This is a genomic window from Streptococcus sp. 544 (genome assembly GCF_013277385.1).
Taxonomy (GTDB): Bacteria; Bacillota; Bacilli; order Lactobacillales; family Streptococcaceae; genus Streptococcus; species Streptococcus mitis_BA.
Window position 1 is genome coordinate 114,195 of sequence record NZ_VMMU01000001.1, and the last position, 57,671, is coordinate 171,865.

Genomic DNA, 57,671 nt, shown 5'->3' on the forward strand with positions numbered 1-57,671 from the left:
TGTATGTCTCACTCCTCTAATTGCCTTGCTCAATGCATAAATATTCTCGACTGTTGCCAGTCCCCCATATCCTGCGTCACCTATATGTTGAATATCAACTCCACAAATTTTATTTCTCAGCGCTATTTCCCTAATTGTCTCCGTATCAGATGTTTCTTGGCTAGTCCCAATAGCACTCAGTACTAGCCCACCTTTACTGTGAACTAAATCTACCACTGCGCGTAATTCTTCATCGTTAAAAGAAGGAACTGTCCCAACAGCTGGAACCAAAATCACATCTGCACCTGCTTCAAGCAACTGCTCCGCAACGGAAATATCCGCGACAGGTTCCTTTACACCAGCGCCGTGCATTTTACCAGCTATAATCAAACCTGAGAAATTCTCTTTAGCAGATTGAACTGCTTTGATAATCTCTTGATTGCTAACTCCTGTACCTGGATTTCCAGTCAGACAAACAAAATCAAACCCAAGTTCTTCAATCCTCTTAAAGGTATCTCTGTTTGCAACACGACCTGCAACAATTTCCTGTGTTTCCTCTAGCATCTTTGCAGATGGGTCAATCGGTTCCAAATTTACACCAATTGGGCAAGCAACGAGCTGGTGTAAGCGATGAATAACATCATCACCTGAACTATCCAAAGCATAAATTTTAGGCTCAAAAACATCAACACAATTCAATAAAATCATGTCAGCTCCAAAAGCTCTAGCAATTTCAGAATTAGTGATATCTCCAACAAATGTCTCACGAGTGGCTACATTTTCAGATAGAACAACTCTACCTTCACTTGCTAAAATACTTTGTTTTAATTCTTCAGCATTCATCTCTAATATCTCAGATGGATTTGCACTAATTAAACGTTTCATTCTCAATCCTCCAACTGATTGAAATATTTTCGTAACAACTAGGCTCTATATCATTGTTAGCAAGAACCCCTATCATCACATACTACTCTATTTTCTATCTTGTGAATTACTTTCCATTATTTTCCGTTGCACTTCCTCTTAAATATATTTTATTATCAAAAGTTATCAATTAGCTTTATTTTTTGACGTCAAGTTGTTATTTGATTATCTTTTGTTATTTATATTTTACAACTATAAGAAAGCCTTGTCAAGGATTTGTGTAAACATTTGATTATTTTTTATTATCAATATATAATAAAAAGAGACTTGTAGGTAATGAAAAGCTTAAAAAGCTTAAAAAGATTAACATCTACATTTTTCCATAACAAAAAATCATAAGATTTTAAAAATCTGACAACTAGAAAGACAACTAATATGACCTTATCTAAGAAACAATTACAACTAAGAGCTAAAATACTGGAGACAATTTATACATTAGGCCCCATTTCACGAATTGAAATTGCTACAAAAACAGGAATAACACCTGCAACAACCAGCAGTATCACAAATGAGTTGATTAAAGAAAACATTCTCTTAGAACTTGGTGAAGACGAACACGATACAAGTGTAGGAAGAAAAAAAATCCTGCTAGATATTCAAGCTAAACGATTTTACTACATTGGTTGTGAACTATCTGAAAAACACTTTACTTTTTCTTTAGGAGATAATCTAGGAAACATCTTAAAAGAAGAGAAAGAAATTGTTACTAAACAGTTAATCCAAGAAAAGGGGAATCAACTCATTAGCCAGACACTAAAGCAATTCTTAAATAACTGCTCTGATTATGCAATAGAAGCAATTGGAATTGCGCTACCTGGTCGCTATTTAGATGATTATAAAATAACAACAAACAATCCTTTATGGCAACATATCGACTTAGAAATGATTCAATCTCACTTTGATAAGCCTTTGTTTTTCTCTAACAATGTTAACTGTATGGCTATAGGTAAACGCCTATTTAGCCGCCAACAGAATGACCCTAATTTTGCTTATTTTCATTTTGCTAGAGGTATGCACTGTTCTTATATCTACGACGGGAACATTTATGGGAAAGGAAATCTAATGATTGGAGAAATAGGGCATACAGTTGTTTCATCTGAGGGAGAAGAATGTAGTTGCGGGCGCAAGGGATGCTTACAAACTTTTGCTGGAGAATCTTGGTTAATCAAAAAATCAAAAATTCTATATCATCAATCTACCTATTCTTTACTTCCTAGCTTAGTCAAAAATGCCGATGATATTGATATCCAAGTTATTTTAACCGCTTATCAATTAGGTGACACTGGAATAATCACACTTATCCATCAAGCCTTACTCTATCTTAGTCAAACCATTTTAAATATCAGTATGATGATTGACTCTCAAAAAATCTACCTACATAGTCCTTTACTAACAAATCAGCACATCATCCAAAAACTATATAGTGAAATGAACTACAAACCCAAATTGCTCTATAATCGCCTACCTGAAGTTATTATTGAACCTTATAATGATTTTACAGCTGCACACTCAGCTATTGCACTTTGTTTGTATCATACAATTCTACATTCCTAATTTTCTATTACATTTAATAAATAGGCTAAAAAGAGGGAGTATATCATAAAAAGCGAACAAACCTGTTTTCTGAAAATCAGAATTCTGTTTTGTTCGCTTTCTTTATATTTGTAATTAAACTCCTATCTCCCCTTTTTCATGATGTATTTTCGTACAGGTGTTTCAACCATTTGAACGATTTCAAATCCTTCTTTTTGATAAAGGTGCTGGGCTGCTTGATTTGCTTCGAAGACATTTAGAGAAATACTGTCTATGTCTCCATTTTCAAAGGCCAAACTAACAAATTTCCTGAAAACCTGGCTACCTAAGCCCTGCCCCTGTTTCTCGGGATTGATAAAAAATCTTCCAATATGAAGATTCCTGCCTTCTAGCCTGATTTTCTGGATAAGTCCCACAAACTCTTGTCCATCAAAGATTGAAAAGATTCCTTCCAACTCTTGCAAAACTTGAATTGTCAAGGGAAAAGGAATCATTGTTCCCATCCATTGTTCTTGAAAGGATTTGCCAAGAGAGTTGGACCATTTGCATACGAGCTGAGCGTTTTCTGTACTCACCTTTTCTTCAAAACGAATTATCATCTTTGCCTCACCATCTTATCTATGTTTCTCCATTATACTACTTCTCCCATTTTTTACGAATAGATAAGTATGATTGATTTTTATTTTTTTCTTGTTGGGAGCATTCTCGCTTCCTTTCTTGGTTTGGTCATTGACCGCTTTCCAGAGCAATCTATTATCTTTCCAGCTAGTCATTGTGATTCCTGTCAGACTCGCTTGCGGCCCTTAGATTTGATTCCGATTCTCTCGCAGGTTTTTAATCGCTTTCGCTGTCGCTACTGCAAGGCTACTTATCCTGTCTGGTATGCCCTTTTTGAACTAGGCTTAGGGCTCCTATTTCTGTCCTGGTCTTGGAGCTTTCTTTCCTTGGGTCAAGTCATCCTAATCACTGCTGGTTTGACCTTGGGCATCTACGACTTTCGCCATCAGGAATATCCCTTACTGGTCTGGATGACTTTTCATATAATCCTAATGGCCTGCTCTGGCTGGAATCTAGTCATGGTCTTCTTCCTTGTACTTGGAATTGTGGCTCATTTTATCGATATCCGCATGGGCGCAGGGGATTTTCTCTTTTTAGCTTCTTGTGCTATCGTCTTTAGCGCAACAGAATTACTGATCTTGATTCAGTTTGCTTCGGCGACGGGCATCCTAGCCTTTCTCCTGCAAAAGAAAAAGGAAAGACTTCCTTTTGTGCCTTTCCTCTTACTCGCTACTTGTGTGATTATTTTTGGTAAGCTACTGCTTGTTTGATAAAGTCCAATTTCTGCCATATGTCCTTCATGAAATTATTTCACAGTTAAATTATAAATTATTTCTTTTATACAAAGGAATGATGTTATCAAATCGATCCGTTCTTTTATCTTCTTGATACTGATCAAAAAATTTCATTTCGACTGAAAATATTTCGCTTATAAACTGTAAACGAATACTTTGTTTAGACATTATAGTCGCTAGACTGACTAGATGATTACTCAAAACGACGTCCAGAATACTCTTTACTTTGCTTGGTTTTTTAACAAAAATTTGATCATCCAGAGGTTCTATCATTTTGTAACCTTTTTGCGCAATTTGACGATAAAAGTAAGAATGTTGCTTTGGAGTCAATAATCCTAACTTAAAAGCTCGATACTCTAAAGCCTGTATCGAAACATTCAAATCCGACTTCAATAAAATATAACTATCAGGATTGCTGACACGCTTGCCAACCCTCTCTTCAAATTTGACTAAAAACTCTTCTTTTGGCAATAAAAAACATGATGCAAAATAATTTGCTTCTTGCTCCAAACGATCGCCATCTTCATTCATATCTTTATATTTGTGTAAAAGAATATGTCCTAGCTCATGAGCTAAGTCAAAATTTCGACGTACAGATGATTTATTCGTTCCCAACACAATATAAGGTCTTCCCAATTTTGACCATGCGCTATAAGCATCAGCTTGGCCATTAATTAATCGTTCCACGATATAGATGCCTGAACGTTCTAATTTATAAAGCAAATCATGATTATCTTTTGAAATACCTAATTTTTCCCTGGCATAAAGAGCCAATTCCTCAATGGATTCTCCCTTATGATAAGATTCACTCACTACATTACTTAGGTCATGAATTGTAATATTAGGTATAATTACAAAACTTTCAAAATAATCAATCAAACTATCTACCTTATGTAAATACATAGTTTGAATATCTATTGTTTTCCGTGTTGCTAGGTCTGCATTTCTAAAGGCAATTACAGAAGAATCAAATCGAATACTTTCTTCTTCTTGTTCAAAATAAGTTAAATCAACATGAAATTGGTTGGCCAAATGCATTTTGGTTGATAATTTAGGTTTCGTTTCGTTGGACTCAAACTGCCAAATGGCTTGTTCCGTTAAATCAATTCTCTGAGCTAATTCTGCTCTACTTAAACCATTTAACAGCCGTAATTCTTTCAATACCCGACCATTAAACATTTACATACTCCTTACTACTTTTGACCTTCTTGTTTTTCTATTCTTGGAATAATTTCAAAATCTTCTGTTTCCGATAATTCTGAAAAATTAGGAATATTTTGATATTTAGCTTCTTCGAAATGGTACGAACTTGATTGAATATACTCAGACAAATCTTGAATCAAGTGTAACTGACCAGTTCGTGCATCAGGCATAACAACATCTACAGATATAATATTGTTTTCTAAGTCCGCCTCATAAGTTAAAATCATAAATTTTTCGATATTCGAATTTTTAGTAGCTTGTTCAATTTCTTGAATCATTTCATCAGAAACTAACTCCATCTGAATTGGAAAAGAATGACTATCTTCATCATTTTTATAGGAAGAATGTTGATTAAGATAAAGTGTATTCATCTGAGCATATTCAAATAAGTAGCCACTCTTATTTTTTTGTACCAAAGGAAATTGGTTCGTAAGTCGCTTCTTACCCTTTATAATTAACAATACTTTCCCATATTTTTCTGTATTTGTTTCAAATTCTAAATATCCCCAAGTCTGTCCTGCTAATTTTAATTTATACTCAAACAAATCTGCTGATGCAAATGCAGTATCAATATGATTAGGTCGCGTCCATGCATAACCATTCGACACTATCATGGTCTCTCTTTTTTCTATACGTTCATCTACATAATCTTTTTGCCCTTTCATCAAAGTATCTACAATTTTTTGTGCCTCAAGCGAATCAAAGAGATCCTGATTCAACATAATTCTTCCTCCTTCAAATTCTTTTTAATGAATTATATCATTTTCTTAAAGAAATTACTACAATAATTAGCTTTTTCTTAAAGTTGCATATCAGAGTAATTTAGAAAATTATATCTTCTATAGTAAAATCAATTAAAAACTGAACAAATTTATTGGGAAATTCAAATCACTTTCTTAAAATATTTTAGGAATCATAATGTACTATTCCAGATTCAATTCATTATAAAACTAGCCTTTCTCCTACAAAAGAAAAAGGAAAGACTTCCTTTCGTGCCTTTCCTCTTGTTCGCTGCTTGTGTAATTATTTTTGGTAAGCTACTGCTTGTTTGATAAAGTCCTCAATTGGCTCTCCTTCATGGAGAGCTTTTACGATTTTTGAACCGACGATAACGCCATCTGACACCGCATTGAAGCGTTCTACATCGGCTTGACTAGATACGCCAAAACCTGTCAATACTGGGATATCAGCTACTTGATGCAGTTGAGTCAAGTGCTTGTCCAAGTCTGCACGGTAATTGCCAGATTTCCCTGTCACCCCATTGATGGCAACGGCATAGACAAATCCTTCTGCCCCTTCAATCAACTCTTTCTGGCGCTCAATTCCTGTCGTCAAACTAACTAGGGGAATCAAGGCCATGTCTGTATCTGCCAAAAATGGTTCTACAAAGTTGGCATGCTCATGAGGCAGGTCTGGAATAATCAAGCCCTTAACCGCTGTATCTTCCAAATCTTTGACAAAGTTCTCCACACCGTACTGAAAGAGGGGGTTGAAGTAGGTCATGATGACAAGTGGCACCTCTGTTTGAATGGTTTTCAAGGTTTCAACCAAAGCCTGGGTAGAGGTCCCGTGGGCTAAACTGCGCAAGCCAGCTTCTTCGATAACAGGTCCATCTGCAACAGGGTCTGAAAAGGGAATACCCACTTCAATAGCCGAAACACCCAAATCTTCTAAAAAGTGTATTGTTTCTCCTAGTCCATCCAAACCTTTTTCGTGGTCCCCAGCCATGATATAAGGAACGAAAATTCCTTTTCCAGTTGCTTTTATAGCGTTTAATTTTTCTGTTAGTGTCTTAGGCATGAGCTTCTCCCTTCTTTGCTGCATCTGCTTCCAAGCGGTCTTTGACTTGAACCACATCCTTATCCCCACGACCTGATAGACAGACAATCATAGACTTATCCGGTCCAAGTTCTTTGGCCAACTTCACCGCAAAAGCGATCGCATGGCTTGATTCCAAGGCTGGGATAATCCCTTCCACACGAGACAAGAGTTGGAATCCTTCCAAGGCTTCTTCGTCTGTCACAGGGACATAGCTGGCACGTTTAATATCGTGGTAGTGAGAATGTTCTGGACCGATACCAGGATAGTCCAAACCTGCTGAGATAGAGAAGGCTTCAAGAATTTGACCATGGGCATCTTGGAGCACATCCATGAGAGAACCGTGAAGGACACCCGGACGACCCTTGGTCAAGGTAGCTGCGTGGTGCTCTGTATCCACACCAAGTCCTGCTGCTTCAGCCCCATACATAGCTACAGACTCATCTTCTACAAAGGGATGGAAGAGCCCGATAGCATTAGAACCACCACCAACACAGGCTACTAGGGCATCTGGCAGATCTTGACCTGTCATATCGCGATACTGTTGTTTAGCTTCTCGACCAATGACACTTTGGAAGTCACGAACGATTTCTGGGAATGGATGAGGTCCCAAGGCAGAACCAAGGATATAGTGGGTATCATCGATATTAGCCACCCATGAACGAAGGGCTGCATTGACCGCATCCTTGAGCACGCGCGAACCATCTGTCACTGCCTCAACCTTGGCTCCCAAAAGCTCCATACGGAAGACATTGAGGGCTTGGCGTTTGACATCTTCCTCACCCATGTAGATAGTACATTCCATGTTAAAGAGGGCTGCAGCAGTTGCAGTTGCCACACCGTGCTGACCAGCACCTGTTTCAGCGATAATTTTCTTTTTGCCCATGCGTTTAGCCAGAAGAACTTGTCCCAAGGCATTGTTAATCTTGTGGGCCCCTGTATGGTTAAGGTCTTCACGTTTAAGATAAATCTTGGCTCCGCCGATATGCTGGGTCAAGTTTTTTGCGTAGTAAAGGGGAGTTTCACGTCCCACATACTGACGCAAAAGTTGGTTTAATTCCTCTTGGAAACTTGGGTCTGCCTGACTTTCACGGTAGGCCTTCTCCAATTCCAAAACTGCTGTCATCAATGTTTCTGGGACAAAACGTCCGCCGAATTTTCCGTAAAATCCATCTTTATTTGGTTCTTGATATGCCATTCTTTACCCTCTCTATAAATCTTCTAATCTTTTCATAATCTTTTTGTCCATCTGTCTCCACTCCGCTTGATACATCTACTGCATAGGGAGTAAAGTGTTGAATTGCTTTTACTACATTGCCTTCATTAAGCCCACCTGCGATAAAGAAAGGCTGAGTTAGTCCAATCGTATCCAGTTGAGCCCAGTCAAAGGTCTGGCCACTCCCAGCCACAGGGGCATCAAAGAGTAGATAGTCTGCCTGAGAATTGGGTACATGCCCCTCTCCATCCACCTGCACAGCCTGAATACTGGCACAAGGCAAATTCTCAAACAAATCATCTGCCACCTGACCGTGAACTTGAACCAAGTCCAAGCCAACTTTGTCAATGACTTCTAGCAGTTGAGCCCGACTTGGTAAAACAAATACACCAACCTTTTTGACATCCGCAGGAATATGCTTTGCCAGCTCAGCAGCCTGATCCAAGGTCACCTGTCTTTTACTAGGTGCGAAGACAAAACCGATATAGTCGGCTCCTGCTGACACGGCTGTCTCCACCGCTTCTTTGGTCGATAGTCCGCAAATTTTAACCTTTGTCAATCTGCAACTCCTTGATTCTCTGGGCCACATCTTCCGCCTGCATGAGAGCTGTCCCTACCAAAATTCCGTTAAAGTATGGCGCTACTCGTTCCGCATCCTGCCCTGTAAAAATAGCAGATTCAGAAATGTACAAGCAATCATCTTTGAAATGTTTAGCCAAGTCCACACTGGTCTGCAAGTCAACTTCAAAGGTGATCAAGTTGCGGTTATTGACCCCGATAATCTGGGCACCAAGTCTGTGAGCCACTTCTAGTTCAGCTAGATTATGAGTCTCCACTAAAACTTCCAGACCAAGCTCTGTCGCGTAGTCATACAGTTCCTTGAGGCGTTCTTCTGACAAGGCAGCCACAATGAGCAGGATGACTGTCGCACCTGCATTGCGAGCTCGAATGATTTGCTTTTCATCGATGATAAAGTCCTTGTTAAGCGTCGGAATGTTTACCTGACTGGAAATCTCCCGTAGATAATCCAAATGTCCTTTAAAGAAAACTTCATCTGTCAAAACAGAAATCATCACTGCTCCGTTTTCTTCATAAGTCTGGGCCTGTTGCACAATATCCACATCGAGATTGATATCTCCCAAACTAGGGCTAGCCTTCTTGACCTCAGCGATTACCTGCAAGCGGTCCTGATGATTCTTCAAAAATTCTGCCAAGCGATAGGTCTGGCGCAGGGGCTGGATTTCCTCCAGCTTCATTTGCTCGACTTCATGCGCCTTCTGCTCCAAAATTCGTGCTAAAAATTCCTGACTCATTTTTGGTACTCCTGTAACAGTCTAAGTTTTTCAAGGGCCTTGCCACTAGCAATGACTTGGCGGGCCAAGGCAACTCCATCCTTGATATTATCTACCTTACCATTAGCATAGAAACCAAGACCAGCATTTAAAACTGTCGTTTCCAAGAATGGACTTGGTACATTTTTAAGAACGCTGAGCAAAATTTCTGCATTTTCCTGAGCATTGCCTCCACGAATATCTTCGATAGCGTAGCCTTCCATCCCCAGATCTTCTGGAGTAAAGCTTGACAAGGTGATTTCGCCATTTTCAAGAAGAGCAATCTTGGTTGTTCCGTTCAAGCCAGCTTCATCCAGTCCTTCTGGTCCAGCGACCACGATAGCACGTTTGCGACCCATATTTTTCAAAACCTGAGCTGTACTTTCTAGCAGTTCTGGACGACTAATACCAAGAAGCTGTGTTTCCAAGGCCATTGGGTGAATCAGTGGACCAGTCAAGTTCATGATCGTTGGAATTCCCAATTCCAAACGAGCTGGCATGATGTATTTCATCGCTGGATGCATATTTTTAGCGAAGAGAAAGACGATTCCAGTTTTATCAAAGACCTTACCTAGTTCAGCTGGTTTGAGGTCAAGATTGATGCCCAAGGCTTCGAGGACATCTGCAGAACCAGATTTAGAAGAAATCGAGCGATTACCATGTTTTGCCATATGAACACCGCCACCAGCCAAGACAAAGGCTGCAGTTGTGGAAATGTTAAAGCTGAAAGACTTGTCCCCACCTGTACCACAGTTGTCCATGGCATCATGGATTTCAGTTGGGATATGTTGGGCATGTCCTCTCATGACTTGGGCAATGGCTGTGCGTTCTTCAGGTGTTTCCCCCTTCATCTTAAGAGCTAAGAGGAGAGAAGCAATCTGCGCCTCCGTTACACGGCCAGTTACGATACGCTCGATGACATCCGTCATTTCCACACCTGATAAATTTTCAAATTTTGCTAGTTTTTCAATAATCTCTTTCATCCTAGTTTCCTCACTTTACAACCTTCTCGATAAAATTCCGAATAGAAGACAAGCCATCTGGCGTTCCGATACTCTCTGGATGGTACTGGAAGCCATAAATCGGTAGGTTTTTATGTTGAATTCCCATGATGGCTTGGTCGTCAGTCGAACGAGCTGTCACTTCAAAGTCTTCTGGCATTTCTTCAATTAAAATACTGTGATAACGCATGACCGCACGGCCATTCTCGATACCTTGATACAAAACAGATGGCGCTTCAAAGCTGATATTGCTCTGTTTCCCATGCATGACTTTTGGAGCCAAGCCTAACTTACCACCAAAGACTTCTGCAATGGCTTGGTGGCCCAAACAAATCCCAAGAATCGGCTTCTTGCCAGCAAAATCACGAATCATGTCTTCCATCTTTCCAGCATCAACTGGCCAACCAGGTCCAGGAGAAAAGACCAGACCATCTGCTTTTTCAGCTTCTTCATACAGCTTGGGATCATCATTTCTCAAGACCTGAACTTCTGCAAAATTCCCAATGTATTGGGCCAAGTTATAAGTAAAAGAATCATAGTTGTCAATCAATAAAATCATGGTCTTAGTTCTCCAATTCTAGTCATAGATTTTGCTTTGTTAATGGTTTCTTGGTATTCGTTTTGGGCGATGGAGTCGTAGACAATCCCTGCCCCAGCCTGCACATAAGCTGTTTGATTTTTTAGAATCATGGTTCGGATGGCAATGGCCAAATCCATATCACCCGTCGCAGATAGGTAGCCGATTGCTCCTGCGTATACGCCACGTTTTTCTGTTTCCAGTTCATAGATGCGTCTCATGGCCCGAATCTTAGGTGCTCCTGACACTGTTCCAGCAGGAAGTGTTGCTTTCAAGGCATCCATGGCAGTGAGTTCTGGAAGCAAACGCCCCTTGATCACACTGGTCAAATGCATGACATAACGGAAGAGCTCCACTTCCATATACTTAGTGACTTGGACACTGGCCGTTTCAGAGATGCGACCAATATCATTACGACCCAAGTCTACTAACATTCGATGCTCTGCTGTTTCCTTCTCATCCGAAAGCAGGTCTGTCGCCAAATCCTTGTTTTCTTCATCCGTAGCTCCTCTTGGTCGTGTCCCTGCAATCGGATTGGTTGTCACGATGCCATTTTTAACTGAAACTAAACTTTCTGGACTGGCACCGATGATTTGATAATCCCCAAAATCATAGAAATAAAGGTAATTAGAAGGATTAGTCACGCGGAGATTTCTGTAGAAGTCAAATGGATTTCCAGTCACTTCTGCTGAGAAGCGTTGACTAAGTACACATTGGAACATATCGCCATTACGAATCAAGTCACGAGCCGTTTCCACCATTTCCTCAAACTTCTGAGGAGCGATATGCGGTTTGAAGTCAAGTGGTGATAAATCCAAGTCTTCAAATTCATTTGGAGCAGGAATGCGTAATTCCTTAATCACTTGGTTCAAGGCTTCTTCCAAGGCCTCTTGACTACGCTCACTATAGAGAGCATCCTCGATGACATGGATTTTTTCCTTCTTGTGGTCAAAGACCATGTAGCTCTCATAGACAAAGAAATGCATGTCTGGCGTTCCAATTGTATCTTGAGGGATTTGACCAATTTCTTCATAAAGCGAAATCATATCGTAACCAACAAAACCAATTGCCCCACCACCAAAAGGTAGATCTGAATGGTGCTGGCTCTTATGAGTCACTTCATAAAGGAAATCCAAGGGATCCCGATCAATCACTTGACCATTTTGATAGAGAACTCCATTTTCAAACTTAATCTCAAAAACTGGATTATAGGCTAAGATAGAAAAACGAGCGGTTTCCTTGTCTCTCGGAATACTCTCTAAGATAACCTTGTGTTGCCCCTTTAGGCGCATATAAGCCAAGATTGGTGATACGACATCTCCATGAATGATTCGTTCCATTGTAATTTCCCTTTCAGTTCTACTTCTAGTCCGTGGCGACTGTATGAAAAATCCCCACGCAAAATAACTTGCGTGAGGACGAAATTCGCGGTGCCACCTCAATTATAGGATTTCTCCTATCTCTCATTCCTGTCTTAGAAACCTCCTGTAACAGGCTGTGCGATAAAGGGCACTCCCTTGAGAATTATGTTTTCTTCTCTTGTTTCAGATGGACCCAACCTTACAACTTTCTCTGCTTGTTTCCAGCAACCACAAGCTCTCTGTGAGAGAAAAGACTGTAATTTTTCCATCTTTTATTTTTTAGCTTCTAGGTAGTCTGCAATCGCAGCTACGTCCTTGTCTCCACGACCAGAGACATTGATGATGAGATTTTCATTTCGGTATACCTTCATACTCTTCGAAAATCTCTTCAAACTGCGTCAACGTCGCCTTGCCGTACTCAAGTATAGCCTGCGGCTAGTTTCCTAGTTTGCTCTTTGATTTTCATTGAGTATTACTAGCTTTTTTCATATTAGTCCGGCCTTTTTGTTTGCTTTTAGTAGTAGGCAAGGAGCTGCAGATAGAACTTAAGTTCATCAAAGCGACTTAAGGCCCTAATAAAAGAAAAACAAAATGACCGAAAGAAAAAAGCCCACACACAGAATCTACTTCCATGTGAGGGCGTTGGTAACGCGGTGCCACCTCAATTATAAAGGGATTATCCCCCTTTACATCTCTGCCTTGTCTAACAACAAGTTGCACTGTAAGGTGTGCGCACCGAATTTTCATTGTTTCAAATTCATTTTTAAAATCAGCCCACTTTCACTATTTCCAACCACCTGTTCACAATCACCACAGGCTCCCTGAAGATCAAAAATAGTTACTTTTCTGATTTGTTGAACTTATTTTAATACTTTGTTTTTTCTTTGTCAAGACTTTTTTACAATTTTTTTGAAAGATGTGTGATTCGAATGTGATAATGTCTTTAGTAAATCGAACGTGAAAATGTCCCACTTGTTAGAAATTGGATCCAACTCAATAGAAACTGAATGGAGGCTAAACAGAACTTACTTTAGAACACTCCATCTTTTCCATTAGGATTTTCAAGAATTAAACAATACTAGAAACTCTGTCTCCTAACAAGTTTAGTAGAAACTTCAACAGATGTGACACTTTCCCCCTTTATAATTGCTAATACCCCTTCAATCATTTCTTGAGCTAATTTAACATAATTAGGAGAAATTGTAGATAAAGCAGGAGTGTAATACTGTGAAATTGGAATATTATCAAATCCAACAACGGATATATTATCCGGAATCGCTATTCCTTTTTCGTAACACGCACGAATTAGTCCCTGAACTTTTTCATCGCCTGAAACAAATATAATATCTGGATAATTTCCAAAAGACAATTCATTCACAGCAAAGGAATAAACTGACTCTATTGTAGTTAAACCATAAACTACCTTCAAATCCATAGAATAATTATTATCCTTTAAAAAAGTTCTCACTCCTCTCTCTCGATCCTTATTTACATAAGACTCACCTCCCATAAGTAACCACATATCTTTAAAATTCTTTTCCAAAACTACTTTCATCATATCATAAGTAGCTTGAAAGTTATTGTTAGATACGTAAACTACTCCAGGTGTTTGAGACTCTCCAAAGACAATGAAAGGCATATTATTTTTCTTTAAATATTGGATTCGAATATCATTCTCCCCCTCATAAAAGACAATCACTCCATCTACAAGGCTACCAATACTTGAAATAATTGAATTACTAATCGAATCTTCCTCTCCAAAATATTCAACAATAGCATTTACTCCAAATTGTCTACAAGTTTGTAAAACTTTATCTAAAAGTGTTTGAAACCAGATTAAAGGAAAAGAATCAATCTTCTTCACAGATATTAAAATATTCGTGGTTTCTTTCTTCGTTAAATTCTGAGCATAGGCATTTGGAATATAGGATAACTCATCGATGACTTTTTTTATGGCATTATAAGTCTCAGGTTTTACTCTATTCCCTCCATTTATTACACGTGAAACTGTCTTTGGAGAAAAACCAGACAAACGTGCAATATCATATATCGTTACCTTTTTCCCTTTTTCCATTAAAATACTCCTGTCATAAACCTTCACTATAACTATACAATATTTAAATTATTTTAACAAGAAAATTACATTCTAATCTTTTAATCTAGTTTACATCTGGAGGAAATACTTCACTAAATCTACATTAACTTTCAGTACTAGTAACATAAATTTTACAATTCAATTCACTGTTTTGTACTATTTTGTAAACTGCATTACAAATCACCGGATAAGAAAATACACTACCTGAAAATTCCAAGGAATCATTTTCAGTAAATCCTTCTGTATTTAGAAATGTATTCATTATCTGTTCAATATAACACTCTAATATGGGAACAGCTTTCTCCTTAACAATAACATTTCTAAGCATTTCTTCAAATGGTAAATGACAAGCGAACACCATCTCACAAACATCATAAAATGAATGGAAGTGGTATACCTGTATGAGATTATAGTCATCAAAATAAGTTATTTTTCCTGCATCAAAATCCACTTTATATACTCTCAAATTAGTTAGATCCTTTTCTTCAAAAATTATTATGGACACCTCTAAAAACTACCGATTTTCTATTTTTATTGCTCAGAAAACGTTGATACATCAATGTTTAAAAGTATTGAAATTGAGTTTTTAGATGTGCCCTTATATTTCTTATTATTTAAAGAAAACAAAAGGACTAGAATAATCCGTCCCTTTGTTTATCCCTAGATTAGCTGATTTCCTCAACATAAATCACACCAACAATATTAGCAATTTCTTCCATTAGTTTAAGGTGCTCAAATCTACCTGATAATTCCAGAGTAATAAATGACGCGATTTTTTTGTCTGGAACATCAAAATATTCAATTCTTTCTGAATTAACATCTCCAAATGCAGTTCTAGAATCAGTCATTCTAATGCCATTCTCAGCACAGTATACTAGTACCCGATTATATGCCTCTGTAGATCTAACAACGATATACAATTCGATTATCTTTGAACGACTTTGAAGATATTTTTTTAAAGGTTGGAACATAGTTATAATACTCCAAACAGACATTGCTCCTAGTATGGCTCCTTCATAAAAACCAACACCAATAGCTAGACCGATTCCAGCTGAAGCCCATATTCCGGCTGCAGTTGTTAAACCAGTTATTTTCTTTTTATCTGTAATAAGTATTGTTCCAGCCCCAAGAAAACCAACACCTGATATAACCTGCGCACCTAAGCGTGTAGGATCTCCTGTACCAAATTTATAAGATACATACTCATTAGTCATCATAATTAAACATGCAGCCAGACAAACAATACTATGTGTACGAATACCTGCTGGTTGAGATTTACTTCCTCTCTCTAAACCAATTACACCACCAATAACTAATGAAAGTACAATTCTTAATACAATTTCGATATATGATAGTCCTAAGCTTGTTGCTTGCATTATTATTTCCTTTTTCTACTAACTGGTCTCTGAGTAAAGTATAAAACAGAACCAGAAATTATCATTAATACAATAGTATAAACGAATACAAGTGCTTGAGCATTTGAAGTTGCTGTTTCATCACCTGCTGAACGAATAGTTATACCCAGTGGTTGAGCTAATGGATGGTAAAGAAATACAGATAAGTCGAAGTCAGTTAATAAAGAGTTAAAGTTTAAAGCAATAACAGAGAGAACAACCGGTAAAATAAATGGAATGATAACCTTCATCATAGTATAAAAAGGTGAAGCACCCATACTTCTTGCTGCATCTTCCATCTCATCATCAACACTAAATAAAATAGCACGTACCATTCTATAAGAAAATGGGATTTTTACAACTATATATGCAATAAGTAGAATTACCAAACTACCTACCAAAATCTGATTCAAGACAAGAAATTGTGGCTGATTAAAAGTAAATAATAAACTTACTGCTAAAAGTGTACTTGGTAGTAACCAAGGAAGTAGAGCACCATATTCAAATAAGAAATCAAAACGAGATTTATGTTTTCTGACAACACGAGCAAATACAACTGCGAGAATTGTTGCTGTTGTCGCAGCAATAATAGAATAAATAAAGCTGACCAAGAATGGAGAGAATGCCGCACTATTACTAAAGAATAAGCGATAATTTTCTAAAGTAAAGTTTGATAATGTTAAGTTACCTGTTTGAATTGCAACTGGATCTGTAAATGAGTATAATACTATAAAAATTAGTGGAAGCATGAAAACTGTGAACAATCCATATGCTACAATGTGAGCAATGATATTCCAAGGCTTAGACGCAATTTTTTGTTTTTTAAGAGGCGCTTTAGTCTTAGAGATAGAAATATAATTTCCACCTTTTTCTATCTTGTTCATGATAGTAAGCAAAATTGTAGTTGCAATACCTAAAATAATTGCAAGTAGAGCAGCTAAATCACGAGAATTCCCCATCCCTGCAAATGTAATAATCATTGGATTTATAGTTTGAAATTCTTTACCACCAACAATCATGGGTGCTGCTACTGCAGATAAACCACTAAGAAAAACCATGATAGTAAGTGCAAATAGAGTTGGAATTAAGGTTGGTAACACTACTTTTCGGAAAACAGTAAATGGTTTTGCTCCCATATTTCGAGCAGCCTCAATAGTGTGATAGTCAACGCTTCGAATTGTATTTGTTAAAAACAATGTATGATTAGCAGTTCCTGAAAATGTCATAATGAATAAGACTGCACCATACCCAATAAACCAGTTAGGGTCTAAAGAAGGCATAATATTTTGTAAAAATTTTGTAATCAATCCATAAGGACCATAGACAAATTTATATCCAGTCGCTAAAACCACTCCTCCATAAATTAAAGAGGTCATATAACCTAATTTTAAAATTTTAGCACCTTTAATATCAAAGTATTCTGTAAATAGAACACAAAGAATACCTACGATATTAACTGTAATAATGAGTGAAAATGCCAACTTAAAACTGTTCATAATACTCTGAAGTGCCCTTTGAGATTTTAGAACACGATGTACAGCATCAAGGGAAAATTCTCCTCCTTTTACAAATACATTCACTACTAGATCAAAGTTTGGATAAATAATAAATGTTACTAAGAACCAGATTAACCCTAAACGAATAAGCCAATCTTTTAAATTTAATTTATGACGCATACTGCACCTCCTTAAAATTGCAGAACGTCTGATGGTGTGATAAATAATTCCACACTTTCTCCGACAGATCTAATAGCAGCCTGACTATCAATACTTGTTACATTAAGAATCTGACTTTCAGAAACTTTTATTGTATAGTGAATTGTAACTCCAGAAAACTCAACATCAATAATTGTCCCTTTTAGAATGAAATCTTGTTCAGTTTCACGATTGAATCGAACTTTCTCTAATCGAATGTATCCTTTTTTATCTTCTAAGAAAACGCTTGCATTTTTCAGTAATACTTCGTGGACTGTTTCATCGGTCAAAACATTAATATCTCCAATAAAATCACATACAAATTCAGTTTGAGAATTATGATAAATTTCTACTGGTGTACCGACCTGTTCGATGTATCCATTGTTAAAGACTGCAATTCTATCAGATAAAGTCAAGGCTTCCTCTTGATCATGAGTAACATATAAAGTAGTAATACCTAACTCTTTTTGAAGTCTTTTCAACTCTTTTCTCAAATCTACACGTAATTTTGCGTCAAGGTTTGACAATGGTTCATCTAGACAAAGAATTTTAGGTTCAAGAACCAGAGCACGAGCCAATGCTACCCTTTGTTGTTGACCCCCAGATAATTCTGATACATTACGCTGTAACTGTTGATCAGAGATCTTAATTTTTGCTGCTACTGCTGATACTTTTGCTTTAATAACATCTGGAGCTACCTTCTTAACTTTTAAACCAAATGCAATATTATCAAAAACAGTCATAGTTGGAAATAGCGCATAAGATTGAAATACAATACCAATTCCACGCTTTTCAGGTTCCAAATGAGTGACATCTGTTCCATTAACTTCAATACTTCCTGATGATGGATCTAGAAAACCTACCAATGCTCTCAAAGTAGTTGATTTACCACATCCTGAAGGTCCAAGAAATGTAAAAAATTCCCCTTCATGTATATCTAAATTTAGATTATCAATTGCAACAAAATCACCATATTTAATTTGAATATTATCAAATTTAATCATCTCACTAACTCCCTCTATTACTAAACCAAAAGCCTCTCTTTATTTCTTCCTTAAATTTAGAAATAATAGAGAGACTTGGACATAAAAATTAACTCTTATTTCTTATTGTACGTATTCTAATTCAGCTTTTTCTACCCATTCATCCAAATGCTTTCCAACAGCTTCCCAGTCAATATTTTGTGGTTTCACTTGATCAACAAATTTTTTCGTATCTTCAGGTAACTCTGTTAGGGCATCTTTATTTGCAGGAATAGATCCAAAGTTCTTACTATATTCTACTTGAATTTCTGATTGACCAAACCAATCAATAAATTCTTTAGCTAACGCTTGTTTTTTACTAGTGCTTAAAACCATAGTTTGTTCAGTTACAAATGGTACACCAATCTCAGGAGTCATAACTTTGAAAACAACATTTTGTTCTTTTTGTCCAACTAATGCACCAGAACCCCACATCATTCCATATTGTATTGGATCTTCTTTGTCTAACATCTTAACAATTGAACTTTCTCCCTTTTGAAGAGTGTATGCATTTTTCAAATATTCTTTTGCTGCTTCCCAACCTTTTTCGGAAACACCTAATTCACCTTTATCATCAAGGTATCGAACTAAGATACTTGCTAGAATTGCCCGTCCTGTACCACCTTGAAGACCAGAAATTGAATATTTACCTTTATACTTACTACCTAATTCAGTCCAATCTTTAGGCATTTCTTTTACATCAGGCGCCCCAATTAAAACTAATGGTTGAACAATCACAGGATTATAATAATTATCTTTATCTGATAAAGATTGATCAATTTTATCTAACCATTTAGGCTTGTACTGGACTAGTAATTTTTGATCTCTAATTTTATTTGAATCAACAGCACCAATTCCAAATACCATATCTGCAACTGCATTATTCTTCTCGGCAATAACACGGTCTGCTAATTGAGCGCCAGGAATATCAACCATTTTTATATTAAAACCAGCTTCTTTTGCTTTAGCAGTTAACCAATCACCACGACCATTTGAAACTGAGTTCGAATAGATTACTAATTCTTGACTTTTATCAGCTTTTTCTTCAGATGAAGAAGCAGTCGTAGAGTTTGAACCTCCAGAGCAAGCAGCAAGTGTAGTAAGAGCAACTCCCGTTGCAAGTACAGTAGACCAAACTTTCATTTTTTTCATGATAAGTTCTCCTTTTTTATTATTTTATTTAAATTTTTCGTGATATGGAACAAATTGTCTCATATCTTCAAATACAGTATAGTCAATACGGTTTACAGTAATAGTTGGAATCTTCTCTAATAAGATTTCAGTTAATTCTGCTCTGACTTTAGTAAACTCTTCTTCCTCCTCTTCGGTTAGAGGAATCCGAAGATATCCAATTGAAATATGGAATTGATATCTATCATGATTAGGGAAACGAACACCTGCTTTTTCTGAAACATAAGTACGAATTTCTTCTAATCTCTTTGCAGAAGCTTCATCTGCAGGTTCAACTAGTATGTTTTGTTTTCCCATTTCAGTCACACGCATATGAATTTCTTCATCCAACAATGGAAAAATTTCAAGTTGTTTAGCAAAGTAATCATGTATTTCCTGTAAAGGTGTATCAAGAGGAAGATTACTGCTCCAAAACTCCGTTTCACGATTTTCATGGCACAACAATTCAATTACAGTCATGTGAATAGAATTCCTTGGAGTTAAAGTAAACTTATCGATAAATGGTAATTCTCTATAACGTGATTGAATAATATCAACAACTTCCATCAAATCTTGTTTAGTATAAAGATTTGCTACAACAGTATTTCCTGGAAAATGATTAAATTCTCCATTTTCTTTGAACTTAATTTTTGTTAGGTTTTTCATATAAAGACCCTCTTTTTTATATTTGACACCGGTGTCATCCATGCTTATATTATATAACGAAACCGTTTACTTTGTCAAGCGCTTTCAAACATTTTTTAAAAAAATTTATCTTTCATTAAATATGCATTTCATTAAAAGTTTAAGTAATTTTTCCAAAATACAGCACTCATATAGACAGTATCATCAATTATAGCCATTGGGATTTTTTGATTGCCAATTCCATGTATCTCTACACATGTCTTCAATCGATTTTGTTGTCCTCCAATTTAATTCCTTATATGCTTTGTCTGCATTTGCATAACAAGTTGCAACGTCTCCTGAACGTCTTGGAACTATTTTATAAGGAATAGGGATCTTATTAACACTTTCAAATGTATTTACAAGTTGTAATACACTAGTGCCTTCTCCCGAGCCTAGGTTATAGATATAAACATCTGTTTTTTCAGATACTTTTTCTAAAGCTTTTATATGTCCTATTGCTAAATCTACTACATGGATATAATCACGCACACCAGTACCATCAAGCGTATCATAATCATTTCCGAACACACTTAGCTCTGACAGCTTACCTACCGCTACTTGTGCAATATAAGGCATCAAGTTGTTAGGAATTCCTGAGGGATCTTCCCCAATCAAACCAGACTCATGAGCACCAATTGGATTGAAATAACGAAGCAACGCAATACTCCATTCTGAGTCTGCCACATGAACATCTTTTAAAATTTGCTCAAGCATCACTTTCGTATACCCATAAGGATTTGTAGCACTTGTTTGCATCGTCTCAATTAGAGGTGACTGATTGTTAATTCCATATACAGTCGCACTTGAAGAAAAGACAATCTTTTTAACATTAAATTCTGACATCACTTCAACAAGTGCCAATGTACTCATAATATTATTTTTGTAGTACATCACAGGCTTTTGCACGGATTCTCCGACAGCTTTATAACCTGCAAAATGAATTGCAGCATCAATCGATTCTTGTTCAAATACCTTTCTCAATGCTTGTTTATCACAAACATCTAATTCGTAAAACACGGGACGTATTCCTGTAATTGCTTCAATACGGTCTAGCACCAAGATGCTAGAGTTCGAAAGGTTGTCGACAATGATAACTTCCTTTCCTAAATTTAGTAATTCTACTACGGTATGGCTACCAATATAACCAGCTCCGCCTGTTACCAATATTGCCATTTGGGTTTCCTCCTAATTAATTCCAACCGACTTAACAAATCTCATAAACGCTTCATGCCCAGACGGTGTATTCTTATAAACTCCTGCATCTTCCAGAACTCTCGCAAACACTTGTCCTACTTCGTGTTGAACTACGCTATTAACCTCTTCTTTATTAATGCGAGGATATTTTTCTTTCAATTGGTCGGCCCATTCTAAATGATAATCCGCAATTGCGTTATCTTTTCCTAAAAGATATTTCTCAACTTCTTCTAACTCTGGTTTCAAACGAGGTGGTAATATCGCAAGTCCCATCACTTCGATTAACCCGATATTTTCCTTTTTAATATGTTGTACATCTTGATGAGGATGGAAAACACCATCTGGGTATTGTTCAGTAGTATGATTATCTCTTAGAACAATATCTAATTCATATCTCCCGTCCACTTTACGAGCAATAGGAGTCACCGTATGGTGTGGGACATCTTCAGTCATAGCAATGATGTCTACTTCTAAATCTGAATATTCTCTCCACTTATTTAGAATTTTAGTAGCTAAATCTAACAAGCGATTTTTATTTTCACTTTGTAACCTAATTACTGACATTGGCCATTTTACAATACCAGCATTAACATCCTCAAAGTCTTTAAAACGAAATTCACTCTCAAATTTTGCTTTTTCCATTGGGAAAATATGTTTCCCTCCCTGGTAGTGGTTATGACTAAGAATGGAGCCTCCTGAGATAGGAAGATCAGAATTTGAACCAGCAAAATATCCTGGCAAAATATCAACAATCTCCAATAATTGTTCAAATGTTTTAGAGGTAATAGCCATTGGTACATGTTGACTATTTAAAAATATCGCATGCTCATTAAAGTATGAGTAGGGAGAATACTGGAATCCCCATACTTCGTCACCAAGTTTCAACCGAATAATTCTATGATTCGAACGTGCTGGATAATTTATTCGCCCCTGATATCCTTCATTTTCCATACATAGTAAACATTTGGGATAATTAGTTGCTTTTACTAATTTTTCAGCAGCAATTGTTTTTGGATCTTTTTCGGGTTTTGACAAATTTATCGTAATCTCTAGCTCTCCGTATTTAGTTGATGCTCTAAATTCAATATTCTTAGCAATAGCAGAAGTTTTAATATAATCACTATCTTTACTTAACTTATAAAACTCTTCAACTGCTTCTTGAGGTGATATATCATATGAACTCCAAAAAATATCATTTAATCGACTAGGTAAAGGAACTATGAAATTCATTAACTCTGCTCCTAAACATTCCTTTTCCTCGATTAAATCTTTAATTTTACCGTTTTTTAAGGCGATTTCCACTAAGTAATCTTTTATTTGTTTCAGGTCATTTTCATCGGAAATGCGATCAGTTCCCTCCTCACCTATTAACGCTAGTACTCTATTTTTCACATATATTTTGTCAATTTCATTATACATTCCGTATTCAATTACTCTATCAACAAAATTATCAATAATTGTTTTCATATATTTTTCTTTCTAATTTATGTTCCCATATTTTCTATACATTATCCATTTATAAATTGCTTGCGTAGTATGAGCAATTTTATCAAGGTGATGAATAATATCCAAAGCACCAATTACTTCAGAAACGTTCCCATCATCTTCAAATATGTAATTCATGATTTTCTTTTCAATATTTATACTAAGCTCTTCTATCTCATTCTGTTTTTGTATAACAACCATATCTAAACATCCAGATTGTTCCTCTCTATAACAAGATATAGCCCTATTCATATGCAGTCCGATAACTTCATGAAGTATTTTTATTTCTGAAATAATTTTCTTCAAAATTTCATTGTTTTGAATAATCTGTAGATTTTTTAAAATTTCAACAATTCTATCCCCAATACGTTCAATGTCAGTTGATATTTTTATTACACTAATAATTCTTCTTAAGTCATATGAAACGGGATGTTGTAAACAAATTAACTCATATCCTTTTTTATCAACATTTAGAACTGACTCATTTATGATTAAATCTTCTTTAATCAATTCTATTCGTTCTTCATTTGATAAATATTCAAATAACTTCTCATATTTATCAAGCACAGATACCCAAATGGTCTCTAAATTATTTGATAATTCTATAATTTCATTTTCTAAATATAACCTTAACATTTAGGTACCTCTTCTTAACAAAGTTCAATAGTAACAATTAATATTTTAAACAATATATCAAACATCAATAACTAGAATACTTGCATCATCTTTCTTTCCATAGATTGGATCAATAGCAGAAGAATTAAATCTCATCTTAATTAACTCTTCAAAAGTTTTATTTTGATTATTTTGATAGAATTCATAAAAGCCATCGCTCATTAAAACAATTTGTTCACTAGTAACATCTATTTGATTAATAATAGCATGGTCTAAAAATCTCTCATCCAACGAACCTATCCAGTACCCACTCGGTTGATTAGATAATTTTCTGATTTTTTGTAAAATAATTTTTTTATTTAAAACACTATTTGTACCAATTGAGTCTTTTATCTCATTTTTCCCTTTTTCAAATAAGTTATCTACTCTATGATCAGTTATTTCCATTTCGTTTACTAACATGACGCAGTCACCTAGCATCATATACTCCAACTTTTTTTCTGAAAGTTTAGCAAATATAAAAGCAAATGTTGGTAAGCGATAATACTCTGTTAATTCATATGAGTTTAAACCGATTTCATCTTTAACCTCGAGTAAAGCAGTTTCAAATATTTGTTTAAGAGTTTTTGATTCTTTACAATTAACCGACAAACTTTCTGATAAAATATGTACAACTTCTGAGACTGAATAACCTATCTCCTCTTTAGAATTATATAAATCTGTAGCTCCATCGATAATCCAAAAATACTGATTTTGTGAACCTACAGTATCCTCATTTTCTACAGAACTTCCTTGTATCGAACAAATTTTATTTATCTTTACCATAATACTTCAACCCTTTTAGTGTCAAAAGTAAACCAATTCCTGTCACTGTTAAGAATAGTTCCATAATCTTGTTCGAACCAGTCTTTGGTAATTTTTGTTTTACCTCTACTATTTCTTTAGATTTATTAATATGATTTTCAGTTTCTCTGCCATCTCCAACTATTTTATGGTTCACTTCTTCTATCTTATTATCTTGTTTATTGTCGATCTTGTCATTAATTTGTCTATTATCTTTACTTGAGTTAAACTCTCCTTTCTTCTGGTTACTATCAATTACATTATTTGAATTAGATTGTTTTTCCTCTTTGTTTTTTTCTTTTTCGTTTTTATCACTTAAATTATTTGTTACAATTTTGTAAAGCCCATTCTCCGTTACAATATTGAAATTACCATCGCTATCACGTATAACAGCTTCTTTCTCATTTGCATTAGATTTGATGAATGATATATACTTACCGGATAAATTATAAAATTGGTTATTTAAAACGGTTATTTTACCCTTTGAATCCTCAATAACAATTCCTTCTTTACCACCGAATATACTATTCTCTGAGACTACTAAATTATCACTAACTCGTAATAATTCAATATTTGGTTGTTCTGTTTCCTTAGAATTATTATTAATTACATTTTTTGTTACAGTAATATCTGATACTTTTCCTAAATATTCTGCACTATCTTTTGCAACTCGTATCGCTTTTGTTTTAGGATCGGCAATATTAAATATATTTTCGGCGATAACCACCTGTTTATTTAAATCTAATAGGTCTTTAGTGTTTTTATAGCTATAAGCATTTACTAAAGCTGCTCCGCTTTCTCGATAATGTACACTCTCTCCTTTAACTTTCTTATCAAAGCGATTTCCTTTGATTAATACATCAGTGAATCCTGTAAAACGTACACCTGCATACATCATGTTATCAAAATGATTATTTAAAATTTTAATATTAGAGGGGTTCTGTGTCGACAATGTTTGATAGTGTGTGCCAATTGCTGTTACTAATTCCCCAGATTTATCACTTTTGCCAAAATAGGAATTTTGAATAGTCACATTTTCAGATTTTTTCCCATCATCATTCAAGGCATAAGGAAAACCTTTTCTAGTTAATGGTTCAATCTGAATGCTCTCCTTACTTATGATTTGCCCATCCTTCATCGTTTTGGGTAAGGCTTGCCCAAGAAAACGAGAATTATCAACTAATACATTTTTCGAACCTGCAATTTGAATAGCATGCCCTTGATAACTATCCTTGAATGTTACATTTTTTATAGTTACGTTATTTGAATTCCCAATAGCAAATGCACCTGAAGAATTTATAAGTGGTAGATTTTTTGCTTTAGTTCCTTCTTCATTCAAAGCACCGTTCATATCAATAGTACCACCAGAATAACTAATATCTTCTGTTGGGCCCCATTCTACTTGCGCACCATCATCCGTAAATAAACCTGTCATAAAAACAATAGAAGGGTGATTCTTAATATTTATACCATTTAGAATGGTAGCTTTCTCATTCAATTCTAAGTGTGTATGACTTTTTAAAAAAACAATTTCTTTTACTAAATAAGTTCCTTCCGGAAAATATACATTTCCTCCACCTAGCCCTTGAGCTGCAGCATCTATTGCATCTTGAATTGCTTGTCGATCATCATTAACTCCGTCACCTATTGCTCCATAATCTTTAACATTCAAAGCTACGTCTTCGTTCAGATTAGTACTTAAAATAGTATTCACTTCCATCCCAGAGATGTTACCCATCATAGTATCATTTGTTATATCAGGTTTATTTTGATTAATACTCACTCCTCCATTATTATCAGTACTTAAACTTGAATTGTTATCAAGACTGAGAGTATCAGAATGGGGTTCCGCAGATAATGATGTAGATGTGCTACTCAACAAAGAGTTCATTTGCATATTATCTTTAGACGAAGAAGTTTCACCAACTACTTCATTAGCTAAAACACTTTGTGTTCCAATAAATAAAACCGCTAAGAGAACTGAGCAAACTCCCACCTTAGACTTACGAATAGAGAAAACCTCATTTTGTTGAAAAGATTTCATATTAGCCTCCAATTAAAAACATTATGTCCTAATTTAATATTCATATAAATTCCATGCCAGAAAATGACACCGCTGTCATTTTCTTTATAATATATTTTTAAATCAAAATTGTCAAGGAATAACACAATAAAATATCAAAATTGTGAAAGCGTGACCATTTATATATCTAACCATACTTCTAATAATTCTTTAACCTTCCATTCAAAAGTGATTACTATCTTTCTTAGCTTGAACATAAAAATATCCTATTCACTGTATTTAAAGCATGTTGACATCTCGTAAAATACTAATTTATAAATACAAGAACAAATATCTTGTCATGCAAGCATTCGCCAGGTATATTTACATGAATATCGTTCATATAGCGGATTGAAATCAAAACAATACAATATATTTCTTAAATAGATTTTCTATAAAAGCTAGATTCAAGCTCTATAAAAATAAACGCAGTTCTTCTAAAATACTGGAATAGGACATATAAATCATTGCAGACACGTGTTTTATAGATTATTTCAAAAGAATGACTAGAACATGAAAAATAGTCTCAAAACTTTGAACAATATTCTGAAAACAAAAAAGAAAGACGCGAGTTTCCACAACCTCATTCGTGGAAACTCGCGTCTTTCAAAAAATAGGGTGAATTGAAAACTAGAACAAGACACTACATTTTCTAAATGATGCCTAATAAAAATTCTAAATGCTACACCAAATTGCTCACATCTCATTTCAAACCATACAGTATATTGAAACTATAAGAGTACACCTTTGCTTCTAAAATATTGCTAGAAATTAATTTGACTATCCTGATTGATTTGTCCTGTTTTTATTTCATTTTACTATAGGACTTTCAATTGAAAACAACAGTTTTACACTCAATTAGACTTTTTAGAAACAGAATCACTATTACTTGACTGTAGTTTGTCATTTTTTTGATGAAGCTAGTACTTTTTCAGAAACTGTTTTGAAAGTCTCAATGATATAGTCCACTTCTTCATCGCTTAATTTAGTGTGAAGCGGAAGCGTAATTTCATTTTCAAAGAAAGCATAAGCCTTAGGATAGTTGGCCATATCAAAGCCAAGATTCTTATAGGCTGTCAAGAGCGGAAGCGGTTTGTAGTGGACATTACTTGCAATTCCTGCTTTGGCTAATTCTTGGATGATAAGATTGCGTTCTTCTAAGCTCGCTCCTTCTACATGGGTGATGTAGAGGTGGCGTGAAGATTCGACAGTATCAGTCTTATGTGCCAATGGATGGATACGAGAACCTGAAAAACCACGATCATAGCGGTCCACTATCTCCTTACGACGTTCTAGTAAACCAGGGTAACGGTCCAATTGTACCAAACCAAGTGACGCCATGATATCGGTCATATTGCACTTGTAGGCTGGTGTGACGATATCATATTCCCATGAGCCCAGTTGCATCTTGGCAAGAGCATCCTTAGTTTGCCCATGAAGGGAAAGAATTTGGAATTCCTTGTACATCTCTTCGTCGTCAATCGCTGGATTGGCCTTCCAAGTCGCACTTCCTCCCTCAGCAGTTGTAAAATTCTTAACGGCATGGAATGAGAAGGATGTAAAGTCAGCGATAGAACCAGCTGGTTGTCCTTTATAAGTTGATCCCAAAGCATGGGCACTATCAGAAACAATGACAATACGGTTAAAGGCTTTTTGCCACTTGCTTGAAGCAGTAAAGAGGTCACGTTTTTTCTCCACGACTTGGAACAAACGGTCATAATCGCAAACAATCCCTGCAAGCTCTACTGGGATAATCACCTTGGTTTTTTCAGTGATAGCTTGCTCAAGCAGGTCATAGTCCATCTCAAAAGTATCTGCTTGGATATCCACCATGACAGGGGTTGCTCCCACGTGCGTGATGACACTACATGAAGCTGTGTAAGTCATAGCTGGAACGATGACTTCATCACCAGGCCCCACTTCCAAAACACGCAAAATCAACTCAAGAGCGGCAGTCGCAGAGTTGAGGCAGACAGTCTTAGGCGTCTGTGTATATTGAGACAAGCGACGCTCCAGTTCTTTTGTCTTAGGACCTGTTGTAATCCAACCAGAACGCAGGGTATCCGCTACTTCAGCAATTTCAGCTTCCGTAATATCGGGTGGTGAAAATGGAATATTGTAATTTGGCATTGATTTGCTCCTTTTATCTGTACTCATTTTCTCATGACTACTTTATTTTAGCACTTCAAACACGGTTTGAAACATGATTTTGATGTCTCCAAGGAAACTAAACTCTCGGAGATAGGCGAGGTTATAGCGCATCTTTTCAGGAAGGACGTGTTCGACATAGGCTTGGTCAACTGATAGGCCTTTTTCGGTCATTTGACTGATGATAGTGTCCTCATCCTTGTAGTTGATGCTGGCTGGAGAGGTAATTCCTGCTGGTAAGAGCAAGGTCGCCATCATTTCAGGGCTATACTGCTCTGTGTAGCGCGGAACTTCAGGTCGTGTACCGACAAAGGACATCTCACCTTTAAGGACATTGACCAACTGAGGTAGTTCGTCCAAACGGACACGGCGGATGAAATTTCCCACTTTGGTAATGCGGCTATCGTTAGCAGAAGTCACCAGACTTCCTTTTTTGTCTGCATCCGTTACCATGGTACGGAACTTCCAAATCTTGAACCGACGGTTATACTGGGTCACGCGCTCTTGCTTGTAAATCACTGGCCCCTTGCTATCCAATTTGATCCAAATGCTCAAGATGAGAAAGATGGGAGAGGTCAGAACCAGCAAGACCAAGGCCAAAACCCAGTCCAAACAACGCTTGAAAATCAGCGAACCCTTCCTTTTAGAGACAAGCTGGTAGTAAGACTCAACCTCGCTTGATTTCATTTCCACGGGCAAGTCTTCCCATTTCAGCATGCTGTTTCTCCTTTGTTTTTATTATACTATTTGTCAACATTTTTCATTATACCACAAAATGGAAAAGGCGGTGAAAGAAATCTGTAATTTGAAGAATTTCCTTCTTATATTCAATGAAAATCAAAGATTATTAGGACATGGCTCCCGCTTGCAAACTATACATCTTGTGATAGGTTCCTCCCAGAGCCAAGAGTTCCTCATGAGTGCCACTCTCGATAATGCGCCCCTTGTCCAATACGTAGATACAGTTGGCGTCTTGGATGGTCGAAAGACGGTGGGCGATGGCAATGGTTGTTCGTCCCTGTCTCATCTTAGCCAGAGAAGCTTGAACCAGACTTTCTGTTTCAGAGTCAATATTGGCTGTCGCTTCATCCAAAATCAGAATTTTAGGCTGACTGGCTACTGTTCTAGCAAAGGCCAGAAGCTGACGCTGACCAGTAGAGAAGCTCGACCCACGCTCGGAAACAGGGGCGTCATATCCCTGAGGAAGTTCTTGAATAAAGGAATCTGCATCCACGAAGGCTGCAGCAGCCTGGACCTGCTCATCACTAATGTCTTGGTACATGGCGATATTGGACTTAATGGTCCCATGATAGAGGAAGGGTTCCTGCAAGACCAGCCCGATATTTTTTCTCAGTTCTTCTTGACTGTAGTCCCTAATATCCACATCATCCAAGAGAACTCGCCCTGACTGAAATTCATAAAAGCGCATGAGGATATTGATGATAGAAGATTTCCCTGAACCTGTATGCCCCACAAAAGCAATGGTCTCACCCTTATTAACGGAGAAGGAAATATCATCCAGAATCGGATGTTTCCCATCATAAGAAAAACACACATGTTCAAAACGGATATTGCCTTCTTTGACTTTAGCCTGCCCATTTTCTTGGAGAGGTTCATAGGTACTCTCGTCTATCAGGGCAAAGACACGGCCTGCAGACACCATAGACGTTTGCAGGGTTGAAAAGTTTTGCGTTACTTCAATCAAGGGGTCAAAGAGACGATTGATATACTGGATAAAGGCATACATGGTTCCTGCTGTTATTCCCAAATAAAGTCCACGATAGCCAAAATAGGCCATTAAAACTGCATATCCTAGGAGTTTCAGTAAACTCATGGCAGGGCGCAAAAAGAGGGCATCCAAGGCTACAGAACGGTAGGCATAGACCAAGTGTTCTTGGTTGATCTCATCAAATTCTGCCTGCAGGCGCTTCTCTTGATTAAAGGCCTGGATTATTCTGATTCCCTCGATGTTTTCAGCCAGCTTGCTGTTGATATCTGACAAGAGACTTCTGGTTTTCTCAATGATTTTCACTGATTTTTTCCGATAGAGATTGACCAAAAGGAAAATCAAGGGGAGAAAGAGCAAGACTAATGCTGTCAAACGAAAATCCAACACCAACATGGTATAAAGAGTTGTCAGAAAGATGAAAACTGCTGAGATAAAGCTAGATAAAATCCCCGAAAACATATCACTGATGGTCTCGGTGTCATTTGTCAAACGAGAGACAATGGAGCCTGCTGGCGTCTTGTCAAAATAAGACATGCCCAGCTTCTCCATATTGGCAAAGGCATCGCTACGAATATCCCTAACAATACTGTAAGACACGCGCGCAAAGAGAAGATTGCCGACATACTGGACCAGAGTTTGTAGGATATAAAGGCCATAGTAGGCCAGCAAAACGGTCACGGCGAGGTGGTTGAGATTGCTGAGATACTGGTCGATAAAGTGGGAAGCCACAAGGGGAATGACACTTTTGATGACCGTAGTCGCTAGGAGAAAACTGAGTGCCAAAAAGGTAAGGAGTCCATAAGGCTTGAGATAGGACATCAAGCGCTTCAATACAGCCCATTGTTCTTGTTTATTCTGCATCTTCTTCTCCTTTCATTTCCAACTGCTGAGACTGGTAGGTTTGGGCATACCAGCCATCTAGGGCTAGCAAGTCTTTGTGCGTACCACGTTCGATAATTTGACCATTTTGCAGAACCAATATCAGATCTGCATGAACAACTGCACTGAGGCGATGGGCAGTGATAATGGTTGTTTTGTCCTTTCGCGTCTCCTTGAGGTTGTCGATGATGGCATACTCTGTCTTGGCATCCACGGCGGACAAAGAATCATCCAAAATCAAAATGTCAGGGTCTAAAATCATAGCTCGACTCATGGCCAGACGCTGCTTTTGACCTCCAGAAAGACTGACTCCTTTTTCACCAATCAACGTATCAAATCCCTGAGGCATGGCTACAATGTCTTGGTAAACTTGGGCTAGCTTCGTCGCCTCCTCGACTGCTGAAAGGGACAAGTTAGGATTGCCAAAGCGGATATTGTCTAAGATAGAAGTCGCAAAGAGAAACTGATCCTGAGGAACATAGCCCATGAGACTACGAAGAACTGTCAGACGATAGTCACGAATATCGTGGCCATTTAGATAAATGGCTCCCTTGTCCACATCATATTCACGCAAGAGAAGTTTGATCAAGGACGTTTTTCCAGAGCCTGTCTGACCAACCAAGCCCAGAGTTTGCCCTTTTTCCAAACTAAAGTGAATATCCGTCAGTGTTTCCTCATTTTCAAAGGCAAAGCTGTCAATAGCGTACTCCAAACGCCCATTTTCGATACCATCTAAAGGTAACTCAGGGTCTTGTACAGGTGATTCCTGATACAAAAGTTCCTCAATCCGCTGATAAGAAACCTTCCCTCGCTGAGTGATATTAAAGAGGAAACCAATAGCCATAAGAGGCCAGACCAACATATCCAAATAACTGATAAAGGTAACTAAATTCCCAACTGTAATCTGCCCTTCCTGAACCATCAAGGAGCCGACCAAGAGCGTTAACACATAGGAGGAACCAACAAACAAGAGAACCATGGGGTCAAAGAGACTATCGTATTTCATGGTTTGGAGGTTCTTTTGGAAGGTCAATTCATTGACTGCCTGAAAGGATTTCAACTCGTCCACCTGATAACCGAAGGACTTGGTCACTTTGATACCTGATACGGACTCCTGTACCTTGTTATTAAGTTCGGAAAAGGCAGCTTGGGATTCGCCAAAGGCCTTGTGGGTCTTTCTCCCTAGACGACTGGTCGCATAAGCCATGAAAGGCAGGGGAAGAATGGCAACCAAGGTCATCTGCCATGAAATGCTAAAGAGCATGGTCAGCAAAGTCACCAGCGCCGTGATAGAGGCATCCACCGCTGACATAACACCACCCCCTGCCAGACGCGTTAGGGCATTGATATCATTGGTTGCGTGTGCCATCAAGTCCCCTGTCCGATAGGTCTGATAAAAGGCTGGAGACATCTTAGTGAAATGCTCAAACAAGCGAGACCGCATAATCTGTCCCAAACGGTAGGAAGTCCCGAGGATATACATACGCCAAACATAGCGCAGATAGTACATCCCAAAGGCCGCAAGTAGCAAATAAAATAGGTCAAGAAGGAGGTCCTGCTGAGTTAATTGCTCCGAAGTAATGGCATCAATAACCCGCCCCATAACCATAGGTGGAATGAGATTGAGGACGGAAACCAAGACCAGGGCCACAATTCCGACTAGATAACGGCGTTTTTCTAACTTGAAAAACCACCAAAGTTTTTGAATAATGGACATAAAATCCCTTTCTGATTGCAAATGGAAACCTGAGGCCAATACTCAATAAAAATCAAAGAGCAAACTAGGAAACTAGCCGCAGGCTGCTCAAAGCACTGCTTTGAGGTTGTAGATAGAACTGACGAAGTCAGTAACATATACATACGGCAAGGCGACGTTGACGCAGTTTGAAGAGATTTTTGAAGAGTACAAGACCCCAGGTTTTTCTTATTCATAGGTTACAACTGTAACAGCACCCTTGTCATACTCAGCGATAAAGATATTGGCTACATTGTCATGTCCTTGCTTGTTGAGGTTATCAAGCAACCACTCTTCGCTACGGCCAATCGTTTCCAAGACGTCCACTTGGATCACACCGTCAGTTACAACTGGATACTTAGGATTTTCATCTCCCATTTGGACCACGATGAGTTGGCCATTTTGCTCCTGCACAGCTCGTTTGACCTGTTTCATCTGGAAAATCCCTTGGCTACGAAGTTTGAGAGCAACATCTGCCGCAGACAAGCCAACTGAACGACAGGCTTCTGGGTCAATCTGCCCATTTTTGATGAGGAGAGTTGGTTTTCCATCAATCAAGTGTTTGACAAAACGAACATTGTTATTGAGCCACTTGAGTGTCAAAACCAAAATCGTCCACATCATCAAAATCACTGCGTACTGGAGAATACTAATTGAACTATTGTAAATCACCCCACCGATGATACCACCAAGAACATAGTTCTGAATTTGGTCTGTCGCAGAGTTAGGTGCTAGATTCCCCTTTCCTGTCACATTGATAACAAAAACAAGCGAGAAAAGACCCAAGGCCAGTTTGATTAAAATTTCCAAATAGTTGAGTGTCATTTGTTTACCTCCACCAATTCAATAGCGTCTGTTTGATTCAATTCTAATTTTTCTAAAAGATACTTGTCTGGGTCACTTCCGTTTATAGCACGGTAGAAATTTGAACCGACCTTGACAAGCGCTCCATCAGTGGCAGCTGAAGTATTGACGTAAACTTCTGATTTATCCACTCCCAAGTCTTTGGAAACAACCTCTATGAAATGAAGTGAAGTTTGAAATTGAGTGTTAGAGGCTTGATCGGTCTGATATTTTGAAATCGTCACCAAAAGCATGGCTACTAAAGTCAAGGCCAAAATCATGACCAATTCACGAAATTTAGTTCCCTTTTTATCACGATAAGCCTTAAAAGCAAAAAATCCTGTGATAGCTAGGAGCACAATCCCAAAGCCAATCATGATTCCATTTTGTTGACTGATTTGGCTAAGCACATAGTCATATGAGTAAAATTTCATTTATTTTCACTCCTTTTCATAAAATCATTCTTCATTATAAACGAAAGAGGGTGATTTTTCAAACCATACGTTGGGGAAATAGACCTTTTTTTGGTATAATAAAATCTATAATCTGAATGAAAAAGGTAACTTTATGAAACTTATCTCATGGAATATTGATTCCCTAAACGCTGCCCTAACTAGTGATTCAGCTCGTGCCAAATTGTCCCAAGAAGTCCTACAAACCTTGGTCGCTGAAAATGCTGATATTATCGCTATCCAAGAAACCAAGCTTTCTGCCAAAGGGCCTACAAAGAAACACTTGGAAATTTTAGAAGAACTCTTCCCAGGCTACGAAAACACGTGGCGCTCTTCTCAAGAACCTGCCCGCAAAGGCTATGCTGGTACTATGTTCCTCTATAAGAAAGAACTCACACCTACTGTCACTTTCCCAGAAATCGGTGCCCCTTCTACCATGGACTTGGAAGGCCGCATCATCACTTTGGAATTTGATAAATTTTTCGTGACCCAGGTTTACACACCAAATGCTGGTGATGGTCTCAAACGCTTGGAAGAACGCCAAGTCTGGGATGTCAAATATGCTGAGTACTTGGCTGAACTAGACAAAGAAAAACCAGTTCTTGCGACCGGTGATTACAACGTTGCCCACAATGAAATCGACCTTGCAAATCCTGCTAGCAACCGCCGTTCACCAGGATTTACCGACGAGGAACGTGCTGGATTTACCAACCTCTTGGCAACTGGATTTACCGACACCTTCCGCCATATTCACGGCGATGTTCCAGAACGCTACACTTGGTGGGCACAACGCAGTAAGACTTCTAAAATCAACAATACAGGCTGGAGAATCGACTACTGGCTGACAAGCAACCGCGTGGCTGACAAGGTGACCAAGTCTGATATGATTGACTCAGGAGCTCGTCAAGACCATACACCCATTGTCTTGGAGATTGAACTCTAAGGAGAAAACGAATGGACTATCAAGCCGTCATTCCTGAATTTGTAGTATCTGACATCGAAAAATCACGCCACTTCTACTGCGACTTGCTGGGATTTTCTGTCGAATACGAGCGTCCAGAGGAGAAATTTCTCTTCCTCTCGCTTGAAGACTGCCAACTTATGCTAGAAGAAGGCAGCGCAGAAGAATTAGCTCAGCTGACCTATCCTTTCGGGCGCGGTGTCAATATTTCCTTTGGCATTGCAGATGTTCCTCGACTCTATCAGAAAGTAATCGAGTCTAACTATCCTATTCATCGTCCTTTGACTAAAAGAGAATTTCGAGTTGGCGAACAATATATCTATCCTCATGAATTTGCAGTTTTGGATCCAGATGGCTATTTTTTAAGATTTAGCGAGTAGAAACATAAAGACTGAAGAAAAAGGCATATTGTCAAGTCTTGAAAAATCTTGATAATATGCCTTTTATGATGGAAAAACCTTCTAAATGTTAGTCAATAAGTTAATTCTTGCCTTTTTTTATTATATTTGTTCGTTTTTCAAACCAAAACACTAACAAAATATTTGATTTCTAAAGTTATTTAGTGTAAAATAAAAACATTGGCTCAAGCCTATTTGAAATTGAATATCATTTTACTTGTTTATGTCGTGAATTGGCACGACGTTTCTACAAGGTGCCGGAACACCTAACAATAAGTAAGTCAGAAGTGAGGTATGGTCGTTTTTGCCATGCCTATTTGGGGGACTTACTTAGAGATTAAGTAGGTCCTTTTTGAATATTTTTAATATTTCCCTTAATTAGTGCGGACGGGAGCAACTTCCTTCGGAATTTCATCCCTAATTTTTGAGCCAAAAGTCTCAAAAATTCCGTCATAGACAATAACAAACTTATTGTCTATGATACCACTACAACGGGAAATATTTGATAAGACTCGCTTCGCTCGTACTAGTTTTATCAAATATATAGTACTAGCAAACTGGATCCCCATAGAAACATTTAACCAACAAGTAAACTGGCTTTTAGACTTTAGGAGGTCTTATGAAATTATTAGAAGAGCGCATCCTCAAGGATGGGCATATCTTGGGTGATAACATCCTCAAGGTGGATTCCTTTTTAACCCACCAAGTTGACTTTAGCTTGATGAGAGAGATTGGTAAGGTTTTTGCGGAAAAATTTGCTTCTGCTGGCATTACCAAGGTCGTAACCATTGAAGCGTCTGGTATTGCCCCAGCCGTTTTTACAGCTGAAGCCTTAAACGTTCCCATGATTTTCGCTAAAAAAGCTAAAAACATCACTATGAACGAAGGAATCTTAACTGCCGAAGTTTACTCCTTTACCAAGCAGGTAACCAGCACCGTTTCTATCGCTGGAAAATTCCTCTCACCAGAGGACAAGGTTTTGATTATCGACGACTTCCTTGCTAATGGCCAAGCTGCTAAAGGCTTGATTCAAATCATCGAACAAGCTGGTGCCACAGTCGAAGCTATCGGTATTGTGATTGAAAAATCCTTCCAAGATGGCCGTGATTTGCTTGAAAAAGCAGGCTACCCTGTTCTATCACTCGCTCGTTTGGATCGTTTTGAAAATGGTCAAGTCGTATTTAAGGAGGCAGATCTCTAATGCAAACTCAAGAAAAACATTCACAAGCAGCCGTTCTTGGCTTGCAGCACTTACTAGCCATGTACTCAGGATCTATCCTGGTTCCCATCATGATTGCGACAGCCCTTGGCTATTCAACTGAGCAATTGACCTACCTGATTTCTACAGATATCTTCATGTGTGGGGTGGCAACTTTCCTCCAACTCCAACTCAACAAATACTTTGGGATTGGGCTACCAGTCGTTCTCGGAGTTGCCTTCCAATCAGTCGCTCCCTTGATTATGATTGGACAAAGCCATGGTAGTGGCGCTATGTTTGGTGCCCTTATCGCATCAGGGATTTACGTGGTTCTTGTTTCAGGTATCTTCTCAAAAGTTGCCAATCTCTTCCCATCTATCGTAACAGGATCTGTTATTACCACTATTGGTTTAACCTTGATTCCTGTTGCTATTGGAAATATGGGAAATAACGTTCCAGAGCCAACTGGTCAAAGTCTCTTGCTTGCAGCTATCACTGTCTTGATTATTCTCTTGATTAACATCTTTACCAAAGGATTTATCAAGTCTATCTCTATTTTGATTGGTCTAGTTGTTGGAACTGCCATTGCTGCTAGCATGGGCTTGGTTGACTTCTCTCCTGTTGCAGCAGCACCACTTGTCCATGTCCCAACTCCACTCTACTTTGGGATGCCAACCTTTGAAATCTCATCTATTGTCATGATGTGTATCATCGCAACGGTGTCTATGGTTGAGTCGACTGGTGTTTATCTGGCCTTATCTGATATCACAAAAGACCCAATCGACAGCACGCGCCTGCGCAACGGTTACCGCGCAGAAGGCTTGGCCGTACTTCTCGGAGGAATCTTTAACACCTTCCCGTACACAGGATTTTCACAAAACGTTGGTTTGGTTAAATTGTCAGGCATTAAAACTCGCCTGCCAATCTACTACGCAGCTGGTTTCCTAGTTCTCCTTGGACTCCTTCCTAAGTTTGGCGCCCTTGCCCAAATCATTCCAAGCCCTGTCCTCGGTGGTGCTATGCTGGTGATGTTTGGTTTTGTATCTATTCAAGGGATGCAAATCCTCGCTCGTGTTGACTTTGCTAACAATGAACACAACTTCCTTATCGCAGCTGTATCCATCGCTGCAGGTGTCGGACTCAACAACAGTAATCTCTTTGTCAGCATGCCGACAGCCTTCCAAATGTTCTTCTCAAACGGAATCGTCGTAGCCAGCCTCCTCGCCATTGTCCTCAATGCCGTATTAAATCATAAAAAGAAATAAGAAAAAGAGGTGTAAGCCTCTTTTTTGTTTCTCTATATCCTTACCTGTCTATCTTCTGACCGCTGGCCTGTGACAAACATGGTAAATGTTGCTTTGCAGACATTTCTGCCCTCTTGATTGGTGATATCCACATCCACGACACAGGTTGTGCGACCTTGATGGACACACTTTCCTTTAATAGTCAGCACATCGTCGAGTTTTCCTGCCTTGAGATAGTTGATAGAGGATTGAAGCGTCACTACGTCTAGTCCTAGCGAGATGAGCACCAAACCACTAATCTGGTCGCAAAGGGTAAAGAGATAGCCACCATGGGCATAGCCATAGTAGTTGAGCGACGAGTCCACTACTTTGGTCGTCACCACAACGTGACCATCTCTCATTTGTTCAATTTCGTAATTTTCAAAGGCAGATATAGCGTCAAAATGAAAGTCTTTCATCGTTTCCTCCTGATATTTCAAACGACACTATGATACTACTTTTTATAGGACTGTGCAAGGAGAAAGCTCCTAGTCTGACAAAATTCCGACCTGCTCCACAAAGCGCATAAAGGCTGCCTGTCCTTGTTCTGTCTGCTTGTAGACTCCTGCGTCCTCAAGCACACGTGCAAAGATAGCACCAACAGAGTCCTTGACGATTTCAAGGGCTTTTTCTTTATCTGTTATGTCTGGATATTGGGCTCTAAGTTGGTCTGCCCATTCCTGATGATAATCGGCAACTGTAACAGTTTCTCCTACAAGATAGCTAGCGACTTGCTCCACTTCTTCTTTCAGACGTGGTGGCAAGATTGCCAAGCCCATGACCTCAATCAAGCCGATATTTTCCTTCTTGATATGTTGGACATCCTTGTGAGGATGATAGATGCCATCAGGATGTTCTGCAGAAGTCTGATTGTCCCGCAAGACCAAGTCCAACTCAAACTGTCCATCGCGTTTGCGGGCAATGGGTGTAATTGTATGGTGTGGTGTTCCATTACTTTCTGCCAAGACTTGCACCCTTGGATCTGAATACTGGCGCCATTCCTGCAAAATCTTGTCAGCTAAGTTGATCAAATCTTCTTTGGAAGCCGAAGTCAAACGCAACACTGACATTGGCCACTTGACAATCCCAGCCTTGACCTGCTCAAAACCAGTAAAAGAGAAAGTCTTTTGCAAGGGAGCCAATTCCATAGGAAATACGTGACGGCCTCCCTGATAATGATCATGAGTTAAAATGGAGCCCCCAACAATCGGCAGGTCGGCATTAGAGCCAGCAAAATATCCTGGAAACTGCTCTACGATAGCAAGAAGACGTTCAAAACTCTGACGACTAATGGCCATGGGACGATGCTGGCCATCTAAGAAAATACAATGCTCATTAAAGTAAGCATAGGGCGAATACTGGAAGCCCCATTCCTGACCAGCCATTTCAAAACGGATAATCCGGTGGTTGCTGCGGGCTGGGTGGTTGACCCGACCATGGTAGCCCTCATTCTCTAAACAAAGTTGACACTGAGGATAATTACTAGCTTGCACCAACTTGGCTGCCGCAATCTCTTTAGGATCCTTTTCAGGCTTAGAGAGGTTGATGGTAATTTCAAGTTCACCGTAATCAGATGGAACACGATAAGCAATGTTCTTAGCAATGGCCTTGAGTTTGATGTAGTCATTCTTCTGACTGAGTTGGTAGAAATCCGCTATCGCTTGCTCAGGAGAGTGGGCATAGGTTGTCCAAAAGTCAAGATTGACCTGACTCGGACAAGGAGTCACCAAATCCATCAGTTCAGCACCAAGGATTTCACGCGCAGTCTGACTATCTTCAATCGTCTCTAATCGAACGGCTTCCTCAACCAGCTGGTCCTTGAGGTCAATCACTTTATCCAGATCCGTCTCAACTTCCAAAACACCGTCTCCCACTCGTGCCAAGACACGATTGGTCAGGTAGATTCGATCCATTTCCTCAAATGAACTTTCAGAAATGACATGTGTTACAAATTTATCTACTAAGGTCACCATAAAGCCTCCTTTTGACTAGTCAAGGACGCGAGTGCCACCTGCAACTTCAGCGATATAGAAACTTGGAGCGTATCCAACTACTTCCTCGTAGTGTTTGCCTACAGCTTCCTTAAAGGCATCAACAGCATCTTTTTGCACCAAGGCAATGGCACATCCGCCAAAACCTGCCCCTGTCATACGAGCACCGAGAACACCTGCTTGAGCCCAAGCTGTGTGAACAAGGGTATCTAATTCCACGCCAGTTACTTCATAGTCATACTCTAGGGAAACGTGTGACGCATTCATCAAGCGACCAAATGTTTCCAAATCTCCTGCTTGGAGGGCTGCTTGAGCTTTGAGGGTACGTTGGTTTTCAAGCACTGCATGACGAGCACGTTTCAAACGATTTTCATCTTTAATCAGATAGCTATATTGGTCAAAGGCCCACTCATCCAATTCACCCAAGGTCTGAATATCTAAGGCTGCTTGCAATTCTTCCACTGCTTTTTCACATTCAGCACGACGTTCATTGTATTTAGAATCCGCCAATTCACGGCGTTTATTGGTGTTCATGATAACAACGACATTGTCCTTCAAATCAAGTGGCACCAAGTCATACTCTAAAGTGTTAGTGTCTAAGTAAATAGCACGTTGGTCAGCCCCCATACCGATAGCAAACTGGTCCATAATACCAGAATTCACTCCGATAAAGTTATTTTCTGTTTGTTTTCCAATTTTAACCAAATCGAGACGCTCTAATTTTAAATCAAAGAGATGCTCTGCCACGACTCCTGTCAAGAGTTCCAATGATGCTGAAGAAGATAATCCAGCACCATTTGGGATATTCCCATAAACATAAAAATCAAAACCTTTGTCAATCACATGTCCAGCTTCTTGCAAGAAATGAAGGACCCCTTTTGGATAGTTGGTCCAGTTGTGCTCTTTTTCAAACTTGAGGTCAGCGAGAGGCACTTCGATAATACCCTTGTCCTCAAAGTTAGCTGAGTAGAAACGCAAGACTTGATCATCACGTTTGCGAGCAGCCCCATAAGTTCCTAAGGAAATAGCAGCTGGAAAAACGTGTCCACCGTTGTAGTCTGTATGTTCACCAATCAAGTTGATACGACCTGGTGAAAAGAAGGTTTGGTCTGCTTCTTGACCAAAAACAGCAAGAAAGTCTTTACGAAGAGCTTCAGCAGTAAGATCTTGTGTCATATGAATTCTCCTTTGACTGTCCGTTAAGTCACCTTAACGTGTAATCGTTTTCTTCTATTGTATCCAAGGGATTTCCCAAGGTCAATCCTTTTTACTAAAATTTTACTAAAATATCAGTAAAAGGCAGAAAAATATGATATACTAACCTTAAAAAGGAGGATTTATGGCTACCTTAAAAGACATTGCACAGCTAGCCTCTGTCTCTATCGCGACCGTATCCCGTGTCCTAAACCGCGACCAGAGCCTATCTGTTACAGAAGAAACCAGGCACCGTATTTTAACCGTTGCTGAAGAGCTGGGCTACACCAAGCACCTCAAGACAGGCGAGTCCCACAAACCCAAGCAAAAGATTGCCATTATCCAATGGGTCAGTGAACAAGGAGAGCTGGACGACCTCTACTACTACCAGATTCGCTTGGGTATTGAAAAAAGAGCCCAAGAGTTGGACTATGATATCTTGCGCTATTTTAATGACCATCCTTTTACACTAAGCGAGGAAGTGATTGGGATTCTCTGCATCGGAAAGTTTAGTCGAGCTCAGATTTCTGCCTTTGAAGAATACCAAAAGCCTCTTGTCTTTCTAGACAGTGATACTCTTTCACTAGGACATACCTGCATTATCACGGACTTTTACACTGCCATGAAACAGGTTGTCGATTATTTCCTCAGTCAAGGGTTGAATCGCATTGGGATTCTAACAGGCCTTGAAGAAACAACTGACCAAGAAGAAATCATTGAGGACAAGCGGCTGGAAAATTTCAGAAACTACAGTCAAGCAAAAGGAATCTATCATGATGAACTGGTCTTTCAAGGAAGCTTTACTGCCCAGTCTGGTTATGACTTGATGAAGGAGGCCATTCAGAGCTTAGGAGATCAACTCCCACCAGCATTTTTTGCAGCTAGCGATAGTTTAGCTATCGGTGCCCTCCGTGCTCTCCAAGAAGCTGGAATCAGCCTGCCAGACCGCGTCAGCCTTATTTCATTCAACGACACTAGCCTGACCAAACAGGTCTATCCTCCCCTATCTAGCATCACCGTCTATACCGAAGAAATGGGCCGAGCAGGTATGGATATTCTTAATAAGGAAGTACTCCACGGTCGCAAAATCCCTAGCCTAACCATGCTGGGAACCAGACTGACATTGAGAGAGAGTACAAAGAATGATTAGGATTACAAAACGACCTCTAGCAAGGCTGTTTCTCTAATAATCTCTATGATTCCGCTCCAACTCACACCTTTCGCTTATGTGCTTGGTGACTTTCTAGGTCTGCATCAACTTCAATGGTAATATTTTGAAAGCCACAATCTTTGAGGAAAATTCGAATAGATTCTTTACAAGTTTCCATATGCTCCATCTCTTTTAAACAAACATGGACAATGGCATTTTTTTCCAAACCATCCATAGTCCAGAGATTAAGCTGATTGATACTAGCGACATGGTCCAATTCTGCTAAATCCGTCTTGATCTTCTGGATATCTACTCCTTCTGGCACTGCATCGAGGAATATCTTGAGCGTTCTCCAAAAACGTGGAAGGGCTTTTGACAGAATAAAGAAGGAAATAACAAGAGACAAGAGCGGATCCAAGATATACCAATCGGTAAATCGAAGAACAATGCCCATCAGGATGACAGTCACCCAACCCAAGGTATCTTCCAGAAAGTGCAGGCTGAGAATGGATTCGTTCTTGGTTTGTCCTTTGCGAATGACGAGACTCGCTAGCACATTGATAGTAATCGCAATAATTCCTAACCAGAGAATCCCCTCATCATTGACCGGTTGTGGATGAAAGATTTTCGCTATATTTTCCAAAATGACCAAAACGGACCCTGTCATAAGAATCACAGCCGTTACCATGGCCCCTAAAAGGCTAAAACGCTTGTAGCCCAAGGTATAGTGGCTGTCTTCTTCACGATTAGAGATTGTTTCTAAAAAGGCCGATATGCCAATGGCTATAGCATCTCCCAAGTCATGGACAGAATCAGCAAGAACAGCACTCGAACCAAAGATTCCTCCTGCGATAAACTCAACAATGGCATAGCTTAAATTTAAGAAAAAAGCTACCCAAACAGTATATTTTGCCTTCATCTTTCTCATTCCTTTGTTATAATAAATTTATGAACACCTTGTTCATTATCATTATCCACTAAAATTCAAAGAAAGGATAGAAGCAAAACGTCAGCTTTATTCAGTTCTGAACAATTTGCCTCAAGTGTCCATATGACTAACATTGACCGCCGTATCAGCAAAACCAAAAAAGCCATCTATCAAGCTTTTCTACAACTTTTGAACGATAAGGGGTACGAAGCCACTACAGTTCAGGATATCATTGATCTCGCAGATGTAGGACGTTCCACCTTTTACTGTCACTATGAGAGTAAGGAACTACTTCTGGACGAGCTTTGCCGCCACCTCTTCCATCACCTCTTTGAAAGAGAGCAATCCGTTTCTACCGTGGACTATCTCGCCCACCTCTTTCTGCATTTTCAGAAAAACCAAGACCATATCACCAGTCTGCTATTTTCCAAAAATGACTACTTCCTCCGTCAACTCCATAAAGAGCTAGAACACCATGTCTATTCCGTGATGGCTGATGATTTAAAAGAATCTCACCCGAGTCTGCCTACTTCTTACCTCCAACACTTAATCGTATCCAACTTTATCGAGACATTGACCTGGTGGCTCAAAAAAGGGCAAGATTTCACAGAACAGGAAGTTGTCCAATTTTATCTAGACCTTCTCATTCCTAAAAATTGAATACAGATTAAAGCTCGGTTGCCTTATTTCTAGGCTACTGAGTTTCTTATCTTTTCAATAATCAAAAAGCCCAGACGACATTGTCTGAGCATTCTTTTCTATAGTCGTTTAAGGAAGTTTAGTTCAGTATGCTTAAAGTCTCTGCCCCATCATTTCTTCAACAAACCTTGTTCTTGTAGAAATTCCTTGGCTACTTGTTCTGCTGACTTGCCTTCAACACCGACTTGGTAGTTGAGCTGGCTCATCTGGCTTTCAGTAATTTTACCAGCCAATTTATTGAGAACCGTTTCCAACTCTGGATGTTTCTTGAGAAGAGCTTCTTTCATTAGTGGAGCCCCTTGATAAGGTGGGAAGAGTTGTTTGTCATCTTCCAATACCTGTAAATCATAACGTGCCAATTCCGCATCAGTCGAATAGGCATCCGTGATTTGAATATCACCTGACTGAATTGCCTGATAGCGAAGGGCTGGCTCCATGGTCGCTACATTAAGCTTGAGACCATACATTGATTGCAAGCCCTTATTTCCATCTTCACGGTCATTAAACTCAAGTGTAAAGCCTGCCTTCAACTGCCCTTCCACTTTTTTCAAGTCCGAAATGGTCTTCAAGCCATATTCTTGAGCAATCTTTTTCGGAACAGCTACAGCATAGGTATTTTGATAAGACATGGGTTTGAGATAGGCTAGATGATCCTGTTTGGCAATGCCATCACGCGCCACATTATAAACCTGCTCTGGCTCATGACTTACTTTCGGTGATGGTTGAAGTAAACTTTCAGTCACCGTACCAGTAAATTCAGGATAGATGTCAATATCACCTTTTTTCAGAGCTTCATAAAGGAAACTTGTCTTCCCAAAATTCGGTTTAACAGTCGCGGTCATACTGGTATTTTCTTCAATCAGCAACTTATACATATTGGCCAAAATTTCTGGTTCCGGTCCCAATTTCCCAGCAATGATCAAGTTCTCTTTCTCTTTTTGAACTAAGAGGGCTGGACTATAAGATAGACCGAGCAATATTGCCACCAAGGCAAAACCAGAAAAAATCATCCGCAATTTTGCTTTTTCCATCACTTTTAGTAGGAAGTTAAAGGCAATGGCCAGCACTGCAGAAGAAAGTGCCCCAATCAAAATTAGACTGGCATTATTACGGTCAATTCCCAAAAGGATAAAGGAACCCAGCCCCCCTGCACCAATCAAGGCCGCCAAGGTTGCTGTACCGATAACCAATACTGCTGCTGTCCGAATCCCAGACATGATAACAGGCATGGCAAGTGGAATTTCAAACTTCTTGAGACGTTCCCATCTAGTCATCCCAAAGGCAATCCCAGCCTCTTGCAGACTCGGATCAATTCCCTTGAGTCCAGTGATGGTATTTTGCAAAATCGGGAAAATCGCATAGATCACCAGAGCTGTCAAAGCCGGCAAGGTTCCAATTCCCATCAAGGGGATAAAGAGCCCCAACAAGGCCAGTGACGGGATAGTCTGGAAAATCCCTGCAAGCTGCAAGACCCAATCCGCCAATTTCTCATGATAACGAAGATAAACAGCCAAGGGAATCGCTATAAAGATAGCCAGCAACAAGGTCAAAAGTGACAACTGCAAATGTTGAGATAGAGCTGTCAACCAATCACTAAAACGATCCTGAAAAGTTGCAATTAAATTAGTCATGAACACTACCTCCAAACAAGTCTGCTACAAATTCTGTGGCAGGAGCTTTTAAAATCGTCTCGGGATTCGCCACCTGACGAATCTCTCCATCCTGCAAGACAGCAATACGGTCCGCCAATTTCAGAGCTTCATCCGTATCATGGGTTACAAAAATAGTTGTCATTCCAAACTCTTTATGCAATTCTTTTGTCAGAATCTGCAACTGTTTTCTCGAAATAGCATCCAAGGCTGAAAAAGGTTCATCCATGAGGAGAATCTTAGGCTGACCAATCATAGCACGAACAATACCGACCCGTTGCTGTTCTCCACCAGATAATTCACTAGGCAAACGATGCCCATACTCAGCTACTGGTAAACCAACCTTTGCCAAAAGCTCTTCTGTTTTCTGAGCAATTTCTTCCTTAGTCCAGCCCTTCATCTCAGGAATCAGGGCAATATTTTCCGCGACCGTTAGATTGGGAAAGAGAGCAATAGCCTGTAAAACATAACCAGTAGAAAGACGAAGTTCACGCTCATCATAGTCTTTGATGCGCTTGCCATCCATATAAATATTTCCATCAGTCGGTTCCAAGAGACGGTTAATCATCTTAATCATGGTCGTCTTACCTGAGCCAGATGGACCAACTAAAACCATAAATTCCCCATTCTCAATCCGTAAATTGACATCTCTCAAGACATCTTTTTCTGTGTAACGTAAAGCTACATTTTTGTATTCAATCATTCTTTGTCCTCATTTAAAACTTCCCTCGATTGGTCAAGTCTTCTACCTTAGGCATGACTTCCTTATTGTCCCAATGCTCCACAATTTTCCCGTTTTCTAGACGGAAGATATCGTACTGGGCATAGGCAAGGCAATCAATCTGAGTCTGACCATAGCTAACCACATAGTTTCCTTGTCCTAAGAGTTGGAAAACAAAGTCAAAAGTGGCATTTACTTATAAACAGCTAATTTGATCTATTTTAATCCTCATTTGCCTTCTCTTTCAGATTAGCCAAAATTCTTTCTTGAAAGGATTCAAATTGCCGAATTTCTTCCTCTGAAAAACCTTTGTAAAAAACCGTATCCAATTTCTGACTGACACGATGTCCCACTTCTTTCTGGGACTTGCCCAACTCCGTTAAAACTAAATACTTCTTACGCTTGTCTTTTCCACACGGACTAACAATTACAAGTTTTTGTTCCTCTAGCTTTTTTATCATAGTCGTCAGCGTATTATTCGCAAGCCCAGTCGCAAGCGCAATATCTGTCGCAGTTGCACAGCCAGTTTCACTATTCCATAAAACCGCTAAAATCTTGCCCTGTTCACCCCTATAAAGAGCTTCAGGGTCTTGACTCAGTAACTTTTGAAAAATCCGCCCATTCAACAAACGAATATGATGGGCTAGCAAATGACTATCTTTCATAACACCTCCAATTTATTTCCATATCGAAATGAATAGAATAATTGTAACACTTGTTCTTTCAACTGTCAACTATTTCGATATAGAAATAATTTTTGTTAATGATTCACACCACCATACTCCGGCTCAACTAACTTTTAACGAGAGTTTCTAAACTCCCTCGTCCTCCAGTCTACAAAAGCCTTTCATCCGTACTATCCTATATTTTATGAGGGGACACGTTTTTCCTATCAGACAATTTATTTTAAAGATAGAAGTAAATCATAATTGCTTCCATCTGTTCTTTTATAGTATATTGAAGTTGGACTAGGGCACTGTATCTTCTAAAACATTGATAGAAAGCGATTTGAATTTCCCAATCAATTTGTTCGTATTTATACTCAATGAAAATCAAAGAGCAAACTAGCCGCAGGTTGCTNNCATATATACGGTAAGGCGACGCTGACGTGGTTTGAAGAGATTTTCGAAGAGTATTAATTTCACCTTACCCTATCTTTCTCATAGCACCCTTCAAACCGCCTATACCCTACCGTTTGACGATTCCTCACTTCGCTCCACTTCCATTACAGAAGTTTCTTCACTACTATTGCTTCAGCTAACTTCTCATGATTCCTTGTTACTACTATCTGAGCGCTCACGAGATAGGTCTTATAAAAAATGCTTTGATCCACAATGGAATCAAAGCATTTTAAAAATCTCCCCATACATAAGCGCAGAAGCTGCGGTTCCTCTGTACTTAGCTTCTTCTCTTTTGATAAAGCGGGCCAAGTTGAGCAACTCAGGTGCCGGATGTCTGGGATTCTTGAGCAATTCACGATTGACCAGACCTGAGAGACGAACTGCCAGCAATTGCTCATTTGTAGTAGGCAGTTTTTTAGCAGTCTCTAGGAGAGCAGCAACTAAATCTTCACTCAAATCATGTCGAGCATGATTGTAAAGATCTTTTACAAGGCTTTCTAGGTTTGGTTCTACCATCCCTACCACCTCCTTAAGTTTAATAATTTTTAATCAAGTCAACCGTTGAACGATCCAATTTTTTCACCAAGGCTTGTAAGAAGGCTTGCGCTTCTAGGAAGTCATCCATTGCATAAAGTGTTTGGTGAGAATGGATATAACGAGCACAGACTCCGATTGTTGTAGATGGGACACCACCATTTTTCAGATGAGCTGCGCCAGCGTCTGTTCCGCCTTTACCACAATAGTATTGGTACTTGATACCAGCTTCTTCAGCTGTTGTCAAAAGGAAATCCTTCATACCTGGGAGAAGCAAGTGACCTGGGTCGTAGAAACGAATCAAGGTTCCATCTCCAATCTTGCCTTGACCGCCATAAACATCACCTGCTGGGGAGCAATCAACTGCGAGGAAGACTTCTGGATCAAACTTGGTTGTAGATGTATGAGCACCACGAAGACCAACTTCTTCTTGGACGTTAGAGCCAAGATAGAGTTCATTTCCGAGTTTTTGACCTGACAGAGCTTCCGCCAACTCGCTAACCATAAGAACACCGTAGCGGTTGTCCCAAGCTTTTGAGATGATATTTTTCTCATTGGCTGTCAAGATTGCAGAACTATCTGGTACGATGGTGTCGCCAGGACGGATGCCAAAGCTTTCTGCCTCAGCCTTATCCGCAAAACCGGCATCAAAGACGATATCTGCAATAGCAGGCATTGTTGGTCCACCCTTTCCACGAGTCAAATGTGGAGGAACAGAGCCTGAAATCACAGGAATTTCACGACCGTGACGAGTCAGGAGTTTGAAACGTTGGCTACTAACTACCATAGGATTCCAACCACCGATTTCTACGACACGGAAGGTACCATCTGGCTTAATCTCGCTGACCATAAAACCAACTTCATCCATATGAGAAGCGACCAAGACGCGCGGCGCATCTGCAGCTTCTGAATGTTTAATTCCGAAAATACCACCCAAGCCATCTGTCACTACTTCATCCACGTGCGGTGTCAACTTTTCACGAAGATAAGCACGGACAGGTGCTTCATGACCTGAGATCGCAGCAAGTTCTGTTACTTCTTTGATTTTTGAAAATAATGTTGTCATTTTAGTTCCTTCTTTCTTTCATCCATTTTACCACTTTTTATAGGAGAATAATAGCGGGAAGGTGGATTTCTAAATTAGTATCTTAGTCCTGCTCTATCTTAGAAAAAGCTTGTATTTTCTTGCATGTGAGGTGAAATCTAAGAACTATTCCAAGACCAACCAAACTATTAATTCCCAAACACAAAACAATTCGATGCTATATTTGTTCAGTTTTTCATGAAATTTCCAGAAAATAGTTGACTTTCCTTCCCTCTTTCTTTAAAATAGTACAAAACTAGGAAAAGGAAAAAATCATGACCAAAACAATCCTTGTTACAGGTGGAGCTGGCTACATTGGCTCCCATACCGTTAAAGCTCTTTTAAATGCTGGCTATCAGGTACATGTTCTAGATAATCTCTCTACAGGAAATCGTTCAGCTGTGGATAGTCGTGCTAGCTTTAAACAACTGGATGTTTATGATGCTAGCGCCTTAAAGGCTTACTTGGAAGAAAACAAGATTGACGCTGTTCTCCATTGTGCAGGTGAAATTGTTGTGAGCGAAAGTATTGAAAATCCAAGCAAATACTTCACTGCCAATGTTGCTGGTATGAATCAAGTTCTCAAAGTCTTATCTGAAGTTGGCATTCAAAAAATCATGTTCTCTTCGACTGCTTCCCTCTATGGTAATAACTGTATTGACAAGCCTGCAACTGAAGATACCCTGCTCGACCCTGTCAACCCTTATGCAGAAACAAAACTGATGGGTGAACGAATGATTTACTGGATGGCCAATCGCTACGACTGGAAATATGTCATTTTCCGTTACTTTAATGTTGCTGGGGCTGAAATGGATGCTTCAAACGGTCTGCGCGTGAAAAATCCAACTCATATCATTCCAAATATCAACAAGACCGCATTGGGACAAAATGATAGCCTGAAAATATTTGGAGATGACTACGATACACGTGATGGATCATGTATTCGAGATTACATTCATGTCTTAGACCTTGCACAAGCCCACGTTAAAGGGATGAATTACCTCTTTCAAGAAAACAGTTCTTCTCAAATCTTTAACTTAGGAACTGAAAAAAGCTATACCGTCAAAGAAATCTTTAAAACTGCTGAAGAACTACTGAATCAAAAAATACCACACGAAATTGTTGATCGCCGTGCTGGTGACCCAGCTAGCGTCCTAGCAGACGCATCAAAAGCTAAACAATATCTTGACTGGCAAGCTAGCTACTCCCTCGAAGATATTATTTTATCGGATTATCATTGGCGTGTTAAAGAAGACAAAAACATTTTGGAATAAATAGCAGAAACATCAATCATAAATAAAAACACAGATAGATGGCACTTGATAAATACCAAGTATCATCTATCTGTGTTTTATACATTAGAATCCAATTTATACTCTTCGAAAATCTCTTCAAACCACATCAACGCCGCCTTGCCGTATAGATGTTACTGACTTCGTCAGTTCTATCTGCAACCTCAAAATAGTATTTTGAGCTGACTTCGTCAGTTCTATCCACCACCTCAAAACACTGTTTTGAGCAGCCTGCGGCTAGTTTCCTAGTTTGCTCTTTGATTTTCATTGAGTATTATTTTGCATTTCTCTTTAAAGAAAAATGGTCTGGGACAGGGTCCTTACCTGGTTTCGACCAAGGATGGCAACGTAAAATCCGTGTCAAACCCATCAAGACACCCTTGAAGCCATGTTTCTCAATAGCCTCAATCATGTAGTTTGAACAAGTCGGCTCAAAGCGACAAGAGGGGGGAAAGGCTGGTGAGATAAACCGTTGGTAAAAGCGCACAGGCGCTATTAAAATTCGTTTCATTATTTCTTGGTTACAGCCATGGTGTGTAGTTGGCTGATTTCTTTTTTATTAAGACGACGGGATTCTCCTGGACGAAGACCTGTCAAGTCTAGATGTCCGAAACGAGTCCGTGATAACTTGTCCACTTGAAGACCGACAGCTTCAAACATTTTTTTAACCTGATGGTTGCGCCCTTCATGGATGGTCAACTGCACTACTGAGCGATTTTTGACTGGGTCCACTTTGAGAATCTCATAGACAGCAGGCTTGGTTTTCTTGCCATCAATCTCAAGACCACGCGTCAAAGGGCGGAGGTTTTCTTTGTTGGCCACACCTTTAACACGCGCGACATAAACCTTGTCAATCTCATTACGAGGGTGAATCATCTCATCCGTAAAATCCCCATCATTGGTCAAAATCAAGACTCCTGATGTATCCCAGTCCAAACGACCTACAGGGTAGATGCGCTCCTTCACGTTGGGCAAGAGGTCGACAACCGTCTTGCGGCCCTTGTCATCTGTCACACTGGAAATGACACCGCGTGGTTTATTAAGCAGATAATAGACCTTTTCTTCGTTGTAGATAGGTTGACCTTCAACTTCGACCTTGTCGCCTGACTTGATAGTGGTTGCGAGTTCACGCACTACTTGGCCGTTGACCGTCACCAAGCCTTGCTTGATCAACTCTTCTGCTTTTCTCCTACTGGCCACACCTGCGTGGGCAATATACTTATTGATTCTCATCTTCTTCTATCCTTTCACCAAATAATTGGCTTTCTTGGGCTTGAATCTCAAGCTCATCAATCACTGGTAATTCTTCTAAATGGTTTATCCCCATGTAATCTAGGAAATAATCCGTAGTCACATAGAGGTTGGGACGACCCAACACTTCTTTTTTCCCGTCTTCTCGTATCAAGTCAAAGACCTGCAACTTTGCCAAAGCCCCACTCGAGTTGACCCCACGGATGGCATCAATCTCTATCCGTGTGATGGGCTGTTTGTAGGCAATAATGGACAAGGTCTCAAGGGCAGCCCGAGATAAACTCTGGTTGATAGGTGCCTTAGAGTATTCCTTCAAAATCTCTGCAAATTGAGGCTTGGTCACCAATCTATAAGCGCCCCCTGTCTCAATCAGAGCCAAACTGGAATCTGGGTCCTTTTCATACTTCTGGGCTAATTTTTCTAAACTCTGTTGGATGCCTGTCGGTGGCAGAGAGAGAAGTTCAGCTAACTGGCGGACTCTAATCCCATCTTCACCCGCTACAAACAAGAGCGCTTCTATTTTTGCTAAAGTACTCATCTTTCCTCTCTATCAAGTCTAGCTTTGGGCCACTTGACTTTCTTCCTTCTTTTCCATGAGATAAATATCTCCGAAACTTTCCTCTTGCACGAGGATCAGCTCCTGGGTTTTGATTAACTCTAGGGTTGCCAAAAAGAGGGTAATGACCTCTTGGAGATTCTGGGCTTCCTTAAACAAATCCTGCAAGCGCAACTGGTCTCGTCCAGTCAAGGACTCTTTCACGATAATCATCATGTCCTCAATCTTATACTCATCCCGCAAGATGGTCGTGTGGTTCTGAGTAAACTCCTCTTTTTTCTTGGCTAGGATATTTGAAAAAGCCAAAAAGAGGTCAATGGTCGTCTTGTCATGCACAAGCTCCGCATCTTCGTAAATCAACTCTGTCGGTGCTTTGGAATAGTACTGGGCCCGTTCTTGGTGCTTGGCTTCCAAGCGCTCCCCTAAGAGCTTGAATTTGCGGTATTCTTCGATTTGAGAGAGAAGATCCTGCTCTAGGTCATCCTCCAAGTCTGTCACTTCTGCTACCTTTGGAAGTAGTTTGCGACTCTTGATCAGCATGAGCTGACTGGCCATGACCATGTACTCCCCCGTCACTTCCAGACGCATGGCCTGCAGGGTTGAGACATAGGCTAGATACTGTTCGATGACTTCTGTGATAGGCACATCGTAGATATCCATCTGGTACTTAGAAACCAGGTGCAAGAGCAAGTCCAGAGGCCCTTCAAAATCTTTTAGTTTAATATCCATTATCTATATTTTTCTAAAGTCAGGACTGTTTTTAATCCTAATTTTTTTGCAATTTCGTACAAATCGACCTTGTTTTCTATTTGTCGTAGAATGAACTGTTCCCGCAAGGCTTGGGCTGATAAGGCCGGAAAACCTTTCTCCTTGACAAAGGATTCTAGCTGACGAAAGGCCCACTGACGAGAATAGGCTTTCCCTCCCCTTTCAAAGAGATAAGTCTGCCCCATCAAGGGTTCTAATTCTGAAAGCAAGGTCGTGGGAATGGTGACAATCCTCTGTTGGGAAGCCTTCTTGATTCGCAACACCTGAAAATCCAGATTGATATCTGCAACCTTGATGGCTAAAATCTCACTGGGCAAGAGCCCCATTTCCAAAATCAGGAGAGCCAGTAAGCGGCCCTCTGGATAGTCGCTTTCCTGCCAAAAAGAGTCTAAGTCTAACAGTTCTGGCTTTTCGGTCTTCTTTTCAGCTTGTTTAGCTAATTCCAAGCGGTAAAAGCTATCCACTTCTCCTTTTTGATAGAGAAAGTAGAGAAATTGGTTACAGGTCGAAGTCTTTCGCTTCTGAGCGCTGATTTTTAGATTGACTAGCTGGGCTTGGTAAATCTTGAGACTGGTCTCAGAAATCCGCTCGCCTACAATGTCTAAAAATTGCTCCAAATCATACCTATAGGACTGCTTGGAATTGGCAGACAGACCCTGCTTTTCCTCTAAAAAGTCTGAAATCCTGTCTTTTATTTGCATCGAATCTCATATTCCTTACTAAAGTCATGCAAGAGGGCATTGACTGCCTTGAGGATAGACTTGCGCGTGATAATTCCTTGGAAAATACCAGACGCATCCACAACCGGCAAGAAGGACTCATCTACCAGCTTGTGCAAGACCTCCGTAATGGTAAAATCAGGCGAGACGACCGCTACGTCCGTTCTCGTCATATGAACGATATCCGTATCTGCCATGATTTCTTGACTCAAATCATGCTCCATCTGATAAGCCATAATATCTCTGAGCCCAATCGTCCCAACAAACTGTTTTTCATCTGTCACAACGGGAACACGGGTATAGGTCATCTGACTGAGCAAGAGGGTTGCATGATCCGCATTGTGAGTATCAATCAACACGGCTAGATTTTCAGCAGGGGTCAAAAAAGTTTCCTCCTGCCCCAACAAGAAAGTCTCAAACTCCTTGGCAATCATCGGCTAAACTCCTTGGACAAGCCCGGATACACCTCATGGACTCGTGTCAAAAAGTCCACTTTAAAATAACTGTCATCAATCTCCACACGAGCATAGAGACACTCTCTGATGGTCCCACGTGGTTGACTGATGGAACCTGGATTTAGAAAGAGGGTCTTGCCTTCCATCCAAGCGCTTGGCACATGCAAGTGACCATAAAGGCAGATATCGGCCTCTTCTTCCTGAGCCCAGTAGTCCAACTTTTGAAAGTTGAAATTGATGTCAAACAAGTGACCATGGGTTTGGATAATCTTGGTCGAACCAAGCTCAGTCACCAAACGTTCTGGGTAGCCGGCGTAGAAGTCCATGTTCCCTTTAACAACGCGTATGCCTTCCCAAAGGGGAGAATCTGGACGCAGTTCAGAATCGCCGTTATGAAAAACGGCGTCAACTTTGCCCACATAACGATCACGGATTTCTTCCACAATCAAGCTATCGCCATGGGAATCGCTCATTACAATGATGGTTTGCTTTGCCATGATGGAAATACCTCCAAAAGTTTCTTAACGGCTAAGGCACGGTGAGATTGACTATTTTTTTCTTCAAGGGTTAATTCAGCTGAGGACTTGCCTGTCTCTCCTACAAGGAAGAGAGGGTCATAGCCGAAGCCATTTTCACCCTTAGGTTCAAAGTTAATGTAGCCTGGCCAGTCTGCTTCAACAACCAAACTTTCCTTGTTGGGACTGGCTACGACTAGGGTTGTATGGAATTGAGCCGAGCGGTCCTTGAGTTCAAAGACCATGGCCAATTCGTGCAAGAGTTTAGCATTGTTTTCACGGTCAGTAGCTCCCACTCCTGCGAAACGAGCTGACCAGACACCTGGCAAGCCACCAAGGACATCGACTTTGAGACCTGAGTCATCTGCCAGAACCATCTTGCCCGTTAATTGGGAAATGGTTTCTGCCTTGAGGCGGGCATTTTCTTCAAAGGTCATACCTGTTTCTGCTACTTCAGGCAGGTCTGGATAATCATTAAGATTTTCCACATCGTAGCCTAGCTTGTCAAAGATAGCTCGGAATTCCTTGGTCTTGCCCTCGTTACGAGTCGCAATCAATAAGGTTTCTCTGACCTTGCTTGTCTCAAAGAAATCATGAACATTGACCCCTTCTTTAGGCAATTCTACATACAAGAGCTGCCCATTTTCAACCAAGAGCAGGGCTCCCTGACGTTGAATAACTTCCAAATTTCGTCCCATTTCTTGGTTAAGGATATCTACTACAAAAGACAATAAACGGTAGGGAGAACCATAGCGTAAAACAATAACTGAAAGTGGAAAACCTCGTTCCTCGTCTCGAAAGATTTTGGCCAATCCAACTAGAGGAAAATCCAAGTCTTCATCAGTCAAAGTCCGGACACCACCAAAAATGCTATAGGACCCAACATACCAGTCCTGGTCATCCTTGTATTCATAAATTTTATTTGTCATAATTCTACATGCTCCACATGAATTTCTTTTTCCAGCCATTCTTCACCAATTTGTGCAAAACTTTGGCTGCTGGCTGTTGTGTAAAAACGGTGATGGAGTGGTCCAGCATCGCGACCACGATTGATTTCAAAATAATTAAGTAAGACTGAAATGTCCCGTACACACTCTGCCCCACTATCGATGAGCTGAACCTTTGGCCCCATGACATTTTGAATAATGGGTCTGAGCAGTGGATAATGGGTACAGCCCAAAATCAAGCTATCCACCTTTCCAACCAAGGGACGCAGGGTTTCATAGACCACTTTCTTGGTAACACTGGTTGACAGGGCACCCGACTCCACCAAGGGAGCAAACTTGGGACAGGCCAAACTCTCCACCTGTAAGTCCGGATCCAGATCATGGATTTTCTGACGGTAAATGTCTGAGTGTACAGTCATGGGCGTTCCAATCACTCCGATTTTCCCACCTTGGCTGGACTTGATGGCTGCTGAAGCTCCTGGCAAAATCACACCCAAGACAGGAATATCTAGTTGAGCCTTGATTTCTTCCCAGACGACCGCAGTCGCAGTGTTACAAGCAATGACAATCATCTTGACATCCTTGGTCAAGAGAAAGTTGACCAACTGCCAAGTATATTCACGAATTTGCTCAGCAGGACGGGGACCATAGGGCGCCCGTGCCGAATCTCCAATATAGACGATTTCTTCATGGGGAAGCTGGCGCATGAGCTCGCGCACAACGGTCAAGCCCCCGACACCCGAATCCAAAAAACCAATTGGTCGATTATCCATACAGTCTTCTTTCTAGTCTTTTTTCTGATTGATAGTTCATTATGATTATTTATCCTTATGAACTGAATGACAGTCTAATCAATAACTATCTCTCTTAATCATAATCAAATATCAATAGAATGCAAGGAAAAAGTCTCATCCCTAAACATAACCAACATAGTGAGAAGTCTGGAACTTTCATCCCAGACTTTTCCTTATTTATTTTTTCTTTTTATTGTTGGCAAGGGCTGCTTTTTGTTGGCGAATGATTTGGTGGTAAACTTGTTGTACCTTAGCTTCGCTTGGTTTTTGACCATTTGCACTCAAAAGAGTACGAACTGCTTCAGCATTCAAACGTGGGTTGTCAGCAAATTCTTTTTCTATTTGCTTACGAACCAAGTACATTCCTCCAAGAGCTCCTCCTAGAAAAGCTAGCACAATCAATACAATTGCTAAAAGTAAATCCATCATTTTTCTCCTGTTTCTTTTTGAGTCTCTTTCATTATACCACAAACTAGCCACCCTGACTAGTTTGTTTTACGCTTTCATAGATGGAATAGACAGCAAAAAAACCCTGCTTTTCTGCGAAAGAGGGTTCCTTGCTGAGTTTAATTTACATAGATAGCCAGCGTTTGATACGGTTTGAGTAGAATTTTTTCAGACACTTCTGCATCTTCATAGTTTGAAAGCAAAATCTGTCCATTTTGGTAGGCTACTGGTAAATCGATTTCCACTTCTGTGGCATAAAAATTATTGAGCCACATCTCAGCCTTTTTCTTTATCCCAAAACTAATTCATCACTGACCAGACTTTGGCCACTATTTTTCTGGAAAAGATGCATGAGATCTTCAACTGTCAGATGCTTTTTCTCTTCTCCTTTGACATCTACCACTATCTTGCCTTGATAGAGCATAATGAGACGATTACCATACTCAATCGCATGGTTCATATCGTGGGTAATCATCAAAGTCGTCAACTGATGGTGTTCCACAATCTTTTGCGTCAAATCCATCACCATTTGACTCGTTTTCGGGTCAAGTGCCGCAGTATGTTCATCCAAAAGCAAAAGTTTGGGTTTCACCAGAGCTGCCATGACTAGGGTCAAGGCCTGTCTTTGTCCTCCTGAGAGGTATTGAGTATCCACTTTCAAGCGGTTTTCAAGA

57 protein-coding genes, 3 pseudogenes, 1 riboswitch and 1 other annotated feature (2 of these 62 cut by a window edge) are annotated in these 57,671 nt (G+C 39.5%); of the genes and pseudogenes, 10 read left to right on the forward strand and 50 right to left on the reverse strand.

Annotated features, from left to right (window positions below; translation table 11 throughout):
* Positions 1–864 carry the 5' portion of a haloacid dehalogenase-like hydrolase gene (locus HT728_RS00595; RefSeq protein WP_173233213.1) on the reverse strand. 33 nt of this gene lie to the left of the window's left edge, so 864 of the gene's 897 nt are visible here — the first part of the coding sequence; its start codon is at positions 862–864; the stop codon falls past the left edge of the window.
* Positions 865–1,278: 414 nt separating this feature from the next.
* Here HT728_RS00595 and HT728_RS00600 point away from each other — a divergent pair, with 414 nt between their 5' ends.
* Positions 1,279–2,457 carry an ROK family transcriptional regulator gene (locus HT728_RS00600; protein WP_173233215.1) on the forward strand — a complete coding sequence of 393 codons (1,179 nt, stop codon included), beginning with the start codon at positions 1,279–1,281 and terminating at the stop codon, positions 2,455–2,457.
* Between the two features lie 122 nt (positions 2,458–2,579).
* Here the strand turns inward: HT728_RS00600 and HT728_RS00605 are convergent, their stop codons facing one another.
* Positions 2,580–3,035 (reverse strand): GNAT family N-acetyltransferase, encoded by a 456-nt coding sequence (locus HT728_RS00605; protein ID WP_173233217.1) that lies wholly within the window; start codon positions 3,033–3,035, stop codon positions 2,580–2,582.
* Between the two features lie 69 nt (positions 3,036–3,104).
* Between HT728_RS00605 and HT728_RS00610 the strand changes: the two genes are divergently transcribed.
* Complete coding sequence (locus tag HT728_RS00610) at positions 3,105–3,764, forward strand: A24 family peptidase (RefSeq protein ID WP_173213100.1); 660 nt, start codon at positions 3,105–3,107, stop codon at positions 3,762–3,764.
* 51 nt (positions 3,765–3,815) lie between these two features.
* Here HT728_RS00610 and HT728_RS00615 read toward each other — a convergent pair whose 3' ends face one another.
* Both HT728_RS00615 and HT728_RS00620 read right to left on the reverse strand, forming a co-directional pair.
* Positions 3,816–4,967, reverse strand: coding sequence for an XRE family transcriptional regulator (locus HT728_RS00615; protein WP_130886591.1), 1,152 nt, complete (start codon positions 4,965–4,967; stop codon positions 3,816–3,818).
* A gap of 14 nt (positions 4,968–4,981) precedes the next feature.
* Positions 4,982–5,713 (reverse strand): hypothetical protein, encoded by a 732-nt coding sequence (locus tag HT728_RS00620; protein ID WP_173213102.1) that lies wholly within the window; start codon positions 5,711–5,713, stop codon positions 4,982–4,984.
* Between the two features lie 228 nt (positions 5,714–5,941).
* Between HT728_RS00620 and HT728_RS00625 the strand changes: the two are divergent.
* Positions 5,942–6,043, forward strand: a pseudogene (locus HT728_RS00625) (prepilin peptidase); the annotation flags it as partial.
* Here HT728_RS00625 and trpA read toward each other — a convergent pair.
* From trpA to HT728_RS00745, 24 genes are all read right to left on the reverse strand, one after another.
* Entirely contained in the window at positions 6,015–6,791 is a 777-nt protein-coding gene (gene trpA, locus HT728_RS00630) for a tryptophan synthase subunit alpha (protein WP_112443832.1), read from the reverse strand. The pseudogene HT728_RS00625 and the gene trpA overlap by 29 nt on opposite strands.
* Positions 6,784–8,007: a tryptophan synthase subunit beta gene (trpB, locus tag HT728_RS00635; protein ID WP_049491302.1), complete on the reverse strand. Its 1,224-nt coding sequence runs from the start codon at positions 8,005–8,007 to the stop codon at positions 6,784–6,786. Before trpB ends, trpA begins: the two co-directional genes overlap by 8 nt.
* Entirely contained in the window at positions 7,985–8,584 is a 600-nt protein-coding gene (locus tag HT728_RS00640; protein ID WP_173213104.1) for a phosphoribosylanthranilate isomerase, read from the reverse strand. Before HT728_RS00640 ends, trpB begins: the two co-directional genes overlap by 23 nt.
* On the reverse strand, positions 8,571–9,338 hold the full coding sequence (gene trpC / locus HT728_RS00645; protein WP_173233219.1) for an indole-3-glycerol phosphate synthase TrpC: 768 nt from the start codon (positions 9,336–9,338) through the stop codon (positions 8,571–8,573). Before trpC ends, HT728_RS00640 begins: the two co-directional genes overlap by 14 nt.
* The gene (gene trpD, locus HT728_RS00650) at positions 9,335–10,339 is read right to left on the reverse strand and encodes an anthranilate phosphoribosyltransferase (RefSeq protein WP_173233221.1); all 1,005 of its coding nucleotides are present in this window, start codon (positions 10,337–10,339) and stop codon (positions 9,335–9,337) included. Before trpD ends, trpC begins: the two co-directional genes overlap by 4 nt.
* 10 nt (positions 10,340–10,349) lie before the next feature.
* Positions 10,350–10,916 carry an aminodeoxychorismate/anthranilate synthase component II gene (locus HT728_RS00655; RefSeq protein WP_138706819.1) on the reverse strand — a complete coding sequence of 189 codons (567 nt, stop codon included), beginning with the start codon at positions 10,914–10,916 and terminating at the stop codon, positions 10,350–10,352.
* Positions 10,913–12,274 carry an anthranilate synthase component I gene (gene trpE / locus HT728_RS00660; protein ID WP_173233223.1) on the reverse strand — a complete coding sequence of 454 codons (1,362 nt, stop codon included), beginning with the start codon at positions 12,272–12,274 and terminating at the stop codon, positions 10,913–10,915. The genes HT728_RS00655 and trpE overlap by 4 nt, the downstream gene beginning before the upstream one ends.
* Positions 12,275–12,927: 653 nt before the next feature.
* Positions 12,928–13,159: a binding site (T-box leader), on the reverse strand.
* A gap of 214 nt (positions 13,160–13,373) precedes the next feature.
* A complete protein-coding gene (locus tag HT728_RS00665) occupies positions 13,374–14,369 on the reverse strand; it encodes a LacI family DNA-binding transcriptional regulator (RefSeq protein WP_173233225.1) in 996 nt (331 codons plus the stop codon).
* Between the two features lie 686 nt (positions 14,370–15,055).
* Positions 15,056–15,766, reverse strand: coding sequence for an MgtC/SapB family protein (locus HT728_RS00670; protein ID WP_173233227.1), 711 nt, complete (start codon positions 15,764–15,766; stop codon positions 15,056–15,058).
* Positions 15,767–15,768: 2 nt separating this feature from the next.
* The gene (locus HT728_RS00675; protein WP_173233229.1) at positions 15,769–17,460 is read right to left on the reverse strand and encodes an iron ABC transporter permease; all 1,692 of its coding nucleotides are present in this window, start codon (positions 17,458–17,460) and stop codon (positions 15,769–15,771) included.
* Positions 17,461–17,471: 11 nt separating this feature from the next.
* Entirely contained in the window at positions 17,472–18,482 is a 1,011-nt protein-coding gene (locus HT728_RS00680) for an ABC transporter ATP-binding protein (RefSeq protein WP_033679773.1), read from the reverse strand.
* Between the two features lie 102 nt (positions 18,483–18,584).
* Positions 18,585–19,652 carry an extracellular solute-binding protein gene (locus HT728_RS00685; RefSeq protein ID WP_000738376.1) on the reverse strand — a complete coding sequence of 356 codons (1,068 nt, stop codon included), beginning with the start codon at positions 19,650–19,652 and terminating at the stop codon, positions 18,585–18,587.
* Positions 19,653–19,676: 24 nt separating this feature from the next.
* Complete coding sequence (locus HT728_RS00690) at positions 19,677–20,336, reverse strand: DUF1868 domain-containing protein (RefSeq protein ID WP_000793811.1); 660 nt, start codon at positions 20,334–20,336, stop codon at positions 19,677–19,679.
* Positions 20,337–20,519: 183 nt separating this feature from the next.
* The gene (gene galE, locus HT728_RS00695) at positions 20,520–21,530 is read right to left on the reverse strand and encodes a UDP-glucose 4-epimerase GalE (RefSeq protein ID WP_000996560.1); all 1,011 of its coding nucleotides are present in this window, start codon (positions 21,528–21,530) and stop codon (positions 20,520–20,522) included.
* Positions 21,531–21,542: 12 nt separating this feature from the next.
* Complete coding sequence (galT, locus tag HT728_RS00700; protein ID WP_173233231.1) at positions 21,543–23,018, reverse strand: UDP-glucose--hexose-1-phosphate uridylyltransferase; 1,476 nt, start codon at positions 23,016–23,018, stop codon at positions 21,543–21,545.
* Between the two features lie 12 nt (positions 23,019–23,030).
* A complete protein-coding gene (locus HT728_RS00705) occupies positions 23,031–23,672 on the reverse strand; it encodes a phosphate uptake regulator PhoU (RefSeq protein WP_033679770.1) in 642 nt (213 codons plus the stop codon).
* A gap of 57 nt (positions 23,673–23,729) precedes the next feature.
* A complete protein-coding gene (locus HT728_RS00710) occupies positions 23,730–24,476 on the reverse strand; it encodes a protein phosphatase 2C domain-containing protein (RefSeq protein ID WP_078148259.1) in 747 nt (248 codons plus the stop codon).
* On the reverse strand, positions 24,460–26,538 hold the full coding sequence (locus HT728_RS00715; RefSeq protein WP_173233233.1) for a glycosyl hydrolase family 28-related protein: 2,079 nt from the start codon (positions 26,536–26,538) through the stop codon (positions 24,460–24,462). The genes HT728_RS00710 and HT728_RS00715 overlap by 17 nt, the downstream gene beginning before the upstream one ends.
* A gap of 921 nt (positions 26,539–27,459) precedes the next feature.
* The gene (locus HT728_RS00720; RefSeq protein ID WP_173233235.1) at positions 27,460–28,686 is read right to left on the reverse strand and encodes a DegT/DnrJ/EryC1/StrS aminotransferase family protein; all 1,227 of its coding nucleotides are present in this window, start codon (positions 28,684–28,686) and stop codon (positions 27,460–27,462) included.
* Positions 28,687–28,728: 42 nt separating this feature from the next.
* The gene (locus HT728_RS00725) at positions 28,729–29,421 is read right to left on the reverse strand and encodes a sugar transferase (protein ID WP_061087659.1); all 693 of its coding nucleotides are present in this window, start codon (positions 29,419–29,421) and stop codon (positions 28,729–28,731) included.
* A 130-nt stretch (positions 29,422–29,551) separates the two neighbouring features.
* Positions 29,552–31,294: an ABC transporter ATP-binding protein gene (locus HT728_RS00730; protein WP_173233237.1), complete on the reverse strand. Its 1,743-nt coding sequence runs from the start codon at positions 31,292–31,294 to the stop codon at positions 29,552–29,554.
* Entirely contained in the window at positions 31,284–33,029 is a 1,746-nt protein-coding gene (locus HT728_RS00735) for an ABC transporter transmembrane domain-containing protein (protein ID WP_173233239.1), read from the reverse strand. Before HT728_RS00735 ends, HT728_RS00730 begins: the two co-directional genes overlap by 11 nt.
* Before the next feature lie 207 nt (positions 33,030–33,236).
* Entirely contained in the window at positions 33,237–33,872 is a 636-nt protein-coding gene (locus tag HT728_RS00740) for a DUF421 domain-containing protein (protein ID WP_173233241.1), read from the reverse strand.
* The gene (locus tag HT728_RS00745; protein ID WP_173233243.1) at positions 33,869–34,324 is read right to left on the reverse strand and encodes a DUF3290 family protein; all 456 of its coding nucleotides are present in this window, start codon (positions 34,322–34,324) and stop codon (positions 33,869–33,871) included. The genes HT728_RS00740 and HT728_RS00745 overlap by 4 nt, the downstream gene beginning before the upstream one ends.
* Positions 34,325–34,457: 133 nt before the next feature.
* Here HT728_RS00745 and HT728_RS00750 point away from each other — a divergent pair, with 133 nt between their 5' ends.
* The 4 genes from HT728_RS00750 (at position 34,458) to HT728_RS00765 (ending at position 38,164) form a co-directional block, all read left to right on the forward strand.
* A complete protein-coding gene (locus tag HT728_RS00750) occupies positions 34,458–35,285 on the forward strand; it encodes an exodeoxyribonuclease III (RefSeq protein ID WP_173233245.1) in 828 nt (275 codons plus the stop codon).
* 11 nt (positions 35,286–35,296) lie between these two features.
* Complete coding sequence (locus HT728_RS00755; protein WP_112443817.1) at positions 35,297–35,683, forward strand: VOC family protein; 387 nt, start codon at positions 35,297–35,299, stop codon at positions 35,681–35,683.
* A gap of 215 nt (positions 35,684–35,898) precedes the next feature.
* Positions 35,899–35,994, forward strand: a riboswitch (purine riboswitch).
* A 326-nt stretch (positions 35,995–36,320) separates the two neighbouring features.
* The gene (locus HT728_RS00760; protein WP_000770415.1) at positions 36,321–36,902 is read left to right on the forward strand and encodes a xanthine phosphoribosyltransferase; all 582 of its coding nucleotides are present in this window, start codon (positions 36,321–36,323) and stop codon (positions 36,900–36,902) included.
* On the forward strand, positions 36,902–38,164 hold the full coding sequence (locus tag HT728_RS00765; protein WP_004256021.1) for a nucleobase:cation symporter-2 family protein: 1,263 nt from the start codon (positions 36,902–36,904) through the stop codon (positions 38,162–38,164). The genes HT728_RS00760 and HT728_RS00765 overlap by 1 nt, the downstream gene beginning before the upstream one ends.
* 32 nt (positions 38,165–38,196) lie before the next feature.
* On the opposite strand, the gene HT728_RS00770 is transcribed toward HT728_RS00765, so the two are convergent.
* The 3 genes from HT728_RS00770 to HT728_RS00780 form a co-directional block, all read right to left on the reverse strand.
* The gene (locus HT728_RS00770) at positions 38,197–38,601 is read right to left on the reverse strand and encodes a PaaI family thioesterase (RefSeq protein ID WP_173233247.1); all 405 of its coding nucleotides are present in this window, start codon (positions 38,599–38,601) and stop codon (positions 38,197–38,199) included.
* A 69-nt stretch (positions 38,602–38,670) separates the two neighbouring features.
* Positions 38,671–40,152 carry a UDP-glucose--hexose-1-phosphate uridylyltransferase gene (locus tag HT728_RS00775; RefSeq protein WP_173233291.1) on the reverse strand — a complete coding sequence of 494 codons (1,482 nt, stop codon included), beginning with the start codon at positions 40,150–40,152 and terminating at the stop codon, positions 38,671–38,673.
* Between the two features lie 18 nt (positions 40,153–40,170).
* Positions 40,171–41,349, reverse strand: coding sequence for a galactokinase (locus tag HT728_RS00780; RefSeq protein WP_173219649.1), 1,179 nt, complete (start codon positions 41,347–41,349; stop codon positions 40,171–40,173).
* 163 nt (positions 41,350–41,512) lie between these two features.
* Between HT728_RS00780 and galR the strand changes: the two genes are divergently transcribed.
* A complete protein-coding gene (gene galR, locus HT728_RS00785) occupies positions 41,513–42,517 on the forward strand; it encodes a DNA-binding transcriptional regulator GalR (RefSeq protein ID WP_173219652.1) in 1,005 nt (334 codons plus the stop codon).
* A 61-nt stretch (positions 42,518–42,578) separates the two neighbouring features.
* Here the strand turns inward: galR and HT728_RS00790 are convergent, their stop codons facing one another.
* Positions 42,579–43,436, reverse strand: a complete 858-nt coding sequence (locus HT728_RS00790; protein ID WP_173213145.1) for a cation diffusion facilitator family transporter — start codon at positions 43,434–43,436, stop codon at positions 42,579–42,581.
* Positions 43,437–43,568: 132 nt separating this feature from the next.
* On the opposite strand from HT728_RS00790, the gene HT728_RS00795 reads away from it, so the two are divergent.
* A complete protein-coding gene (locus HT728_RS00795; protein ID WP_173219655.1) occupies positions 43,569–44,105 on the forward strand; it encodes a TetR/AcrR family transcriptional regulator in 537 nt (178 codons plus the stop codon).
* A 149-nt stretch (positions 44,106–44,254) separates the two neighbouring features.
* Here the strand turns inward: HT728_RS00795 and HT728_RS00800 are convergent, their stop codons facing one another.
* The 6 genes and pseudogenes from HT728_RS00800 to pepA all read right to left on the reverse strand — a co-directional run bounded on the left by HT728_RS00800 (position 44,255) and on the right by pepA (position 49,235).
* Positions 44,255–45,775, reverse strand: a complete 1,521-nt coding sequence (locus tag HT728_RS00800; protein WP_112443808.1) for an ABC transporter permease/substrate-binding protein — start codon at positions 45,773–45,775, stop codon at positions 44,255–44,257.
* The gene (locus HT728_RS00805) at positions 45,768–46,496 is read right to left on the reverse strand and encodes an ABC transporter ATP-binding protein (RefSeq protein WP_112443807.1); all 729 of its coding nucleotides are present in this window, start codon (positions 46,494–46,496) and stop codon (positions 45,768–45,770) included. The genes HT728_RS00800 and HT728_RS00805 overlap by 8 nt, the downstream gene beginning before the upstream one ends.
* A 13-nt stretch (positions 46,497–46,509) precedes the next feature.
* A pseudogene (locus HT728_RS00810) lies at positions 46,510–46,701 on the reverse strand (polyketide cyclase); the annotation flags it as partial.
* 34 nt (positions 46,702–46,735) lie between these two features.
* A complete protein-coding gene (locus HT728_RS00815) occupies positions 46,736–47,179 on the reverse strand; it encodes a MarR family transcriptional regulator (protein WP_173233251.1) in 444 nt (147 codons plus the stop codon).
* 675 nt (positions 47,180–47,854) lie between these two features.
* The gene (locus tag HT728_RS00820) at positions 47,855–48,151 is read right to left on the reverse strand and encodes an enterocin immunity protein (RefSeq protein ID WP_057487917.1); all 297 of its coding nucleotides are present in this window, start codon (positions 48,149–48,151) and stop codon (positions 47,855–47,857) included.
* Between the two features lie 19 nt (positions 48,152–48,170).
* Complete coding sequence (gene pepA / locus HT728_RS00825; RefSeq protein ID WP_173233253.1) at positions 48,171–49,235, reverse strand: glutamyl aminopeptidase; 1,065 nt, start codon at positions 49,233–49,235, stop codon at positions 48,171–48,173.
* A gap of 293 nt (positions 49,236–49,528) precedes the next feature.
* Here pepA and galE (HT728_RS00830) point away from each other — a divergent pair, with 293 nt between their 5' ends.
* Positions 49,529–50,527 (forward strand): UDP-glucose 4-epimerase GalE, encoded by a 999-nt coding sequence (gene galE, locus HT728_RS00830; RefSeq protein ID WP_173233255.1) that lies wholly within the window; start codon positions 49,529–49,531, stop codon positions 50,525–50,527.
* A gap of 292 nt (positions 50,528–50,819) precedes the next feature.
* Here the strand turns inward: galE (HT728_RS00830) and yidD are convergent, their stop codons facing one another.
* The 12 genes and pseudogenes from yidD to HT728_RS00890 all read right to left on the reverse strand — a co-directional run.
* Positions 50,820–51,056, reverse strand: coding sequence for a membrane protein insertion efficiency factor YidD (gene yidD, locus HT728_RS00835; protein ID WP_049512981.1), 237 nt, complete (start codon positions 51,054–51,056; stop codon positions 50,820–50,822).
* Complete coding sequence (locus HT728_RS00840) at positions 51,056–51,778, reverse strand: pseudouridine synthase (RefSeq protein ID WP_001222230.1); 723 nt, start codon at positions 51,776–51,778, stop codon at positions 51,056–51,058. The genes yidD and HT728_RS00840 overlap by 1 nt, the downstream gene beginning before the upstream one ends.
* Positions 51,765–52,334, reverse strand: coding sequence for an SMC-Scp complex subunit ScpB (gene scpB, locus HT728_RS00845; RefSeq protein ID WP_064275926.1), 570 nt, complete (start codon positions 52,332–52,334; stop codon positions 51,765–51,767). The genes HT728_RS00840 and scpB overlap by 14 nt, the downstream gene beginning before the upstream one ends.
* Positions 52,335–52,352: 18 nt before the next feature.
* The gene (locus tag HT728_RS00850; protein WP_173219670.1) at positions 52,353–53,081 is read right to left on the reverse strand and encodes a segregation/condensation protein A; all 729 of its coding nucleotides are present in this window, start codon (positions 53,079–53,081) and stop codon (positions 52,353–52,355) included.
* Positions 53,081–53,815: a site-specific tyrosine recombinase XerD gene (gene xerD, locus HT728_RS00855; RefSeq protein WP_316043873.1), complete on the reverse strand. Its 735-nt coding sequence runs from the start codon at positions 53,813–53,815 to the stop codon at positions 53,081–53,083. Before xerD ends, HT728_RS00850 begins: the two co-directional genes overlap by 1 nt.
* Complete coding sequence (gene cbpB / locus HT728_RS00860; protein ID WP_004260968.1) at positions 53,812–54,273, reverse strand: cyclic-di-AMP-binding protein CbpB; 462 nt, start codon at positions 54,271–54,273, stop codon at positions 53,812–53,814. The genes xerD and cbpB overlap by 4 nt, the downstream gene beginning before the upstream one ends.
* Positions 54,270–54,791 (reverse strand): metallophosphoesterase, encoded by a 522-nt coding sequence (locus tag HT728_RS00865; RefSeq protein WP_164226033.1) that lies wholly within the window; start codon positions 54,789–54,791, stop codon positions 54,270–54,272. Before HT728_RS00865 ends, cbpB begins: the two co-directional genes overlap by 4 nt.
* Positions 54,767–55,738, reverse strand: coding sequence for a nucleoside-triphosphate diphosphatase (locus HT728_RS00870; protein ID WP_164226032.1), 972 nt, complete (start codon positions 55,736–55,738; stop codon positions 54,767–54,769). The genes HT728_RS00865 and HT728_RS00870 overlap by 25 nt, the downstream gene beginning before the upstream one ends.
* Entirely contained in the window at positions 55,735–56,529 is a 795-nt protein-coding gene (gene racE / locus HT728_RS00875) for a glutamate racemase (RefSeq protein WP_000370371.1), read from the reverse strand. The genes HT728_RS00870 and racE overlap by 4 nt, the downstream gene beginning before the upstream one ends.
* A gap of 198 nt (positions 56,530–56,727) precedes the next feature.
* Positions 56,728–56,976: a YneF family protein gene (locus HT728_RS00880; RefSeq protein WP_000364990.1), complete on the reverse strand. Its 249-nt coding sequence runs from the start codon at positions 56,974–56,976 to the stop codon at positions 56,728–56,730.
* 140 nt (positions 56,977–57,116) lie between these two features.
* Positions 57,117–57,272, reverse strand: a pseudogene (locus HT728_RS00885) (alpha,alpha-phosphotrehalase); the annotation flags it as partial.
* A gap of 14 nt (positions 57,273–57,286) precedes the next feature.
* Positions 57,287–57,671, reverse strand: the end of a protein-coding gene (locus HT728_RS00890; RefSeq protein ID WP_000157661.1) for an ATP-binding cassette domain-containing protein. The gene runs 419 nt beyond the window's last position; only the last 385 of its 804 coding nucleotides appear in the window; the start codon falls outside the window, past its right edge; its stop codon occupies positions 57,287–57,289.

Coding starts and splice junctions, on each gene's coding strand:
- HT728_RS00600 (WP_173233215.1), top strand. CDS start 1,279: ATGACCTTATCTAAGAAACAATTACAACTAAGAGCTAAAATACTGGAG.
- HT728_RS00605 (WP_173233217.1), bottom strand. CDS start 3,035: ATGATAATTCGTTTTGAAGAAAAGGTGAGTACAGAAAACGCTCAGCTC.
- HT728_RS00610 (WP_173213100.1), top strand. CDS start 3,105: ATGATTGATTTTTATTTTTTTCTTGTTGGGAGCATTCTCGCTTCCTTT.
- HT728_RS00615 (WP_130886591.1), bottom strand. CDS start 4,967: ATGTTTAATGGTCGGGTATTGAAAGAATTACGGCTGTTAAATGGTTTA.
- HT728_RS00620 (WP_173213102.1), bottom strand. CDS start 5,713: ATGTTGAATCAGGATCTCTTTGATTCGCTTGAGGCACAAAAAATTGTA.
- trpA (WP_112443832.1), bottom strand. CDS start 6,791: ATGCCTAAGACACTAACAGAAAAATTAAACGCTATAAAAGCAACTGGA.
- trpB (WP_049491302.1), bottom strand. CDS start 8,007: ATGGCATATCAAGAACCAAATAAAGATGGATTTTACGGAAAATTCGGC.
- trpC (WP_173233219.1), bottom strand. CDS start 9,338: ATGAGTCAGGAATTTTTAGCACGAATTTTGGAGCAGAAGGCGCATGAA.
- trpD (WP_173233221.1), bottom strand. CDS start 10,339: ATGAAAGAGATTATTGAAAAACTAGCAAAATTTGAAAATTTATCAGGT.
- HT728_RS00655 (WP_138706819.1), bottom strand. CDS start 10,916: ATGATTTTATTGATTGACAACTATGATTCTTTTACTTATAACTTGGCC.
- trpE (WP_173233223.1), bottom strand. CDS start 12,274: ATGGAACGAATCATTCATGGAGATGTCGTATCACCAATCTTGGCTTAT.
- HT728_RS00665 (WP_173233225.1), bottom strand. CDS start 14,369: ATGGAAAAAGGGAAAAAGGTAACGATATATGATATTGCACGTTTGTCT.
- HT728_RS00670 (WP_173233227.1), bottom strand. CDS start 15,766: ATGCAAGCAACAAGCTTAGGACTATCATATATCGAAATTGTATTAAGA.
- HT728_RS00675 (WP_173233229.1), bottom strand. CDS start 17,460: ATGCGTCATAAATTAAATTTAAAAGATTGGCTTATTCGTTTAGGGTTA.
- HT728_RS00680 (WP_033679773.1), bottom strand. CDS start 18,482: ATGATTAAATTTGATAATATTCAAATTAAATATGGTGATTTTGTTGCA.
- HT728_RS00685 (WP_000738376.1), bottom strand. CDS start 19,652: ATGAAAAAAATGAAAGTTTGGTCTACTGTACTTGCAACGGGAGTTGCT.
- HT728_RS00690 (WP_000793811.1), bottom strand. CDS start 20,336: ATGAAAAACCTAACAAAAATTAAGTTCAAAGAAAATGGAGAATTTAAT.
- galE (WP_000996560.1), bottom strand. CDS start 21,530: ATGGCAATATTGGTAACAGGCGGAGCTGGTTATATTGGTAGCCATACC.
- galT (WP_173233231.1), bottom strand. CDS start 23,018: ATGAAAACAATTATTGATAATTTTGTTGATAGAGTAATTGAATACGGA.
- HT728_RS00705 (WP_033679770.1), bottom strand. CDS start 23,672: ATGTTAAGGTTATATTTAGAAAATGAAATTATAGAATTATCAAATAAT.
- HT728_RS00710 (WP_078148259.1), bottom strand. CDS start 24,476: ATGGTAAAGATAAATAAAATTTGTTCGATACAAGGAAGTTCTGTAGAA.
- HT728_RS00715 (WP_173233233.1), bottom strand. CDS start 26,538: ATGAAATCTTTTCAACAAAATGAGGTTTTCTCTATTCGTAAGTCTAAG.
- HT728_RS00720 (WP_173233235.1), bottom strand. CDS start 28,686: ATGCCAAATTACAATATTCCATTTTCACCACCCGATATTACGGAAGCT.
- HT728_RS00725 (WP_061087659.1), bottom strand. CDS start 29,421: ATGCTGAAATGGGAAGACTTGCCCGTGGAAATGAAATCAAGCGAGGTT.
- HT728_RS00730 (WP_173233237.1), bottom strand. CDS start 31,294: ATGCAGAATAAACAAGAACAATGGGCTGTATTGAAGCGCTTGATGTCC.
- HT728_RS00735 (WP_173233239.1), bottom strand. CDS start 33,029: ATGTCCATTATTCAAAAACTTTGGTGGTTTTTCAAGTTAGAAAAACGC.
- HT728_RS00740 (WP_173233241.1), bottom strand. CDS start 33,872: ATGACACTCAACTATTTGGAAATTTTAATCAAACTGGCCTTGGGTCTT.
- HT728_RS00745 (WP_173233243.1), bottom strand. CDS start 34,324: ATGAAATTTTACTCATATGACTATGTGCTTAGCCAAATCAGTCAACAA.
- HT728_RS00750 (WP_173233245.1), top strand. CDS start 34,458: ATGAAACTTATCTCATGGAATATTGATTCCCTAAACGCTGCCCTAACT.
- HT728_RS00755 (WP_112443817.1), top strand. CDS start 35,297: ATGGACTATCAAGCCGTCATTCCTGAATTTGTAGTATCTGACATCGAA.
- HT728_RS00760 (WP_000770415.1), top strand. CDS start 36,321: ATGAAATTATTAGAAGAGCGCATCCTCAAGGATGGGCATATCTTGGGT.
- HT728_RS00765 (WP_004256021.1), top strand. CDS start 36,902: ATGCAAACTCAAGAAAAACATTCACAAGCAGCCGTTCTTGGCTTGCAG.
- HT728_RS00770 (WP_173233247.1), bottom strand. CDS start 38,601: ATGAAAGACTTTCATTTTGACGCTATATCTGCCTTTGAAAATTACGAA.
- HT728_RS00780 (WP_173219649.1), bottom strand. CDS start 41,349: ATGACACAAGATCTTACTGCTGAAGCTCTTCGTAAAGACTTTCTTGCT.
- galR (WP_173219652.1), top strand. CDS start 41,513: ATGGCTACCTTAAAAGACATTGCACAGCTAGCCTCTGTCTCTATCGCG.
- HT728_RS00790 (WP_173213145.1), bottom strand. CDS start 43,436: ATGAAGGCAAAATATACTGTTTGGGTAGCTTTTTTCTTAAATTTAAGC.
- HT728_RS00795 (WP_173219655.1), top strand. CDS start 43,569: ATGACTAACATTGACCGCCGTATCAGCAAAACCAAAAAAGCCATCTAT.
- HT728_RS00800 (WP_112443808.1), bottom strand. CDS start 45,775: ATGACTAATTTAATTGCAACTTTTCAGGATCGTTTTAGTGATTGGTTG.
- HT728_RS00805 (WP_112443807.1), bottom strand. CDS start 46,496: ATGATTGAATACAAAAATGTAGCTTTACGTTACACAGAAAAAGATGTC.
- HT728_RS00815 (WP_173233251.1), bottom strand. CDS start 47,179: ATGAAAGATAGTCATTTGCTAGCCCATCATATTCGTTTGTTGAATGGG.
- HT728_RS00820 (WP_057487917.1), bottom strand. CDS start 48,151: ATGGTAGAACCAAACCTAGAAAGCCTTGTAAAAGATCTTTACAATCAT.
- pepA (WP_173233253.1), bottom strand. CDS start 49,235: ATGACAACATTATTTTCAAAAATCAAAGAAGTAACAGAACTTGCTGCG.
- galE (WP_173233255.1), top strand. CDS start 49,529: ATGACCAAAACAATCCTTGTTACAGGTGGAGCTGGCTACATTGGCTCC.
- yidD (WP_049512981.1), bottom strand. CDS start 51,056: ATGAAACGAATTTTAATAGCGCCTGTGCGCTTTTACCAACGGTTTATC.
- HT728_RS00840 (WP_001222230.1), bottom strand. CDS start 51,778: ATGAGAATCAATAAGTATATTGCCCACGCAGGTGTGGCCAGTAGGAGA.
- scpB (WP_064275926.1), bottom strand. CDS start 52,334: ATGAGTACTTTAGCAAAAATAGAAGCGCTCTTGTTTGTAGCGGGTGAA.
- HT728_RS00850 (WP_173219670.1), bottom strand. CDS start 53,081: ATGGATATTAAACTAAAAGATTTTGAAGGGCCTCTGGACTTGCTCTTG.
- cbpB (WP_004260968.1), bottom strand. CDS start 54,273: ATGATTGCCAAGGAGTTTGAGACTTTCTTGTTGGGGCAGGAGGAAACT.
- HT728_RS00865 (WP_164226033.1), bottom strand. CDS start 54,791: ATGGCAAAGCAAACCATCATTGTAATGAGCGATTCCCATGGCGATAGC.
- HT728_RS00870 (WP_164226032.1), bottom strand. CDS start 55,738: ATGACAAATAAAATTTATGAATACAAGGATGACCAGGACTGGTATGTT.
- racE (WP_000370371.1), bottom strand. CDS start 56,529: ATGGATAATCGACCAATTGGTTTTTTGGATTCGGGTGTCGGGGGCTTG.
- HT728_RS00880 (WP_000364990.1), bottom strand. CDS start 56,976: ATGGATTTACTTTTAGCAATTGTATTGATTGTGCTAGCTTTTCTAGGA.